At 66.6% G+C, this 57671-nt stretch carries 53 protein-coding genes (2 of these 53 running past the window's edge); 41 read left to right on the top strand and 12 right to left on the bottom strand.

Translation table 11 applies throughout. The features are described from left to right. The 10 genes from K7711_RS33690 to K7711_RS33645 form a co-directional block, all read left to right on the top strand. Positions 1-549, top strand: the 3' portion of a protein-coding gene (locus K7711_RS33690) for an enoyl-CoA hydratase/isomerase family protein (RefSeq protein ID WP_222974529.1). Its footprint begins 261 nt before the window's first position; only the last 549 of its 810 coding nucleotides appear in the window; its start codon lies beyond the left edge, outside the window; it ends in the stop codon at positions 547-549. 45 nt (positions 550-594) lie between these two features. Then, entirely contained in the window at positions 595-1632 is a 1038-nt protein-coding gene (locus K7711_RS33685) for an LLM class F420-dependent oxidoreductase (RefSeq protein ID WP_222974527.1), read from the top strand. Next, complete coding sequence (locus K7711_RS33680; protein ID WP_222974525.1) at positions 1629-3113, top strand: acetyl-CoA acetyltransferase; 1485 nt, start codon at positions 1629-1631, stop codon at positions 3111-3113. The genes K7711_RS33685 and K7711_RS33680 overlap by 4 nt, the downstream gene beginning before the upstream one ends. A 108-nt stretch (positions 3114-3221) precedes the next feature. Further along, on the top strand, positions 3222-3536 hold the full coding sequence (locus K7711_RS33675; protein ID WP_222974523.1) for a hypothetical protein: 315 nt from the start codon (positions 3222-3224) through the stop codon (positions 3534-3536). Continuing rightward, positions 3533-3982, top strand: a complete 450-nt coding sequence (locus K7711_RS33670; protein WP_222974521.1) for a Zn-ribbon domain-containing OB-fold protein — start codon at positions 3533-3535, stop codon at positions 3980-3982. The genes K7711_RS33675 and K7711_RS33670 overlap by 4 nt, the downstream gene beginning before the upstream one ends. Next, positions 3979-5163, top strand: a complete 1185-nt coding sequence (locus K7711_RS33665) for a thiolase C-terminal domain-containing protein (RefSeq protein WP_222974519.1) — start codon at positions 3979-3981, stop codon at positions 5161-5163. The genes K7711_RS33670 and K7711_RS33665 overlap by 4 nt, the downstream gene beginning before the upstream one ends. Positions 5164-5171: 8 nt before the next feature. Beyond that, positions 5172-6617 (top strand): aldehyde dehydrogenase, encoded by a 1446-nt coding sequence (locus K7711_RS33660; protein WP_222974517.1) that lies wholly within the window; start codon positions 5172-5174, stop codon positions 6615-6617. 32 nt (positions 6618-6649) lie between these two features. After that, on the top strand, positions 6650-9067 hold the full coding sequence (locus K7711_RS33655) for a CaiB/BaiF CoA transferase family protein (protein WP_222974515.1): 2418 nt from the start codon (positions 6650-6652) through the stop codon (positions 9065-9067). A 313-nt stretch (positions 9068-9380) separates the two neighbouring features. Further along, entirely contained in the window at positions 9381-10205 is an 825-nt protein-coding gene (locus K7711_RS33650) for a mycofactocin-coupled SDR family oxidoreductase (RefSeq protein WP_222974513.1), read from the top strand. Positions 10206-10220: 15 nt separating this feature from the next. Continuing rightward, positions 10221-11714, top strand: coding sequence for an aldehyde dehydrogenase (locus tag K7711_RS33645; protein WP_222974511.1), 1494 nt, complete (start codon positions 10221-10223; stop codon positions 11712-11714). A gap of 86 nt (positions 11715-11800) precedes the next feature. Here K7711_RS33645 and K7711_RS33640 read toward each other — a convergent pair whose 3' ends face one another. After that, a complete protein-coding gene (locus tag K7711_RS33640) occupies positions 11801-12463 on the bottom strand; it encodes a TetR family transcriptional regulator (protein WP_222974509.1) in 663 nt (220 codons plus the stop codon). A 72-nt stretch (positions 12464-12535) separates the two neighbouring features. Further along, positions 12536-13321: an SDR family NAD(P)-dependent oxidoreductase gene (locus K7711_RS33635; protein ID WP_222974507.1), complete on the bottom strand. Its 786-nt coding sequence runs from the start codon at positions 13319-13321 to the stop codon at positions 12536-12538. 154 nt (positions 13322-13475) lie between these two features. Here K7711_RS33635 and K7711_RS33630 point away from each other — a divergent pair, with 154 nt between their 5' ends. The 4 genes from K7711_RS33630 (at position 13476) to K7711_RS33615 (ending at position 17878) form a co-directional block, all read left to right on the top strand. Beyond that, positions 13476-14429 (top strand): PDR/VanB family oxidoreductase, encoded by a 954-nt coding sequence (locus K7711_RS33630; protein WP_235748153.1) that lies wholly within the window; start codon positions 13476-13478, stop codon positions 14427-14429. A gap of 30 nt (positions 14430-14459) precedes the next feature. After that, complete coding sequence (locus K7711_RS33625) at positions 14460-15251, top strand: enoyl-CoA hydratase-related protein (RefSeq protein ID WP_222974505.1); 792 nt, start codon at positions 14460-14462, stop codon at positions 15249-15251. 261 nt (positions 15252-15512) lie between these two features. Further along, positions 15513-17030: a class I adenylate-forming enzyme family protein gene (locus K7711_RS33620; protein ID WP_222974503.1), complete on the top strand. Its 1518-nt coding sequence runs from the start codon at positions 15513-15515 to the stop codon at positions 17028-17030. Next, positions 17027-17878, top strand: coding sequence for an enoyl-CoA hydratase-related protein (locus tag K7711_RS33615; RefSeq protein WP_222974501.1), 852 nt, complete (start codon positions 17027-17029; stop codon positions 17876-17878). The genes K7711_RS33620 and K7711_RS33615 overlap by 4 nt, the downstream gene beginning before the upstream one ends. Positions 17879-17919: 41 nt before the next feature. On the opposite strand, the gene K7711_RS33610 is transcribed toward K7711_RS33615, so the two are convergent. Beyond that, a complete protein-coding gene (locus tag K7711_RS33610; protein ID WP_308015069.1) occupies positions 17920-19086 on the bottom strand; it encodes an NAD(P)-dependent alcohol dehydrogenase in 1167 nt (388 codons plus the stop codon). Positions 19087-19349: 263 nt separating this feature from the next. On the opposite strand from K7711_RS33610, the gene K7711_RS49080 reads away from it, so the two are divergent. Both K7711_RS49080 and K7711_RS33600 read left to right on the top strand, forming a co-directional pair. Further along, a complete protein-coding gene (locus tag K7711_RS49080; protein ID WP_308015068.1) occupies positions 19350-19550 on the top strand; it encodes a zinc transporter Slc39a7 in 201 nt (66 codons plus the stop codon). A gap of 414 nt (positions 19551-19964) precedes the next feature. Beyond that, positions 19965-20588, top strand: coding sequence for a hypothetical protein (locus K7711_RS33600; protein ID WP_222974497.1), 624 nt, complete (start codon positions 19965-19967; stop codon positions 20586-20588). 27 nt (positions 20589-20615) lie between these two features. Here the strand turns inward: K7711_RS33600 and K7711_RS49075 are convergent, their stop codons facing one another. Beyond that, positions 20616-23252: a winged helix-turn-helix domain-containing protein gene (locus tag K7711_RS49075; protein ID WP_222974496.1), complete on the bottom strand. Its 2637-nt coding sequence runs from the start codon at positions 23250-23252 to the stop codon at positions 20616-20618. A gap of 227 nt (positions 23253-23479) precedes the next feature. On the opposite strand from K7711_RS49075, the gene K7711_RS33590 reads away from it, so the two are divergent. After that, positions 23480-24607 carry an AI-2E family transporter gene (locus tag K7711_RS33590; protein WP_222974624.1) on the top strand — a complete coding sequence of 376 codons (1128 nt, stop codon included), beginning with the start codon at positions 23480-23482 and terminating at the stop codon, positions 24605-24607. 12 nt (positions 24608-24619) lie between these two features. On the opposite strand, the gene K7711_RS33585 is transcribed toward K7711_RS33590, so the two are convergent. Both K7711_RS33585 and K7711_RS33580 read right to left on the bottom strand, forming a co-directional pair. After that, a complete protein-coding gene (locus tag K7711_RS33585) occupies positions 24620-24835 on the bottom strand; it encodes a DUF8691 family protein (protein WP_040819835.1) in 216 nt (71 codons plus the stop codon). Positions 24836-24871: 36 nt separating this feature from the next. Beyond that, positions 24872-25096 carry a LapA family protein gene (locus K7711_RS33580; RefSeq protein WP_222974494.1) on the bottom strand — a complete coding sequence of 75 codons (225 nt, stop codon included), beginning with the start codon at positions 25094-25096 and terminating at the stop codon, positions 24872-24874. A gap of 257 nt (positions 25097-25353) precedes the next feature. Here K7711_RS33580 and K7711_RS33575 point away from each other — a divergent pair, with 257 nt between their 5' ends. Next, complete coding sequence (locus K7711_RS33575; RefSeq protein ID WP_308015067.1) at positions 25354-26196, top strand: alpha/beta fold hydrolase; 843 nt, start codon at positions 25354-25356, stop codon at positions 26194-26196. Between the two features lie 34 nt (positions 26197-26230). Here K7711_RS33575 and K7711_RS33570 read toward each other — a convergent pair whose 3' ends face one another. After that, the gene (locus K7711_RS33570) at positions 26231-27001 is read right to left on the bottom strand and encodes a DeoR/GlpR family DNA-binding transcription regulator (RefSeq protein WP_222974492.1); all 771 of its coding nucleotides are present in this window, start codon (positions 26999-27001) and stop codon (positions 26231-26233) included. A 138-nt stretch (positions 27002-27139) separates the two neighbouring features. On the opposite strand from K7711_RS33570, the gene tal reads away from it, so the two are divergent. Genes tal through gnd form a run of 3 tightly spaced genes read left to right on the top strand, consistent with a single transcriptional unit; the run spans position 27140 to position 31395 of the window. Further along, positions 27140-28264 carry a transaldolase gene (gene tal, locus K7711_RS33565; RefSeq protein WP_222974620.1) on the top strand — a complete coding sequence of 375 codons (1125 nt, stop codon included), beginning with the start codon at positions 27140-27142 and terminating at the stop codon, positions 28262-28264. Next, positions 28261-29946, top strand: a complete 1686-nt coding sequence (gene pgi, locus K7711_RS33560; RefSeq protein WP_222974490.1) for a glucose-6-phosphate isomerase — start codon at positions 28261-28263, stop codon at positions 29944-29946. Before tal ends, pgi begins: the two co-directional genes overlap by 4 nt. A 3-nt stretch (positions 29947-29949) precedes the next feature. Further along, positions 29950-31395: an NADP-dependent phosphogluconate dehydrogenase gene (gene gnd, locus K7711_RS33555; RefSeq protein WP_222974488.1), complete on the top strand. Its 1446-nt coding sequence runs from the start codon at positions 29950-29952 to the stop codon at positions 31393-31395. 580 nt (positions 31396-31975) lie between these two features. Here the strand turns inward: gnd and K7711_RS33550 are convergent. Beyond that, positions 31976-32929 (bottom strand): LysR family transcriptional regulator, encoded by a 954-nt coding sequence (locus K7711_RS33550; protein WP_222974486.1) that lies wholly within the window; start codon positions 32927-32929, stop codon positions 31976-31978. A gap of 170 nt (positions 32930-33099) precedes the next feature. On the opposite strand from K7711_RS33550, the gene K7711_RS33545 reads away from it, so the two are divergent. The 8 genes from K7711_RS33545 (at position 33100) to K7711_RS33510 (ending at position 42530) form a co-directional block, all read left to right on the top strand. Further along, on the top strand, positions 33100-33972 hold the full coding sequence (locus K7711_RS33545; protein ID WP_222974484.1) for an SDR family NAD(P)-dependent oxidoreductase: 873 nt from the start codon (positions 33100-33102) through the stop codon (positions 33970-33972). A 3-nt stretch (positions 33973-33975) separates the two neighbouring features. After that, positions 33976-35103, top strand: coding sequence for a sulfotransferase family protein (locus K7711_RS33540; RefSeq protein ID WP_222974482.1), 1128 nt, complete (start codon positions 33976-33978; stop codon positions 35101-35103). A 62-nt stretch (positions 35104-35165) separates the two neighbouring features. Continuing rightward, complete coding sequence (locus K7711_RS33535) at positions 35166-35936, top strand: SDR family NAD(P)-dependent oxidoreductase (RefSeq protein WP_222974480.1); 771 nt, start codon at positions 35166-35168, stop codon at positions 35934-35936. Between the two features lie 28 nt (positions 35937-35964). After that, positions 35965-36885 (top strand): sulfate adenylyltransferase subunit CysD, encoded by a 921-nt coding sequence (gene cysD, locus K7711_RS33530; protein ID WP_222974478.1) that lies wholly within the window; start codon positions 35965-35967, stop codon positions 36883-36885. Then, entirely contained in the window at positions 36885-38822 is a 1938-nt protein-coding gene (cysN, locus tag K7711_RS33525) for a sulfate adenylyltransferase subunit CysN (protein ID WP_222974477.1), read from the top strand. The genes cysD and cysN overlap by 1 nt, the downstream gene beginning before the upstream one ends. Continuing rightward, positions 38815-39588, top strand: coding sequence for a 3'(2'),5'-bisphosphate nucleotidase CysQ (locus K7711_RS33520; protein WP_222974475.1), 774 nt, complete (start codon positions 38815-38817; stop codon positions 39586-39588). Before cysN ends, K7711_RS33520 begins: the two co-directional genes overlap by 8 nt. Continuing rightward, positions 39533-41158: an MFS transporter gene (locus K7711_RS33515; protein WP_222974474.1), complete on the top strand. Its 1626-nt coding sequence runs from the start codon at positions 39533-39535 to the stop codon at positions 41156-41158. Before K7711_RS33520 ends, K7711_RS33515 begins: the two co-directional genes overlap by 56 nt. A gap of 76 nt (positions 41159-41234) precedes the next feature. Continuing rightward, positions 41235-42530 (top strand): hypothetical protein, encoded by a 1296-nt coding sequence (locus K7711_RS33510; protein ID WP_222974472.1) that lies wholly within the window; start codon positions 41235-41237, stop codon positions 42528-42530. A gap of 472 nt (positions 42531-43002) precedes the next feature. On the opposite strand, the gene K7711_RS33505 is transcribed toward K7711_RS33510, so the two are convergent. Then, entirely contained in the window at positions 43003-44256 is a 1254-nt protein-coding gene (locus tag K7711_RS33505) for an amidohydrolase family protein (protein WP_222974471.1), read from the bottom strand. Positions 44257-44537: 281 nt separating this feature from the next. On the opposite strand from K7711_RS33505, the gene K7711_RS33500 reads away from it, so the two are divergent. Further along, positions 44538-45422, top strand: a complete 885-nt coding sequence (locus tag K7711_RS33500) for an SDR family NAD(P)-dependent oxidoreductase (RefSeq protein ID WP_235748152.1) — start codon at positions 44538-44540, stop codon at positions 45420-45422. A gap of 110 nt (positions 45423-45532) precedes the next feature. On the opposite strand, the gene K7711_RS33495 is transcribed toward K7711_RS33500, so the two are convergent. Then, positions 45533-46279 (bottom strand): IclR family transcriptional regulator, encoded by a 747-nt coding sequence (locus tag K7711_RS33495; RefSeq protein WP_222974470.1) that lies wholly within the window; start codon positions 46277-46279, stop codon positions 45533-45535. Between the two features lie 279 nt (positions 46280-46558). Here K7711_RS33495 and K7711_RS33490 point away from each other — a divergent pair, with 279 nt between their 5' ends. From K7711_RS33490 to K7711_RS33455, 8 genes are read left to right on the top strand one after another with little or no spacing between them, the layout of a single operon-like run. Next, a complete protein-coding gene (locus K7711_RS33490) occupies positions 46559-47602 on the top strand; it encodes an NrtA/SsuA/CpmA family ABC transporter substrate-binding protein (protein WP_222974469.1) in 1044 nt (347 codons plus the stop codon). A 1-nt stretch (position 47603) separates the two neighbouring features. After that, the gene (locus K7711_RS33485) at positions 47604-48443 is read left to right on the top strand and encodes an ABC transporter permease (RefSeq protein ID WP_222974468.1); all 840 of its coding nucleotides are present in this window, start codon (positions 47604-47606) and stop codon (positions 48441-48443) included. Beyond that, positions 48416-49192, top strand: a complete 777-nt coding sequence (locus K7711_RS33480; RefSeq protein ID WP_222974467.1) for an ABC transporter ATP-binding protein — start codon at positions 48416-48418, stop codon at positions 49190-49192. Before K7711_RS33485 ends, K7711_RS33480 begins: the two co-directional genes overlap by 28 nt. Positions 49193-49207: 15 nt before the next feature. Further along, positions 49208-50233: an ABC transporter substrate-binding protein gene (locus K7711_RS33475; RefSeq protein WP_222974466.1), complete on the top strand. Its 1026-nt coding sequence runs from the start codon at positions 49208-49210 to the stop codon at positions 50231-50233. Then, a complete protein-coding gene (locus K7711_RS33470; protein ID WP_222974465.1) occupies positions 50230-51360 on the top strand; it encodes an LLM class flavin-dependent oxidoreductase in 1131 nt (376 codons plus the stop codon). Before K7711_RS33475 ends, K7711_RS33470 begins: the two co-directional genes overlap by 4 nt. Continuing rightward, the gene (locus K7711_RS33465; protein ID WP_222974464.1) at positions 51357-52526 is read left to right on the top strand and encodes an LLM class flavin-dependent oxidoreductase; all 1170 of its coding nucleotides are present in this window, start codon (positions 51357-51359) and stop codon (positions 52524-52526) included. Before K7711_RS33470 ends, K7711_RS33465 begins: the two co-directional genes overlap by 4 nt. Positions 52527-52534: 8 nt before the next feature. Continuing rightward, the gene (locus K7711_RS33460) at positions 52535-53242 is read left to right on the top strand and encodes a class II aldolase/adducin family protein (protein ID WP_222974463.1); all 708 of its coding nucleotides are present in this window, start codon (positions 52535-52537) and stop codon (positions 53240-53242) included. Positions 53243-53275: 33 nt separating this feature from the next. After that, complete coding sequence (locus K7711_RS33455; protein ID WP_222974462.1) at positions 53276-54217, top strand: ABC transporter substrate-binding protein; 942 nt, start codon at positions 53276-53278, stop codon at positions 54215-54217. An 84-nt stretch (positions 54218-54301) separates the two neighbouring features. Here K7711_RS33455 and K7711_RS33450 read toward each other — a convergent pair whose 3' ends face one another. Further along, positions 54302-55093 (bottom strand): hypothetical protein, encoded by a 792-nt coding sequence (locus tag K7711_RS33450; protein WP_222974461.1) that lies wholly within the window; start codon positions 55091-55093, stop codon positions 54302-54304. Then, positions 55090-55854, bottom strand: a complete 765-nt coding sequence (locus K7711_RS33445) for a helix-turn-helix domain-containing protein (RefSeq protein ID WP_222974617.1) — start codon at positions 55852-55854, stop codon at positions 55090-55092. The genes K7711_RS33450 and K7711_RS33445 overlap by 4 nt, the downstream gene beginning before the upstream one ends. 401 nt (positions 55855-56255) lie before the next feature. On the opposite strand from K7711_RS33445, the gene K7711_RS33440 reads away from it, so the two are divergent. The 3 genes in view from K7711_RS33440 to K7711_RS33430 are tightly spaced (each overlapping or abutting the next) and all read left to right on the top strand, a layout consistent with a single transcriptional unit that may run on beyond the window. Next, positions 56256-57146, top strand: coding sequence for an NAD(P)-dependent oxidoreductase (locus K7711_RS33440; protein ID WP_222974459.1), 891 nt, complete (start codon positions 56256-56258; stop codon positions 57144-57146). Further along, a complete protein-coding gene (locus tag K7711_RS33435) occupies positions 57143-57547 on the top strand; it encodes a nuclear transport factor 2 family protein (protein ID WP_222974457.1) in 405 nt (134 codons plus the stop codon). Before K7711_RS33440 ends, K7711_RS33435 begins: the two co-directional genes overlap by 4 nt. Then, a protein-coding gene (locus K7711_RS33430) for a maleylacetate reductase (RefSeq protein ID WP_222974455.1) crosses the window boundary here: on the top strand, positions 57544-57671 show its start. 943 nt of this gene lie beyond the right edge of the window; 128 of the gene's 1071 nt are visible here — the first part of the coding sequence; it begins with the start codon at positions 57544-57546; the stop codon falls past the right edge of the window. The genes K7711_RS33435 and K7711_RS33430 overlap by 4 nt, the downstream gene beginning before the upstream one ends.

Here is a 57671-nt window from a genome sequence, read left to right as displayed (position 1 = left end):
CGCGTGCAACAGCACATCGCCGGACTGGTCGAGGCGTTCCGCGGTGTGCGTGCCCCGGTGATCGCGGCGATCAACGGCGCCGCGGCCGGCGGCGGGATGGCGCTGGCGCTGATGGCCGACATCCGGATCATCGCCGCCGATGCCGCGCTGCACGCCTCGTTCATCAATCGCGGGCTGTCCAATTGCGATATCGGAGTCAGCTGGCTGCTGCCCCGGATGATCGGATTCGCCAGGGCCGCACAGATTCTGCTCACCGGACGATCGGTCCCCGCAGAGGAGGCCGAGCGGATCGGCCTGGTGTCCTCGATCGAGCCCGCCGACCGGCTGCTCGACGTCGCGCTCGACACGGCGGAGGCGATCGCCCGCAACAGCCCGTTCGGGGTGTGGATGACCAAGGAGGTGATGTGGTCCAACCTCGAGGTGCCGAGCCTGCGCGCCGCGATCGACCTGGAGAACCGGACCCAGATCCTGGCCGCCACGACCCGCGACCATCGTGAGGCGGTGCACTCGTTCCTCGACAAGCGCCCGCCGGTATACCGGAATCACTGACAGGACAACAGCTTTGACGACAGCAATGAACGACGGGAGGTCGCGGTGAAGGTCGGCGTGATGGCCGGATACTGGGGTTCGCACCCGCCCCGGCGCATGGAGCAGACCATCGCCGAGGCCGAGGCGCTCGGGGTGGACAGCTTCTGGACCGCGGAATCCTACGGCTCGGACGCACTCACCCCGCTGGCCTGGTGGGGTGCGCGGACCAGCCGGATCGCGCTGGGAACCTCGGTGTGCCAGATCTCCGCGCGCACCCCCACGGCGTTGGCGATGGCCGCCCAGACCATCGATCACCTCAGCGGCGGACGGCTGATCCTGGGCATCGGCGCCTCGGGCCCGCAGGTGGTCGAGGGCTGGTACGGACAGCCCTATCCGCGCCCGCTGGAACGCACCCGCGAATACGTCGCGGTGATGCGCGCGGTGTGGGCGCGCGCGGAGCCGGTGACGTTCGAGGGCAAGCACTTTCAGCTGCCCTACGGTGGTGGAACCGGTCTGGGCAAGCCGCTGAAGTCCATCGTGCATCCGCTGCGGCCCGACATCCCGGTCTACCTCGGCGCGGAGGGCCCGAAGAACGTCGCGCTCGCCGCGGAGATCGCCGACGGCTGGACGCCGCTGTGGTTCTCGCCGAAGACCGACGAGTTCTACCGCGCCGCGCTCGCCGAAGGTTTCGCCCGCGAGGGTGCTCGCCGCACCGCCGCAGACTTCGAGGTGGCCAATGTGTGCTGGCTGTCCGAGGACGAGGACCTCGAACGCGCGGCGGCACGGCTCAAGCCGGTGGTTGCGCTGTACGCGGGCGGTATGGGGGCCAAGGGGGCCAATTTCCACAACGACGTGTTCGTGCGGATGGGCTGGGGCCGGGAGTGCGCCGAGATTCAGCGGCTCTATCTGGCCGGGCGCGCCGATCTGGCCGCTCAGGCGGTTCCCACGGCGATGGTGGAGGACGTCGCGCTCGTCGGGCCCGTCGACAAGATCTGTGAGGACATCGTGAAACGTTGGAAGCCGACAGTTCTGACCACACTCATCCTCGGCGGCTGGCCGCGTCCGGAATCACGGGAGCGGATCCTCGAGGCGGTGCGGTCGTGAGCCTGGATCCCCGGACACCGGTACTGGTCGGCGGCGGACAGCTCAACGAGCGCGAAGGTGCGCGCGAACCGGCCGCACTGATCGCCGACGCTGCCGCGCGAGCCGCCGCCGAGGCGGGCAGCACGCGGCTGCTCGAACTCGTCGATTCCGTACGGATCGTCGGGCTGCTGTCGTGGCGGTATCGCGATCCCGGTGCGCTGGTCGGCGCGTGGATCGGCGCAACGCCCCGGCACACCGGCTACACCGGCAGCGGTGGCAGCACACCGCAGGTACTGGTCAATCAGGCCGCGCAGGACATCGCGGCGGGACGTTGCGATGTCGTGCTGATCGGCGGGGCCGAATCCTGGCGGACGCGAACGACGTTGCGCGCGAAGGGAGTACGCCCGCACTGGACGGTTCAGGACGAGTCGGTACCCGCTGCCCCGATGCTGGTTCCGGAGGTTCCGATGCGATCGGAGACCGAGCGTCGCGCGGGGCTGGACCGGCCCGCCTACATCTATCCGCTGTTCGAGCAGGCGCTGCGCCTGTCGGCGGGGCGGTCGATGGACAAGCATCGAGAGGTGATCGGGGAGCTGTGGTCCCGGTTCAGCCAGGTCGCCGCCACGAATCCGTACGCCTGGACGCAACGCGCCTACACCGGCAGCGAGATCATCACCCCGGGGGAGCGCAACCGGTGGGTCGCTTCGCCCTACACCAAACTGCTGAACTCCAACAATATGGTCGAGCAGGGCGCGGCGGTGTTGCTGTGTTCGGTGGAAGTGGCTCGGCGACTGGGGATTCCACGGGAGAACTGGGTGTTCCCGCAGGCGGGTACCGAGGCGCACGACACCTACGACATCGCCGAACGCGCAGCGCTGGATCGCTCACCCGCGATCCGGCACGCGAGTGCGCGGGCGCTCGAACTGGCCGGGATCGGTCTCGACGATATCGCCCACATCGACGTCTACTCGTGCTTCCCCTCCGCGGTCCAGGTCGCGGCGCACGAAATCGGCCTTCCCACAGATGATCCCGACCGCCCGCTCACGGTGACCGGGGGGCTGACCTTCGCCGGTGGGCCGTGGAACAACTACAGCACGCACGCGATCGCGACGCTGGCCACCCGATTGCGGCGGGAGCCGGGCAGCTACGGACTGCTCACCGCCAACGGCGGCTATCTGACCAAACACGCCTTCGGGGTGTATCGCACCGAGCCGCCTCGGGCGGGCTTCCGCCGCGTCGATGTGCAGGACAGCGTCGACCGGGAACCCACCGTTCGGGCGCATCCGGACTACGAGGGTGCGGCACTGTCGGAATCGTGGACGGTCGTGTACTCCCGATCGGGCGAACCCGAACTCGGGTTCCTCTCCGCGCGCACGCCCGACGGCGGACGCACACTGGCCTCGACCCGCGAACCGGACACGCTGGCGCGCCTGACGAACACGGAGCCGGCCGAGGAGTCGGTGCGGGTCGGCGCCGAGGGGGAATTCCGGTTCGACAACTGACCGATTCGGTCCTTCGTCAGCGGTCGACGATTGACCCGATAAACCTAAAGGCTTAAGGTAAAAATATCGGTGGCGCCTTGCGTCACCAGGGAAGCGAGGAGAACTCGAATGCCTGAACAAGACTTTCGCGAACTGTACGAGCGGCACGTCGGCACCGTCGCCGACGGCAATTTCAAAGCCGCCCTGGCCGATATGGTGCAGGAGAACATCCCCGCGGTGTTCGAGGGTGTGACCGTCCCGCGCGGAGTGGTCAACAGCTTCCGGATCCAGGACGTGCGCGCCGAGGACGACAAGCAGATCGGCGAGACCGTCTACGACACCCCCGACGGCGTGATCGGCCTGCGCTCGATCTGGGAACTGCGCGACGGTGTCTGGAAAGCCGCTGCGCTGGAGAACTTTCCGGTGTCCGGAGCATCGGCATGAGTGAGACGCCGACACTCGATCTGCCGTGGGGGCCCGCGGCGGACGGCCTGGACCGGCCCTACTGGGAGGGGCTGGCCGAAGGTGAACTGCGACTGCAACATTGCGGTCACTGCGGTGCGTGGATCTGGGGCCCGCAGTGGATCTGCGCGACCTGTCACACCTTCGACCCGGGCTGGGAGGCGGTCGAGGCGGCCGGCACCGTGTACAGCTGGGCCCGCAGCCACTACCCCTTCATCACCGAACTCGCCGACCGAGTGCCGTACGTGACCGTTCTGGTGGAACTGCCGCGAGCCGGAAACCGAAGGGTGCTGGGCCTTCTGGTGGACGATGTGCCCGAGAACGTGCGGATCGGCGACCAGGTCGTCGGCCACATCGAGCTCGATCCCGGAGCGACGTGGCCCCTGCTGCGGTGGCGCCGCGCCGACACCGAGGGAGCGCGAGCATGAGCGGAACGACATTGCGCGGCGCGGCCGCGGTGGTGGGTGCGGCCGAGTTGCACTACAAGCGAGGCGGCGCGCCGCACGGCGAGCTGCGAATGACGTTGGAGGCCATCGTCTCCGCGTGCGCCGACGCCGGAATCTCACCCAGCGAGCTGGACGGGTTCGTCTCCTACGCGGGCGGCGGGCACGACGGCGCGATCCTGGGCGGCGCACTCGGCGTCCGGGACGTGCGGTGGTCGAACATGATGTGGGGTGGCGGGGGCGGCGCCGTGGCGGCCGCGATCAACAACGCCGCCGTCGCGATCGCCACCGGGCAGGCCGAGACCGTCGTGGTCTTCCGGTCGATGGCCCAGGAGGACACCGGTCGGCTCGGCTACGCGAAGTATTTCTACGGCCCGCACTACCTCGCGCACGGTGTGGGCTCCCCGGCGCAGGTCTGTGCGCTGCGCACGCAGCGACTGCTCGAACACGACGGGGTGCCCCGCGAGGCGATGCGCGCGCTGGTGCTCGCCGCCTACCGGCACGCGCAGAACAACCCGACCGCCGCTGGATACGGCAGGCCGCTGGACGAGGCGACCTACGAGTCCTCCCGGATGATCACCGAACCGTTCCACCTGTTCGACTGCTCCCGCGAGAGTGACGGCGCGGTCGCGCTCGTGCTCGTCTCGGGTGAACGCGCCCGCGCCATGCGACCGGACGCGGCATACGTGCTCGCCGGTGCGCAGGGCGCGCCGGGCGGATATTCCTCGATCATCGACAACGACGATCTCTACACCAGCGCCGGATTCGCCGGTCGCCCCGGGCGACCCGGAGTCGCGGACCGGCTGTGGGCCGCGGCCGGACTGACCCACGACGACGTCGACGTGGTCCAGGTGTACGAGAACTTCAGCGGCCCCGCCGTTTCCGCGCTGATCGATCACGGATTCGCGCCTGCGGGCCCGGCCGCCGGAGACATTCTCACCGTCGACAACCTGACCGCCGGAATCGGGAAACTACCGGTCAACACCAGCGGCGGCAATATCGCCGACTCCTTCGTCAACGGTATGGGACTGGCCGTGGAAGCGGTGCGTCAGATCCGCGGCACATCTACCAATCCTGTTCCGGGCGCGCGGGTTTCGCTGTTCATCGGTGGTCCGATGGCGCCGCTGGTCAGCTCCACCCTGTTCGGGCACGAAGACACCCTCTGAGGACCGCTATGGACACCACATACGATCGCCCCTCCCTGTTCGTCGACGGGAACTGGGTCGCACCGAGCACCGCGGCCGCGGTCGAGGTCATCGAAGCCGCCACCGAAAAGGTGCTCGGCACGGCGGCACTGGCCGATCCGGCCGACATCGACGCGGCGGTCGCGGCGGCACGCCGGGCGCTGGCGGACTGGCGTGCCCTGGACGCCGGCGAACGGGCCGACCATCTCGATCGTTTCGCGGCGGCGCTGAAATCGCGCGCCAAGCAGACCGCGGCGCTGGCCAGTCGTGAGAACGGCATGCCGATCACGACATCGATCAACGTCAACGGGTACGCACCCGCGCTGATGATCGAGTACTACGCCCGCCTGATTCGCGGCGCGGCGCGAGAGGATGTGCGGTCCAGTGCATTCGGGGGCCGCACGGTCGTGCGACATGAACCGGTCGGGGTGGTCGCGGCCATCACGCCGTGGAACTACCCGCAGTCGCTCGCGGCGATGAAACTCGCGCCCGCGCTCGCCGCCGGATGCACCGTCGTGCTCAAGCCCGCTCCCGAAACCGCTTTGGATGCCTATGTTTTCGCCGAGGCGGCCATCGAGGCCGGACTGCCTGCGGGCGTGCTGAACATCGTGCCCGCCGATCGGGCGGGTGGCGCGTACCTGGTCGAACATCCCGGCGTGGACAAGGTGGCGTTCACCGGCTCCACTCCGGCGGGGCGGGCCATCGGTGAGGTGTGCGGGCGGCTGTTGCGTCCGGTGACGCTCGAACTCGGTGGGAAATCGGCGTCCATCGTGACCGTCGACGCGGATCTCGAACAGTTCGCGGCGAAGCTGCTCGAGGTGTCGCTGGTGAACAACGGCCAGACCTGTCACGCCGGGACCCGGATCCTGGCCCCGCGCTCGCGGTATGCCGAGGTGGTGGACGTGGTCACCGAGACGGTGCGTGCGCTGCGGATCGGTGATCCGCTGGATCGGGCCACCCAGATCGGACCGCTGGTGAGCGTGGCGCAACGCGACCGGGTGCTCGGCTACGTCGATGCCGGGCGCGCGGACGGTTACCGGGTCACCACCGGCGGCGGCGTTCCCGCAGACCAGCCGGTGGGCTGGTTCGTGGAGCCGACGGTATTCGAGGGCGTGGACAATTCCGCGCGCATCGCCCAGGAGGAGATCTTCGGGCCGGTTCTGACGATCACGCCGTTCGACACCGAGCAGGAGGCGATCGCCATCGCCAACGACTCCCACTACGGCCTGGGCGGGACGGTGTGGACCACCGACGAGGAACGCGGTCTGGCCATCGCCGATCGCATCGACAGCGGCACCTTCGGCGTCAACCACTACCTGCTGGATCTGGACGCCCCCTTCGGCGGGGTGAAGTTCTCCGGCCTGGGACGTGAGCTCGGGCCGGAGGGGATCGCGTCGTACTACCGCACCAAATCGGTGTATTTCGGCACCCGCTGAATCGCCGGATCACCGATCGAACGGAGCCAACGATGACACTTCCGCTGGCCGGCACCCGCGTGCTGGATCTCACCGACGGTCTCGGCGAATCCTGCGGCCGCTATCTGGCCGACCTCGGGGCCGAGGTGATCCGCGTCGAACCGCCCGGCGGCTCGCGCAGTCGGTCGGCGGAGCCCACGGCCGCGGGGACCAGTATCGCGTTCGCCCTGCGCAATGCCAACAAGCTCGGCATCACCGTGGATCTGGCCACCGCGGCGGGGGCCGAGCGCTTCCGCGAGCTGGCCCGCAGCGCCGATATCGTCGTCGAGTCGTCCCCGCCGGGGCGGCTCGCGGAACTGGGTGTGAGTCCGGCCGAGATACGTTCTGCCGCACCGGGTGTGGTCTGGACATCGATCACCGGTTTCGGGCAGAGCGGCCCATACCGGGATTGGGTGGCCACCGAACCGGTGCTCTACGCGCTCTCGGGTGTGCTGTCTCGCTCGGGCGCACCCGGCATCGAGCCGCTGTTGCCTCCGGCGGGCCTGGTGGAGGAAACCGTTGGCGCGCACGCGGTGTGGGCGACTCTTTTGGCCTACCTGCGCCGACTGGAAACCGGACACGGTGAGGCCGTGGATGTTTCGGCCTTCGAGGCGATCGTGCACGGCTTCGATCCCGGATTCGGCACGCAGGGTTCCGCCGCGGCCGGGCGTTCCGAGGACTTCCCGCGCGGGCGGCCCGATGCGGCCGACTTCTATCCCGTGTTCGCCTGTAAGGACGGGCACGTGCGCATCTGCCTGCTGGCCAAGCGGCAGTGGCGGGGGATGTTCGAATGGCTCGGCGCGCCGGCCGAATTCGCCGATCCGACATACGACACGATTCCGGCGCGGTTCGCCGCGGCCGCTTCGCTGCACCCGCTGATCGGCGAACTGTTCGCTACCCGAACCCAGGCCGAGCTGGTCGAGGAGGGCGCTCGCCGCGGCGTTCCGGTCGGTGGGGTGCACACCCTGGCCGAGGTCCTGACCACACCGCATTTCGAGGACTCGGGCGCACTCGTGCAGACCGAGATCGCTCCGGGCACATACGCGAAGGCGCCGTCGGGGTACGTCGGCATCGGCGGCGTGCGCGCCGGGATCCGCACGCGCGCACCGCAACCCGGCGAGCACGACGACATCGTGACCCCTGACCATCGCGCCGCCGACACCGGTACCGGAGATCCCTCGGCCGCTCCGTTGGCCGGACTTCGGGTCCTGGATCTGGGGGTGATCGTCTTCGGCGCGGAGCTCAGCAGGCAGTTCGCCGACTACGGCGCCGATGTGATCAAGATCGAGAACGCGAACTTCCCGGACGGCCTGCGTCAGTCCAAACGCGGTGCGGCCCTGGCTGCCTCGGTGGCGTGGGGGCACCGCAACAAACGGAGCCTGGGCGTGGACCTGCGGCGGCCGGAAGGGGCTGCCTTGTTCCGCAGGCTGGTCGCCGAGGCGGATGTGGTGCTGGCGAACTTCAAGCCCGGCACCCTGGCCGCGATGGGGCTGTCCTACGAATCCCTGTCCGCGCTCAATCCGCGCATCGTGGTATCGGAATCCAGCGCCTTCGGTGCTACCGGCGGGTGGCGTACCAGGCTGGGATACGGTCCCCTGGTGCGCGCCTCGTGCGGGGTGTCGGCCCTGTGGCGCTATCCGGACAACGCGGAACTGCTGTGTGACGGACAGACCGTCTACCCGGACCACATCGCCGCGCACATTACCGCCGGCGCGGTCCTGGCCGCGTTGATCGCCCGACGACGCAGCGGTCGAGGTACCGATATCCAAGTGGCCCAGGCGGATACCGCGCTCGTCCAGCTGGGCACCCAACTGGTCGCTGAAGCGCTCGCGCCGGGATCGGTTGTAGTGTCCGGCAATTCGGATCCCTACGCTGCTCCCAGCGGCGTCTACGCGTGCGCCGGTGACGACGAGTGGTGTGTGGTGACCGTCGGCGACGACGCGCAGTGGCGGAGCCTGTGTGAGGTCCTGGGGCGTCCAGACCTCGTGAACGACGAACGCTTCTCCTCTGTGACGCAACGGATTCGGCATCGCGCCGAGGTGGACGCCGTGGTATCCGAATGGACCCGGGCGCGTGATCCGCAGGAGGCAGCCGCCACCCTACAGGCGGCAGGTGTCCCAGCGGGCCCGATGCTGCGGCTGCCACAGTTGCTCACCGACCCGCACCTGACTGCCCGTGAAACCTACACGCTGGTCCAGCACGACCTGCTGACCACGGATCTGCCCGCAACAGCCCGCGCAGCACGATTCGGGGAGATCGCTGATCCTGCCACGCGACCCGCGCCGCTGCCAGGTCAGCACACCCGCGAGATCTGTGCCGATTTGCTGGACATGTCCGGTACGCAGATCGACGCACTGGTTCGCGACGGCGTCCTGCAACCGTCGGCCGACGACCCCGCACTGGCCGCCGCATCGTCGGAAAACCTACGGTAGATAGTTTCATATCAGTCACCTCGGTCGCGTCGTTTATTGGAAAGACCGTAGGTTTACCTCCTCATGTTCGCAGCTAGATGGACATTTACCCTGCGTCTTCAATTGTCGCACGATATAAATGACAAAATCTGTCAGTTGTTGACCGTGAGGTCTTCGGGCGCTACGGTGATGTGACGGCATTCACAGCCGCTCGACATCTCCGGCCGGGCCCGCGGTCGCCGCGAACCTCTGCGTACGGTTCGCGCCGGCAAACCGGGCATTCCCGCGCCGAATCCGGCCCGCATCCGGAAAAGTCAGTGAGAGAAGGAATTTCATGAAACGTCTCGAAGGCAAGGTCGCTTTCATCACCGGTGTGGCGCGCGGGCAGGGCCGGTCCCACGCTGTGCGGCTCGCAGAAGAGGGCGCGGCGATCGTCGGCATGGACATCTGCGCGCAGATCCCGTCGGTGTTCTATCCGATGGCCACCGAGGACGACCTCGCCGAGACCACCCGCCTGGTCGAGAAGGCCGGCGGGCGGATCGTCACCACCATCGGTGACGTGCGCGACCGGGCGGATGTGCAGCGGGCGTACGACGCGGGCGTGCAGGAGTTCGGATTCGTCGACATCATCGTCGCGAACGCGGGCATCATGCCGGTGATCGATCAGGGCAGCCAACCGCAGGCCTGGCACGACGCGGTCGACACCATGCTCACCGGCGTGTGGCACACCCTCGAGGTGGCCGTCCCGCCGATGGTCGAGCGCGGCGACGGCGGCTCGATCACCATCACCAGCTCGGCCGCCGGACTGACCAGCATGGGCCTGAACACCTTTCCCGGGCAGGCGGGCTACTCCGCGGCCAAGCACGGCGTCGTCGGGCTGATGCGGTTGTACTCCAAGCAGCTCGCGAAGCATTCCATCCGGGTCAACACGATCCACCCGACCGGCGTGAACACCCCGATGGTCGCCAACGCCGAATACGGCGCCTTCGTCAACTCGCATCCCGAGGTGGCCAACGACGAGGCGTACAAGAACCCGATGCCGGTCGAGCTGATCGAAGCGATCGACGTCAGCAACGCACTGGCCTTCCTGGCCTCCGACGAGGCCCGATACATCACCGGCGTGACGCTGCCCGTCGACGCCGGCTACAACAACCGCTGAGAAAGGGCCATCGCGATGACCACCACCGACACCGCTGTCACCACATCGTCCGTCGCCGACCGGGAACAGGTCTTCATCGGCGGCCGCTGGGTCGACTCGACCGGCGAGGAATGGATCGACCTGATCGACCCGTGGACCGAGCAGCGCGCCGCCCGGATCCGCAGTGCCACAACCGATGACGTCGCCCGCGCGGTCGAGGCCGCGCGGCGCAGCTTCGACGCCGGGGTCTGGTCGGGCAAGACCATGACCGAACGGGCCCAAGTGATCGACGAGATCGGCGCCCGCCTCGAACAGCGCATCGAGGAGCTCACCACCATCGGCGTACTCGAGGTCGGTGTGCCGGTCACCGTCAGTGGTATGACCCAGCAGATGAGTGCGGGACTGTTCCATGCGGTCGCCGCCGAGGCCCGGAACTTCGAACAGCGCGAGGACCGTGTGCGCGCGGACGGCGGCGTCTCCCGGATCCTGCGCGAGCCCACCGGCGTTGTCGCCGCGATCATTCCGTGGAACGGCCCGATCGGCACCATCGCCTTCAAGGTCGCCCCGGCGCTGGCCGCGGGATGTTCGGTGATCTTGAAGGGCGCCCCGGACGCGCCGTTGTCACCGGCGGTGTTCGCCGATGTGATCGCCGAACTCGTCGCGGAGGGGCTGGTGCCCGAGGGCGTGGTCAGCGTGCTGATCGCCGACCGCGAGGTCTCCGAAACCCTGGTCACCGATCCGCGGGTGGACCACATCACCTTCACCGGATCCACGGCGGCGGGTCGGCGCATCGCTGCGCTGGCCGGTGACCGGATCGCCCGTGTCTCACTGGAATTGGGCGGAAAGTCCGCCGCGATCGTCCTGGACGACGCCGACCTGAACCATGTGCTGCAATCGCTGCCCATGGGCGGATGTATGCAGTCCGGTCAGGCCTGTATCGCGCTGACCAGAGTTCTGGTGTCGCGGCAGCGGCACGACGAGGTCGTCGCGGCACTCGCCGCGGCCTACGGAGCGCTGCCGATGGGCAACCCGTGGGAGCCGCAGAACTTCCTCGGTCCGCTGGCCGGTGCGCGCCACCGTGATCGGGTTCGCGGCTACATCGACTCCGCGGTCCAGGAGGGCGCTCGCCTCGTGGTCGGGGGAGCAGCGCCCGAGGGCCTGGCCCACGGCTACTTCGTCGCGCCGACCCTGCTCGACGACGTGCGCAACGATATGCGCATCGCCCAGGAGGAGGTGTTCGGCCCGGTCATCTCGGTGATCACCTACGAGGACGAGGACGAGGCCGTCGCCATCGCCAACGATTCGGTCTACGGCCTGTCCGGCGCGGTCTACACCGAGGATCTGGACCGGGGTTACGCTCTGGCACAACGGATTCGCACCGGAACGGTCAGCGTGAACGGTTCGGTCATCGACTTCACCCTGCCCTTCGGCGGTTACAAGCAGTCCGGCATGGGGCGCGAGGGCGGCGTCGAAGGGCTCGAGGAGTTCTTCGAAACCAAGACTGTGCATATGCCCGCCCCGGCGCAGTAGCCGGGCGGGGAGTCCGTAACAGGTCGAGACGCCGGTGCCCGGTCGGAACTTTCCGACCGGGCACCGGCGTCAGGCTCGCGGGACGTCTAGACCGAGGCCGACTCGGGTTCGGATTCCGCTGTGGTCCGGGCGTTCTCGTTGCGCATCACGCCGTAGAGGAAGCTGCGAACCATCTCCTCGTACAGCCCCTTGGACGTCAGCGTGTTCTCCGACAGCGCGCGAGCCAGGATCGGCTGTGAGTCGGGATCGACATTCGGGAAGATCGTGGTGCGCGTGCTCGGACCCCGCACCGCGTCGGTGAGCGCGGTGCCCAGGCTCAGCCGCTCCATCCCGTCCAGGATCTGTACGTGCAGGTGCGTCGGCACGCCCGAGGCTTCCAGGAAGCGGGCGGTCTCCTCGTAGGTGCCGATGAGCAGATCGCGCGGCAGGTACTGCAGCAGGATCGGGGCCGCGTTGGGATGCCGCAGAATCGACCGGCGGAAGTTCAGCGCCAGCTGCACGAAGAACTCCGGCCAGTCGGGGCCGGGCCTGCGGCGCGGGATCGATCCCGCGCCGGCGATATGGCGCGCCACCGCGGACAGAATCGCCGAGCGGTCGGCGAAATGGTGGTACAGCGAGGGCGCGCTCACGCCGATGTACTTGGCGAGTTTGGGCAGACTGAACGCTTCGAGGCCCTCCGAGTCGATGATCTCGATGGACGCCTCGATCACCGCGGAGCGGCTGATCAGAGGTTGTGAAGGTCGTGGCATCTGCGGCTTTCCACTCGGCTCGCACCAGGCCGGTTACCTAGCGCCTTTAAGATTGATGGTAGCGGGTACCGGTCAGTGCCCGGATGTTCCGCCATCCACGGCGAGAGTCGAACCGGTCACGTATCCGGACGCGGGTGCGGCCAGGAATATCACCGCGGCGTCGATCTCCCGCTGGGTGGCGGTCCGGCCCAGCGAGCAGTCCCGGAGGAATTCGGCCAGGGTGTCCCCGGACATCTCGCCGATCATGTCGGTGTCCACGAATCCGGGCGCGATCGCGTTGACGCGGATACCTTTTCGTCCCGACCACTGGTGCGACAGATCGCGGGTCAGCCCGATCAGCCCGGCCTTGCTCGAGGCGTAAGCAGCCTGCGGCAGAACGGATTTGACCAGCCCGAGCATGCTCGCCACATTCACGATGCTCGATCCGGGTTGCATGACCCGAGCGCACGCCTGCGCCGCCCAGTACGCGCCGAACAGGTTGACCTCCACGACGTTCCGGTAATCCTGCGGGTCCTCGTGGGTCGCGGGCGCGACATGGCTGATCCCGGCATTGTTGACCAGGATGTCCAGACGGCCGAACTCGTCGACGGCCGCTCGCGCGAGTGCGTCGCACTGTGCGGGATCGGTGACATCGGTCGGCACGACCAGGCACCTACGTCCCACGGCCGCAACGGTGTCGGCGACCTGTTCGAGTTTGTCGCGGCGGCGCGCCGCGACCACGACATCCGCTCCGGCCTCGGCCAGCGCGCGTGCGAAACCGGCTCCGAGCCCGGTACCGGCGCCGGTGACGACGGCCACGCGTCCGGTGAGTCGGAACAGGTCCAGCACCGATCCGGCGGTGTGGTCCGTGGTCTTCATATGGCAACTCCTGTCGCACCCTCAGATGGCTAACACCTATAGGTTTATACAGGTTATGTGCAGCTTGCAAGAGGCTTCTAGCTGGGTATTGCTTTGTGTAAATCTAATGGCTTAAGATTTAGTGACGGTTTGTTTCGGAGAGTGGGCAGGGTTCATGAGCGAAAGTCGGACGCACCGACGGATGCGGGTGATCGGCAAGGAGTCCGTGGCCGCAGGTGTCGTCGCGGTGACGCTCGCCGACGCGGACGGCGGTGAGGTGCCCGAGTGGGAACCCGGCGCTCACCTCGATCTCGTGCTGGGCGACATCACCCGCCAGTACTCGCTGTGTGGCGATCCGGCCGATCGGCGGACGTTGACTGTGGCGGTCCTGCACGACCCGAACGGGCGCGGCGGTTCGGCCTACGTCCACGACAAACTCCAAGTCGGCGACCTGATCCCGATCGGCGGCCCGCGCAACGCGTTTCGGCTGTCCCAGGCCGAGTCCTATCTTTTCGTCGCCGGAGGAATCGGCATCACCCCGCTGATGCCGATGCTGCGCGAGGTCCAGGGGCGTGCACGTCCGTGGCGACTGCTGTACGGGGGACGGATGCGAACGAGTATGGCCTTCGCCGAGGAGCTGTCCGCGGCCCATCCGGACCGCGTCGAGGTACGCCCGCAGGACGAATGCGGATTGCTGGACCTCGGCGCGGCCCTGGACGCCCTCGAACCAGGTGCGGGGGTCTACTGCTGTGGCCCCGAGCCGTTGCTACAGGCGATCGAAACCGCCTGCCGCGCACGCGATCACCTCACCCTGCACATCGAGCGGTTCACGCCGAAAGCGATCGATCCGGCCGCACCGTCGAACTCGTTCGAGGTGGAGTTGGCGCGCAGCGGCGAGGTGGTCGAGGTGACGGAGTCCGAGTCCGTCCTGGACGCGCTCGAACGGCGCGGTGTGAACGTCGACTTCTCCTGCCGGGAAGGAACTTGCGGGACCTGCGAGGTGGCCGTTCTTGCCGGGCGGCCCGATCACCGCGACTCCGTGCTCACCGACGACGAGCAGTCCGCGAACGACGCGATGATGATCTGCGTTTCCCGCAGTCACACCCCTCGGATCGTCCTGGACCTCTGACCCACACCAGCCCGCACGTCAGGAGATACTGTGCCCCAACCCGAACCCGCCGCCCACTACGAGGTGAGCGACCACATCGCCGTGGTCACCCTCAATCGCCCCGACGCCCTCAATGCCGTCGACGCGGCGCTGTCCGCGGCTGCCGGAGCCGCGCTCGAACGCGCGGCACAGGATCCGCAGGTGCGCGTCGTCATCGTCACCGGTGCGGGCCGGGCGTTCTGTGCGGGTGCGGATCTGAAGGAGATCGCGGCCGGACGCAATATCTACGACCCGGATCACCGGGAGTGGGACTTCGCGGGCATCGTGCGCCACTGGATACCCAAGCCGGTGATCGCGGCGGTGAACGGTTTCGCGCTCGGCGGCGGAACCGAGATCGTGCTGTCGGCGGACTTGGCCGTCATCGACGAGCAGGCATCGCTGGGGCTGCCCGAAGTCCGGCGCGGACTGATCGCTGCCGCGGGCGGTGTGCTGCGGATCCACCGGCAGGTGCCGCCGAAGATCGCCGCCGAGATCGCGCTGACCGGACAACCGATCTCCGCAGCGCGGGCCTACGAACTCGGTCTGGTCAACGCGGTGGCTCCGGCCGGGGGAGCCCTGGCCGCGGCGCGCGACCTGGCTGCGGTGATCGCCGCGAATGCGCCGCTGTCCGTGCAGCAGAGCAAACGGGTGATGCACGAGAGCGCGGCGGAGCATGCCGGATGGGGAGAGGAGGACTGGCGGCTCAGTCGTGACGCCGCTCGGATCGTCATGAGCAGCGAGGACGCGAAGGAAGGTCCGCGCGCGTTCGCCGCCAAGCGGCCACCGCAGTGGCAGGGGCGATAGTGGGCGCGGCCCGCTGATGCAACATGAGACAAATATTGATTGACGTAATATGTAATCTTATGTAGTGTGGGTCACATCCATCGGGCAGGCTGCGATCGCGAAACCACTTCGCCGACTTTCCAGCGCCGGAACCCGGTGTCCACACATTCGAATCATCCAGAACCCCGACGCCGGATCGCCGGCCGTCCCGGCTGGTGGCACAGCGAGCTCATCCTCGAAACCCACCACGCCCGAGGCCATTTCACTACGAGAAGGACAACAATGGCTGCGACAATCGCTTCGGCTCTGTACTGGTGGGCCGATACCGAACCGAGCCGATCCGCGCTGATCGTCGACGACGAGACGCTCAGCTACCGGGAGCTCCAGGACTGGACGAGCCGAGTGGCGCGGCGCATCGCCGAGTCCGGAATCGCGCCGGGGGAGCGGATCGGTGTGCTCGGGCCGAACTCGCTCACCTGGCCGGTGATCGCCCTGGGTGTGCTGAAGGCCGGTGCGGTCGTGGTCCCGCTGAATCCGCGTCTCACCCCGGCCGAACTGCGCAAGGTGCTCGACGACTCCGGCGCCGTGCTCACGATCGCGCCCGCGGAGTTCGCCGAGCGGATCGAGCAGACTCGGCAGTTGGGCACGGATTTCCGGTCCCTGTCCTTCGACGACTTCACCGACCTGCGGTCCGGCGGGCGGGACGATTTCCGCATCGACGTCACACCGGAAGAGCCCGTCGCGCTGCTGTTCACCAGCGGATCGACCGGACTGTCCAAGGGCGTCATCTGCACCAACCGAACCCTGTTGAGCATCGTGTTCGAGGCGACCCTCACCGAAGAAGGGTTCCGGCCCGGGTGCACCTCATTGTTGTTGCTGCCCTTGGTGTTCACCCCGGGGCTGGTCTGGGGCGTGCTGATGAGCGTTGTGCTCGGGAACACGCTGATCGTCGAGAAGGAATTCCGGCCCGGTCGCGCGGCCGGATTGATCGGCCGGTATCAGGTCAACGCGATGTTCGGGGTTCCGCTGATGTGGGAATCGATCGCCAGGAGCGAGGAATTCGCGGCCGCGGAGATGTCCTCGCTGCGCACCGCGATCGTCGGCGGGGCCGCGGTCTCGCCCGCGCTGCTGAAGGCGTGGGCGGACAAGGGCGTGGCGCTGCGTCAGATCTACGGCATGACCGAGGCGGGCGGTGTGGCCACCGCGACCACTCGGGCCGAGGCCCTCACCCATCCCGACAGTTGCGGGGCGGGTTCGATATTCACCGAGCTGAAGGTCGTGCGGTCCGATGGCACCGAGGCCGGGCCGGGGGAGGAAGGCGAGATCGTCGTGCGCGGGCCGGGCGTCACCCCCGGCTACTGGAACGATCCGGCTACCACGGCGCAGGCGTTGCGCGAGGGCTGGCTGCACAGCGGAGATCTGGGCAGGCGGGACGAGCACGGCCGGATCACCTTCGTCGATCGGATGAAGGACCTGATCATCACCGGCGGAATCAATATCTCCCCGGTCGAGATCGAGCGGGTCATCGCCGATCTGGACGGCGTCGAGGAGGTGGCGGTGATCGCCGCGACCGATGAACGGTTCGGTGAGACCCCCGCCGCGATCGTGACCGTCACCGGAGATGTGGACGTCGCCGCGATCGTCGCGCACTGCAACGAGGTCATCGCCGACTACAAAGTGCCTCGCTACGTCGTCATCCGGGACGAACCGCTGCCTCGGCTGCCCAGCGGCAAGCTGGCCAAGACCGCGATCCGCGCCGAATACCGTGATGTGGCAGACCGATTCGAGAAGGTGCGATGAGCCCCGACACCGAAATGACCACCAGCCCAGTACTTCTCGAACGGGACGGCGAGATCGCGATCGTGCGGCTGCATCGTCCCGACCGGCTCAACGCCTTCACCAACGAGATGTGTGAACGCCTCATCGCGGCATTCGACGAGACCGATGCGGACGATTCGGTGCGTGCGGTGGTCCTCACCGGCACCGGCCGCGCCTTCTGCGCCGGAGCCGATCTCGCCGCGGGTGGTGAGACCTTCGTGCTGGCGGACGATCCGGACACCGGCGGCGCACCCGCGGACCAGGGCGGCCGGGCGTCCCTGCGAATCCATCGGTCCGACAAACCGGTGATCGCCGCGATCAACGGCCCAGCCGCCGGCGTCGGCGTGACGATGACCCTGCCCGCCGACATCAGAATCGCCTCGGACACAGCGAAATTCGGCTTCGTCTTCACCCGTCGCGGCCTGGTTCCCGAAGCCTGCTCGACCTGGTTCCTGCCGCGCGTGGTGGGTATGTCCACCGCATTGGAATGGACCCTCGGCGGGCGGATGGTGCCCGCGGCGGAGGCGCTGGACCGCGGCCTGGTCCGCGAACTGGCTCCCGCCGATCGAGTCCTGGACCGTGCCGTCGAACTGGCCAGGGAACTGGTCACCGGCACCGCACCGGTCTCGGTCGCCCTGACCCGCCGGCTGATGTGGCGCATGGCCGCCGCCGAGAGTCCGGAAATCGCGCACCGCGCCGAATCCCTCGCCATCTACCTGCGCGGCGTCTCGGACGACGTGCGCGAGGGCGTGGAATCGTTTCTCGCCAAACGTGTTCCGCAGTTCCCCGACCGTATCTCGGACGGCCTTCCCGACCTGTTCGAGACCTAGGTCGTCGTTCCCGAGGGCGGCAGGCTTGCTCGCCTCGGGCTTCACTCGAAGACGATGACCCGACGTCCGACGACGTCACCGCGGCCGAGGGCTTCGAGGTTCTCGTTGATGTCGTCGAGCTGGACTTTGGTGACGTTGTGTTTGACGAGACCGGCTTCGGCAAGGGACAGCACCTCGACCAGGTCCAGGTGGTTGCCCCAGAAAGAACCCAAATAGGACAGCTCCGTGCCGACGAAGGGGAACTGACGGTGCTCGACGCGGTCGCTCATCAGGCCGACAGCTGCCAGTGCTCCTTCGGGCCCCAGTAGGTCGAACCCCATCGAAATGGATGCCTGGCTGCCGACGCAGTCCAGGATCGCGTCGATCGTCCTGCGCCCGGTCAGCCTCGCCAGTTCGTCCTGGATCACTTCGGTGGACTTGTCCTTCACGTTGACGCCGTGGTCCGCACCGTTGTCCTTGGCCACGTCCAGTTTGCTGTCGGTGCGCGCGAGCGCCACCACGGTCGCGCCGCCGCCGAGCAGCTTCGCGTATTGGACCGCGTAGCTTCCCAGCCCCCCGATGCCCGTGACCGCGACGGTGCGAGCGGGGCCGAGTTTTCCCGCATCCCGGAGCTTGCGCATCCCCCGGTACGGGGTCATTCCCGCGTCGGTCATCGGAGCGAGCAGTTCGGGCGCCTTCGCAGCGTCGGCCGAGACCCGGATTGCGTGGCGGTATTCCACGGCCATGTACTCGGCGAAGCCTCCCGGAGGGCCGAAGCCCACCCACCGGCCGTTGCCGCTGCAGAGCTGTTCGTTGCCTTCGCGACACTGCCGGCAGGTGCCGTCTCCCCAGCTCGGATTAACCACAACCATGTCGCCCTCCGCGTAGCTCACCGTCGCGGGGACGGCACTGCCGAGGCCGGCGACACGACCTGCGATCTCATGGCCGGGTATGTACGGAAACTCCACCGGGAACGGGCTCTTGAAGTAACCGTCGAGGAGCTGGTAATCGCTGCGGCACATACCCGCCGCGGCGACCTTCAGCAGAATCTCGTCCGGTCCGGGCTCGGGCACGGGAACCTCTTCGATCCGAAGCGGCTCTCGGTAACCGTGCATCCGGGCTGCTCGCATCTTCATCACCTGTGCCTCCCTATTCGCAATAGGCGTAAAAAGCGGCATGGATTCGATTCCGGTTTCGACGTCGACGATCTCCGCCGCGCCCGGCGCCACGAGGTTTGACAACTCTACTCGCTGGAAGGTAGCTGGAGTGCGTCGACGATGGTTTCCGGTGGTAGATATTGGAAGTACCGATGATGGCGATATCTGGTGAGACTCTGCGCGACACCGGTCGGCCGGAGGGCCGACGGCACGAAAATCAACCGAATTCAGCCGCCGTCGATGCTGATGTGAAGATGCCATCCGGGGCCGACCGCGCCTGGGTGGGGAGATCCCGCAAGTCACTGATTGATCCGAGACGGAAAGGAATTCCGGCGATGACCGACCAGCACACCCATCTGGAGCCGCATTCTCACGAGCACAGTCACGGCACGGTGACCCATAGTCACGCTCACACCGCACACGAGCATGACCACGTCGAACACGAACACACCCATACCCATGACGGCGTGGAACATACGCATCGTCATGTGCATCAAAGCGATTTGCTCGAAGATCACTCGCACACCCACGAATGAGCTGGGCAGGGCATCAGGGCTGCTGGACCGGCACTCGGGCAGTTGAACCAGTTCTGTCGGGAGTGCCGGTTCACCAGGCCGCAGCCCGGTCGTCCATTTTTTCGATGCAGCCATAACGCCAGGTGAAGATGGCAATAGCCGCGATTGTGCGTCAACTGCGGGCATGCAGGCGATGTACGGAATCTCCTGATGGCGGCACGCTTCGACATCGGTTCCAATTCATCCCAGCGGGGTGAGTCGAGCTCGTGACCGGCGGTACAGACTTGTGCTCCGAAGATCGTCCGTCAGCGGTCATCGAGATCGGTCGGCACGTCTGGAGATTCCGATGAGCGAGAAACTGCATCGTGACCGGTGGGAACCGAGCGGGACTGTTGTGCGGGGCAACAGAATTCGAGTGGACCGCCGGAGGACGAGATGACCCGAACGCATCCGATCGCGCCGGATCCGCCCGCGCGCTCCCTCGTCTCCTGCGAGAGGGTCCAGCTCCGGGCCGTCATCGATGACGTCACCCGCTGGCAGTCCCGAGTCGAACGGGTGCTCGCCTGCGGTCGGCGGCGGTGGCTCGGCCGTACCGAACTGGATGCCTGCCCGGCACTGCGGCGGTGGAACCGGATCACGCCACCGCACTGGCCGACCGGACATCCGACGCTGCGCAGTGCTGTCGCCGCCGCAGCGGCAGGGGTCCGGACCCCCGGGACCGGCCCGACCGATTTCGCCACCGCGATCATGCTGTTGTCGGGATGCCCGGCCCTGATCACCGGCTCGCTGCGCACCAGGGCCGCCGATCGGCCACCGATGCTGACGATCTCCCTGTTCGCGCTTCCCGCCGACGATCTCGTGCTCGCACAGGACCTCGTCGGGGTGACCATCGACACCGCAGGTGGCGTCACCTACCGGTCCACGACCACCCTTGCCCTGCCTCGATCCGCGATCGACGACCGACCGCGTCGGGACGCCAGAGAAATCCCACTCGTGCGAGAGCCGGAGGTGCTCGAACCGCTGTGGGTGCCCGCGAGCCTGGACGGCATCGGCCAGTGAACTCCGATCCGGACTCGTGGGCCCGGCTCAGATGGCGCCCAGGGTGCGGGCGCGGGTGATGGCATCGGCGCGGGTCCGAACACCGAGTTTGTGGTAGATCCCGCGCAGGTGGGTTTTGACGGTGTTGATCGAGACGCCCATGTCGGTGGCGATGTCATGGGTGGTCATCCCCGAGGGAAGTTGGCGCAGGACGGCGATCTCGGTGCCGGTCAGGTGCGGGCTGTGCGAGGTGGCATCGGCTCGTCTGTGGCGTCGGATGGTGTCGACGAACTCGTCGAGGTAGCCGAATCGGCCCGTGTACTGGTCGAGCAACTCGATGGTGCCGGGCACGTCCAGGAAGGGCCGGATCAGCTTTTCGGTGTAGGCGAGGCTCGTGGCGCGGTGGAGTGCCTCGTGGACCGCGACGGGCCGGTCGAGCCGATGGCAGGCCGAGGCGTACAGCAGCCATGCCTGGATCGCCGGCACCGGGTGCAGTCGATCATCCCGGTCGAGCAGTGGCGCAACCAATTCGACGGTGAGCGCCGAGCAGTGTTTGGTTTCGGTGAGAGCGGCCTCGGCGAGAATCGTCTCGGGCACGCGGCCCAGCGCGGCGACTGCGCGGTCCACGAGTCGTTGCGCGGTATCGGCCCACCGGACGCGCAGCAGCGCCCAGGTGACCTGGATCAGCAGCCCACCGGTAGTGGCGACGAGCGGGGCCTCCTCGAGCAGGGTGTGCATGTCGGTGCGCAGTGTGTCGGTGCGGGCGTGCCGATCGGCCGCGGAATCCGAACAGAACAGCAGTGCCAGAATCTCGGCATGCCGACCGGGGGTCGGTGCGATGGAGCCGTCCACTCGCCGGGTGAGCGGGGCGATCTGCTCGACGGGTGGGTGCTGTTCGTCGGCCTGCAGATAGGCGACGAGCGCGAGCATGGTCCGGGCGTGCGCCAGCGCCGTGGTGTCCTGGAGACGGTGACTTTCGGCGAAGTCGACCGCCTGCAGGGATCTTTCGCGCATCAAGGTGAGTGATCCGCTCAGTCCGGCCGCGACGGCCAGCCGGGTCAGGGTCTGTATCGTCAGCCGGTCGAGTCCGGCGTTCTGGGCGAGTGCGAGCACATGTCGCAGCTCCGGCTCCCCCCTGTCGCGCGGGTGCGGACCGAACAGGTGTGTGCTGGCGGCCTGAAGGGCGATATAGCAGTCGAGCTCCGGATGTCCCGTCGGTGCGGGCAGGTCCCGGGGCGTGGTCCCGGTGACGCGACCGGCCGTGATCTCGACGTCGGTTCCGATCGCCTCGGCCAGCGGCCGGAGCACTTCGGGTGTCACGAACGAGGATTCCAGCAGCGGGCGCTGGCGGACGAGATCGTCCAGCGCCGCGGCATGGACGATGTCGCCTCGTTCGATCGCCTCGGCGGTCCGCAGCAATACGACGAAGGTGTCGACCGCCATGCCGAGGCGGTCGAGTTGGCGGAACAGCACCGCGCCGTTGCCCTCGAACACCATGCGCGGCCCGTGATCACGGACGAACTCGGTCAGCGCGGAACTGCTGGGCGCGGCCAGGACATGCTGCAGTGCCTCGGGCAGCATTCCGGCGGCGATGAACCACTGCGCGCAGGCATCGTGCAGTGCGGGGGCACGGTCCGGTGTGGTCCGGGTGAGCTCCGCCAGGAGATAGGTGCGCAGCATCGGGTGGTAGGTGTACCAGAGGCCGCCGTGCCGGGCGGCGGCCTCGAGCGGAAAGTTGCTGCGCAACAAGGATTCCAGCGTTCGGGGCGCGGTCCGCCCCACCAGCGTTTCGGCCAGGTCCATCGAGAAGGAGTCCGGTATCGCGGTGGCGAGCAGAAAATCCAGCATCTCGGGCGCCAGTGCCGACAGCAACTCACCGACCAGGAAGTCGGCGACCGCGTGCGAACCGTGCTGCAGTGCGGTGAGCGCGGTCGTGCGATCGCGGGTGTGTGCGGCCAGATGGATCGCACCGATCCGGACCAGGCCCGCCCAACCGCGGGTGAGCTCGTGGAAGGCGGCCAACTCGGATTCGGTGAGCCGGCAGTCGTGCTGGGCCAGCAGCGCCGCGGTGTGCTCGAGGCCGAAATCGAGGTCGCGGGCCCCGATCCGGGTCAGCCGACCGGCCATCTGCAGGGCGTGCCAGCGCACCGGAGGGTCGTAGCGGCCGATGACGACGGTGGTCAACGTAGGTGGTGCGTGCTCGAGGAAGTATTCCAGGCCCGAGAGGGTCAGTGGATCGGTGATCAGGTGAGCGTCGTCCAGAACCAGGACGGTGCCCGTCGGTGCGTCACCTATCGCGGACAGGATCGCCGCGGCTTCCTCGAACGGTGTGTCCGGAACCGATCCGGTGCGGGTGCTCGACCCCTGACCCAGGGCCGTGGCGATGGCCGGCCACACCTGGGTGCCGCCGAGATCCGCGAGACCGACCCACAGGACCGTGGTCGGAGGGAGTAGTCGCCGGACCCAGTCGGCTGCCAGGACGGTCTTGCCGGTTCCCGCCGGTGCACACACCAGAACGGTGTGGCCGTTCGCCGATCGCGTGGCCTGTTCCATCCGAACCTGTGCCGCGATCATCGGCAGCGGAGTGAACGAGAGAATGGGCGGCGTGTGCGCCGAGGCCGCCGCAGCAGTTGAGCTGTGCCGGTTTTCGCTGGTGCCCAGTGTGGGTTGTTCGGGTGCGACCACAACGCCTCCGTGAGCTTGTCCGTCCGGCCGAGCCGCTGTCGAGGGGTCTGATCTGTCTGAATTCGAACGTATACCAGCTATTTGCTGTGAGCGAGGTGGTGAGCGATCTCTTGACCGGATCGAATTCATCTCGCAAGGGGGAGGCCAACTCCGCAACATCCGGAGTACGTTTGCTGACGGCCTGCTCAATCGGTCCGGGACCCGACAGCGAGGAGTATCCGGTGCGCATGCGGCGGACGGGAGCGCGTCCGGTGCGGGTGGCGCCCCCGCCCGCGGTCACCGCGGGGACATGGGCCATCCCACGCGGGCTGATCGTGTTGCTGGCCATCGCCGCGGCGGTCGTGGCCATCGCCGGGATCAAGGCGTTCGCCGGAGTACTGGGCCCGGCATTTCTGGCCCTGATGCTGACCGTGGCGGTGCACCCGTTGCAGCGCTGGGCCAGAGCGCGTGGTCTGCGGCCGTGGATCGGGATGACGATCGCGCTGGTGGCGGTCTGGCTGATCCTGATCGTGCTGCTCGGCGCCCTGGTTCTGTCGGCGGCCCGGCTCGCGACCGAGCTACCGGACTACACCGATCGGGTGAACGAATTGCTGGCCGGGCTGCGCTCGCGGCTTGCCGATACGGGAGTGGATTCCTCGCAGATCTACAACCTGCTCAGCGGCCTGGACGTGGACAAGGTCGTGAGCGTGCTGGCGGCCGCGTTGCGGGGACTGGTGGGGGTGCTGTCGAATCTGATCTTCGTGCTCGTGCTGTTGATGTTCATGGCGTTCGATGCGATGGGGATCGGCCGGAAACTCGCGGTCGTGACGGCGATGCGCCCCGAAATCGCTTACGCCCTGGAGGTTTTCGCGGTGGGCACGCGCAAGTACCTGATCGTGTCCACGGTATTCGGTGCGATCGTCGCCGTCCTGGACGGGATCGCCCTGTGGCTCATGGGCGTGCCGTTGCCGATCCTGTGGGCGGTGCTGTCGTTCATCACCAATTACATCCCGAATATCGGCTTCGTGATCGGCCTGGTCCCGCCGGCGCTGCTGGCCCTGCTGAACAGCGGCCCTACGCTGATGATCTGGGTCATCGTGGTCTACTGCGTGATCAATTTCGTCATCCAGTCGATCATCCAGCCGAAATACGTCGGCGACTCGGTAGGACTGAGCGTGACGGTGACGTTCCTGTCGCTGGTGTTCTGGTCCTGGGTGCTGGGCGCGCTCGGAGCTCTGCTCGCAGTCCCGCTGACCTTGCTGGTCAAGGCTGTGCTGCTGGATATCGATCCCGCGACGCGCTGGGTGAGCGCACTGATCGCCGACACCGCGCCCGCTCCGCTGGACGACGACGTCGGTCCAGCATCGCCGCGGTGATCGCGTCGGGCGTCAGTCCGGGAGGCGGGACATCTCGAGCAGCGTGAGGCCGAGCGTATCGATGCGGGCCAGCACGCCGCGCAACGCCGTGCTGTCCGGCACGGTCCCGAACAGGGTGGTGGTACCGGGGGTGGAATGGTCGCTGCGGGACAGTTCGGGGAAGGCGGCTTGCGCGCGTTCGGACAGGTCGCCTTCGATGACGAACCGGTAGCGAACGGCAGTTGCCATGTACACACTCACCTCCCGTGGGGTGGATGGGGCCGATCAGCGCCGGAAGCTCCGGAACAATATGCCCGCCAGCCAGCCCACGACGAACATCACCAGCAGGACCAGCCACATCGGCGAACGGATCGTGATCGCGAGCAACTCGATCTCGACTCGATGGCGGTTCTCGATGATGAACACCACCGCCAGCACGGTCAGCACGATCGCCACCCACTGGGTCACCGATATCCGCGACACCATCGACCGCTTGGCGGTGTTCTCCATCGCTGTCCTCCGGAAAGTAGGGGACGTGCCCAGGCTCGAAGTATCCATCGGGCGCGACGCCCGCGGCATCACCCGAGCAGGATGAGCCCGCATCCGCCCGAACAGCCACCGGTGACCGCCTCGCCCGCATCCGGCGGCCATCAGCACTGCAGTGGTGGTGCGGATCATCGCCACCCCGATTCGAGCCGGTGGTGTCGCGAAACCACGTATGGACTGTTGTCCATACGCGTGTCCATCAGTCGCACTATGCTGCCGATGTGACGACGGAATTGATGCGCCTGCGCGGCATGGAGTTCGAGGTCGACATGCGGAAGCGCGATGACGGTGACCGCGGAGTGGTTCTGCTGCACGGCTTTCCGCAGAGCTCCGCGTCCTGGGGTGTCGCGGGTGAGGCGCTGGCCGTGCGAGGTATCGACAGTTGGGCGCCGAATCAGCGGGGCTACTCACCCGGTGCCCGGCCGGCGGGCGTCGAGCCGTATCGGCTGCGCGAGCTGGTGGCCGACGTCGTCGCGCTGTGCGAGGCGATCGGTGACGGGCCCGTGCATCTGGCCGGGCACGACTGGGGTGCGATAGTGGCATGGGCGACCGCCGCGTACCACCCGCAGCGGGTCGCGTCGGTGACGGCGCTGTCGGTGCCGCACCCTGCCGCGTTCGCCTGGGCTATCGCGGAAGATCCGGTGCAGCAACAGAAATCGGATTACCTGCGGTACCTGATCGCGCCCGGCTCCGAGGATCTGCTCACCGCCGACGGTGCGGCCGGGCTGCGCCTGGGCTTCGGTGACGTCGTGTCGCCGGAGATCGCCGATCGCCATATCGCCCGTCTACTGCAACCCGATGCCATGAAATCCGCGCTGAACTGGTATCGCGCCATCGGCGACGACTGGTCGAAGGTGCCGCCGGTGACGGTCCCGGCCACCATGGTCTGGGGTTCGCACGACATCGCGGTCGCGCGCGCCGGAGTCGATCGGTGCGGGGAGTACGTGGACGCCGACTTCGAGGTCCTCGTCCTCGAAGGCCGGGGGCATTGGCTCCCGGAGGAGGTGCCGGACGAGATCGCCACCGCGATCGCCCGGCGGATGGAGCGTGCCGCGGAGGCGTAGGGGGTTGCACACCGCCGATGGCCGATGGCGATGCTCAACCTTCGGTTGTCGGCGGGGCCTGAATCACGACGTCGCCGAACTGTCGGGAGTCGGTGGGGGTGAGGTCGGAGTCGGTGAGGATGTTCGTGATTTCGTCGAGTCCGGCTACTTTGGCCAGTGCGCGTCGTCCGAATTTGGAGCTGTCCGCTACGACGACGGCGTGTGCTGCGGCGGTGATCATGGCGCGTTTGAGGGGGACTTCGAGGGTGTTCATGTTGGTGACTCCGGCCTCGGCGTCGATGGCGTCGGCGCCGAGGAACGCCCAGTCCGCGGTGTAGTCGGACAGGAAGGTGATCGCGCGTTCGCCGACCAGGGTGAAGACCGAGCCGAGTAGTTCGCCGCCGGTGACGAGCAGGCGCATGCCGGGGGTTTCGGCGATGTATTTGGCGATGCGCAGGTCGTTGGTGATGACGGTCAGTCCGGTGTGATTGTGCAGGGCGCGTGCCACTTCGTAGGTGGTGGATCCGCTGTCGAGAATCACCGTCTGGCCGTCGCGTACTCGGTCGGCGGCGGCTTGTCCGATGGCGGCCTTCTCGGTGAGGCGTTCGCCTTCTTTCATCGTGTAGGGCAGTTTGGCGGTGGCACCGGGGGTGGGGCGTGCGCCGCCGTGGGTGCGTTGGGCTTGTCCTTCTCGCTCGAGCGCGTCGAGGTCGCGGCGGATCGTGGATGCGTCGACGCCGAGTTCGTCGGCGATGGCTTTGGCTTCGACGTAGCCGTCGGTGACCAGCCGGTGCATGATTTCGCGCCGTCGCGTGCTCGCGAGCAACTTCGCCTCCCGAAACCTGGTGGTGCCTGCGTGATCCTGTCGTGCGGTTTCTGCATGGTACTCGGAGGTGGTGTTGACTTGTTCGCGCAACGGTGTGCATGATTTCAGGCAGTGACTGCGCGATTTCGTGCGCAACGGATGTCGAGGAACCTGATGAATCGCACACTGAAACGCTTGGCCGAGGAGGGGGTGTCGGTCTGGTTGGATGACCTGAACCGGCACCTGTTGTGGTCGGGAGACTTGGCTCAGCTCGTCCGGTCGGGCACGGTCGTCGGCCTGACGACGAACCCGACGATCTTCCACAACGCGCTCGGCCAGGAGACGGAATACATCGAGGAGATGCAGGTCCTGCGGCAGCGGGGTGTTTCCGCGCTCGCGGCTGTCCGGACGTTGACCACGGGCGATGTTCGCGCGGCCTGCGACGTGCTCGACCCGGTCTACCGTTCGACCGCTGGACGTGACGGCCGGGCGTCGATCGAGGTCGACCCGCGATGGGCGCACGACACCGGGCGCACGATCGAGGAGGCGCGCCAGTTGTGGCGCCTGGTCGACCGGCCCAACGCGATGATCAAGATTCCCGCCACGCTGGAGGGTTTGCCGGCGATCACGACCTGCCTGGCCGAAGGCATCAGCGTCAACGTGACGCTGATTTTCTCCGTGCGCCGTTACCACCAGGTCATCGACGCATTCTTGGCGGGCTTGGAAAGGGCTCGCGCCGCCGGTCGCCCACTCGCCGAGATCGGTTCTGTCGCATCATTCTTCGTCTCGCGCGTGGATACCGAAGTGGACCGTCGTCTCGACGCACTCGCGACACCGGCCGCCGCGGCCCTGCGTGGGCGTGCCGCGATCGCGAATGCGCGTTTGGCGTATCTGCGATACGAGAACATGCTGCGCGACCCGCGCTGGGTGGAACTCGGTGCCGCCGGCGCATCGCCGTTGCGGCCGCTGTGGGCGTCGACCGGCGTGAAGGACCCCGCCTACTCCGACACCCGCTATGTGACCGAGCTCGTTGCGCCCGGAACCGTGAACACGATGCCGCCGGCCACTCTCGACGCGGTGATCGCGCACGGAACCGTTCTCGGCGACCGCATCAGGGGCAACTACGACGACGCCTGGGAAGTCGTCACGCAACTCGGCGAGACCGGAATCGACTTCGACGACGTGCTCGAGCAACTCGAGCGGGAGGGTGTCGCGAAGTTTCAGACGTCCTGGCAAGCGATGATCGAGGACGTCGAGGTGTTCCTGTCCGGCGTTCGCGCATGAGGTCTCCGGAGGGCGCGAGCTTTGGTGCGGGGCGCGGTGACGAGGTACACGCGAGTCCGTTCGAGCTGCCCGTGTGGCATGAATTAGCAACGCACCGTGCGGAATTGGCGGCGATCTCGATGTCGGGGCTGTTCGATCGCAATCCTCGGCGCGGTCTCGAGCTGTCGATCGAGTTCGACGGTGTGGTGCTGGACTATTCGAAGAACGTGATCACCGACCGCACTGTGGATCTGCTGATGCGCCTGGCCCGCGACCGCGGCCTGGCTGCGGGAATCGATGCGATGTTCGATGGCGCACGGATCAACACGACCGAGGATCGAGCGGTGCTGCACACCGTGTTGCGCACTCCCGCAAGTGAATCCGTTCAACTGGACGGTGTCGATGTCGTCGGTCCGGTGCACGAGGTACTGGGGCGGATGAGTGATCTCGCCGACGCGATTCGGTCGGGACGGTGGCGTGGCGCGACCGGCCGCTCGGTGCGCACGGTGGTGAACATCGGAATCGGCGGATCCGATCTCGGGCCTGCGATGGCCTATCACGCGTTGCGCGAATTCGCGCGGGACGGGATCGAAGCGCGGTTCGTCTCGAACGTCGACGGTCACGACATCGAGCGGGTGCTGGCTGATCTGGACCCGGAAACGACGTTGTTCATCGTGTCGTCGAAGACGTTCACCACGATCGAGACGTTGACCAACGCCCGCACCGCCCGCCGGTGGCTGGCGGATCGTCTCGGTGACGAGGCGGTCGGCAAGCATTTCGTCGCGGTGTCGACCAACGCCGAGCAGGTCGCTTCCTTCGGAATAGATCCGGCCAACATGTTCGAATTCTGGGACTGGGTTGGTGGGCGGTACTCGTTGATGTCGGCGATCGGGCTGTCGCTGATGATCGTCGTCGGGCCCGAGGGGTTCCGGGAGATGTTGGCCGGTGCGCACGCCATGGATGAGCACTTCCGTACTGCTGCGTTCGAGGAGAACCTGCCGGTGTTGCTCGGACTGTTGGGTATCTGGCATCGGAACTTGTGTGGGGCACAGGCTTTCGCGGTACTGCCCTATGATCAGCGGCTGGCGTTGCTGCCGGCGTATCTGCAGCAGCTCGACATGGAGAGCAACGGCAAGTCCGTCGACCGGCGCGGCCGCCCGATCGGTGTCGATACCGCGCCGATCGTGTGGGGCGCGCCGGGTACGAACGGGCAACACGCCTTCTTCCAAATGCTGCATCAGGGAACGACGCCGGTGCCGTGTGACTTCATCGGCGTGCTCGAGCCCGCACATACTCATCGGGCGCATCATGATCTGCTGATGGCGAACCTGTTCGCGCAGACCCGAGCTCTGGCCTTCGGTGATCTCGACACCTCGGAGCCGCCGCCACATCGGTCGTTCCCGGGCGATCGGCCGAGCAATACGATTCTGCTGCCTCGTCTGACTCCGTACACGCTGGGTCAATTGATCGGGTTGTACGAGCACAAGGTGTTCGTACAAGGTTGGATCTGGGGGGTGAACTCGTTCGATCAGTGGGGTGTGGAACTGGGCAAGAAACTCGCGACCAGTATCCACGAGGACCTACGATCCGATGCGCCGCCCGATTTCGACAGTTCGACCAACGCGTTGATGCTGCGTTATCGACACGCCCGGCGATCGGGTGCGGTCGACCGGTCGTCTGCAACTACTACAGGAGAGATCTGAATTATGGCCTCCGCCAATGCAATCGCGCAGATCGGTGTCACCGGTCTGGCCGTCATGGGCAGCAATATCGCCCGCAACTTCGCCCGGAACGGGTACACGGTGGCCCTGCACAACCGCAGCGTCGCCAAGACCGACGCGCTGCTGGCCGCGCACGGTGACGAGGGGCAGTTCGTGCGCACCGAGACCATCGAGGAGTTCCTCGGTGCGCTGGAGAAGCCGCGGCGGGTGCTGATCATGGTCAAGGCGGGTGAGGCGACCGATGCGGTGATCGAGGAGCTCGCGGCGGCGATGGAGCCGGGCGACATCATCATCGATGGCGGCAATGCCCTGTACACCGACACCATCCGGCGCGAGGCCGCGATGGCCGCGCGTGGACTGAATTTCGTGGGCGCGGGCATCTCCGGCGGCGAGGAGGGTGCGCTCAACGGACCGGCCATCATGCCCGGCGGGCCGAAGGAGTCCTATGAGTCGCTGGGGCCGCTGCTGGAGTCGGTGGCCGCGAAGGTCGACGGTGTGCCGTGCTGCACGCACATCGGCCCGGACGGGTCCGGTCATTTCGTGAAGATGGTGCACAACGGCATCGAGTACGCCGACATGCAACTCATCGGCGAGGCCTACCACCTGCTGCGGGACGCGCTGGGCTCCAGTGCCGGGCAGATCGCCGAGGTGTTCACCGAATGGAATTCCGGTGAGTTGGAAAGCTACCTGGTGGAGATCACCGCGCAGGTGCTCCAGCAGGTCGACGCCACGACCGGTGAGCCGCTGGTCGATGTGATCGTGGACGCGGCCGAGCAGAAGGGAACCGGCCGCTGGACGGTCAAGTCCGCGCTCGATCTCGGTATCCCGGTCACGGGCATCGCCGAGGCGGTCTTCGCCCGCGCCCTGTCCGGGTCGCGTGCGCAGCGCAAGGCCGCTCAGGGCCTGGCCGCGGGAACTCTGGCGGAAAAGCCCACTGACGCAAAGCAATTCACCGAGGACATCCGCCGCGCGCTGTATGCCTCGAAGATCGTCGCCTACGCCCAGGGTTTCGACCAGATCGCCGCGGGCAGCGCCGAATACGACTGGGACCTGCATCCCGGTGACATGGCCACGATCTGGCGCGGCGGCTGCATCATCCGGGCACGCTTCCTCAACCGCATCAAAGAGGCGTACGAGCAGGACCCGGCCCTGCCGAGCCTGATCCTGGCCCCGTACTTCCGCCAGGCCATCGAGGAGGCCGTCGACAGCTGGCGCCGGGTCGTGTCCACCGCGGTTCAGCTGGGGATCCCGGTACCGGCGTTCGCGTCGTCGCTGGCCTACTACGACGCGCTGCGCGCGGAACGCCTGCCCGCGGCCCTCACTCAGGGGCAGCGCGACTTCTTCGGCGCGCACACCTACGAGCGGGTCGACGCGGATGGCAAGTTCCACACGCTGTGGAGTGGTGACCGCACCGAAGTCCGCGCCGACTGACCAAGGCAACTTCGCGTACGACTCAGCGGCCCATGCATGATCATCCGGCACCGACCGACGCCGCTAGCGCGAGCGCTCGAGACCTGAGCGCTGGTATCGGCGGGGGCGTCTGTGGGCTCGGTGAGTGAGATCGAGGTCTTTCGGCGCGGGCAATCTCGACGAGCCGGCGGCCGACCTCGTTCCGTTGAACTGAAGACATCGCTGCCGCGGGTTCGCTACTCAGGAAGTGGCGAGCTCGCGGCCAGCGGTGAAGTTATCCGGCTCGATCTCCCATCGGCGAGGATCAGAAGGTGGCCTTCTTTCTTTCTGCTCGGCTGCGCCCGCAGTGAGCGATGAATTCCGCGTTTCCGGTATCGGGGTCGGTCGCTGGAATTTCCGAAAGTAATTTATTGTGGCGCAATTTCGAACAGTGCTGCGGGGCTCCGTTCAGTGAAAGAACGGTGGTCACAACATCTGATCTGACATAAGAGTTTGGCATGGCTGATGCTCACAGGGGCATGTCGAGAGCCGCTCGTGAAGAAAGAGAATTCTTCTATAGAGAGAACCATACTCTCGTGTGGGGATCTGAACAAGCGGCAGGTCAGGCATGGTTCGGATTCCACTGCTGTTGCGCGAGGAACTGCGCCTGCCAAACCCCCGACCTGGCCAGATCCGAGGTCTCCGCGCGGAGTATGTCGCCGACCTTGACGGCCAATTCGCGGGGTAGATCCAGGCGTGATGACGCCGCCACGGCCAGGTGCTGAGTGAGGGTGGGTTCGACCAACGGGGCGTAGCGCACCCGTTCGGTGGCGATCTCCCGCCCGCAGGCCGACATCGGCAGTGCCGCGTATCCGATGCCCTGTTCGAGGAGATCGAGCGTGACCTGGAGCGAATCGGTGACGATCGGCGTCTGGACCTGCAATTGCAACCGCAGTGCGGTGTTGACGACCGAACGGGCGATTCCGATCGACGATGCCGGGAGCAACAGCGGCATGCCGATCAGCTGGGTGAAGCTGACCGGGCGGTCCGGTTGCAGGTCGCTGTGTGGCGCGCCGACCACGACGAGTTCCTCGATCAGAAGATCGCGCACGAACAGGCGTTCGTCGGTGATGTGATTGATGACCGCGGTGTCGATCGTGCCACGCAACATCTCGGCGACGAGGTGGTCGGTACCGGCGACCGTGACGTGAAAACTCGCACGGGGGAATGCGGTTCGCAGGCTGGTCAGCAGTGGCGCGGACAGGACGGCGGCGGCGGTCGGCACCATGCCGAGGTGTATTCCTCGCTCGATGCGCGCCAGGGGGGAGCCGACGTATTGCAGGGCGAGTTCGAGCTGGCGCAGGGGTGCGGCGGTGGCGGCCCGCAGGCGTTCCCCGTCGTCGGTCAGTTGCACGCCGCGCCGGGTGCGCTGGAACAGCGGGATGCCGAGATCCTCCTCGAGCAGCCGGATCTGGCGGCTCAGCGCGGGCTGGGCAATGCCGAGCAACTCGGCGGCTCGGGATATCGAGCCCTCCTCGGCGACACGCTGGAAGTACTCGAGTCGATGAGTGTCCATGGTGGCAGGACAATACCTGGTATCAAATTTTTGTATCACTGAACGCCGAAATCAGTATTGGCCGCCGCAACCATTCCGGTCATACGCTTTCGAAGCACAGGCGGATCCGCAATGCGACGCCTGCACGTTCGGACGAACTCCAACGGTGGAGTCGTGAGAGGAGGCCCCTGGTGGATACGCAGGACCAGGATTGGGCGCAGGTATTGGGTTTCGATCGGTTGCCTTATCACACAGTTGATAAACGTGTAGCCGATTTGCTGGACATGCGCGGTAAAAAGGCTGCCGTGACGGGCGCCGGTGGCGACGGATTGGGGCATGCGATCGCCAATCGGCTGGCCGGCTGCGGTGTCGACGTGGCCCTGATCGGGCGGACGTTCGAAAAGGTGGAGCGCCGCGCGGCCGAGATCGAAAAACGCTGGGGCGTAACGGCTGTGCCGATCAAGGCCGACATGTCCGACTGGGACCAGGTACACCGTGCGGTGCGGGAGGGCCGGGATGCCCTGGGCGGCTTCGACATCATGATCAACAATCCGGTCATGGCATCGGCCGGTGCCTTCGACCAGCACAGCAAGGAAGAGATCGACCTGACGGTCCTGGGCAGCTTGACCATGATGATGTACGGCGCCCACGCCGCTCTGGAGCACCTGCTTCCGCAAGGATCAGGGAAGATCATCAACATCGGGGCCGTTGCGGGCCGTGTGCAGCAGCCGGGACTGACCGTCTATTCGGCGTGCAAGGCGGGAGTGATCGGGTTTACCCGCAACCTCGCCTACGAATACGCGCGACGTGGTGTGAATGTCATGGCAGTCGGTCCCGGCATCATGCTCAAGGAAGATATGAAGCGGTATCTCGTCGAGCCCCGCAACGATGCGGAGCGGGCAGGACGGGAATCCATCGCCGAGTCGATCACGCAGCGGGTACAGCTCGGCCGGGCGGCACTGCCCGAGGAGGTGGCCAACGTGGTGGCCTTCCTGGCGTCGGAAGCCGCGGACTACATGTGCGGGCAAACCATCGACGTCGCCGGCGGACAGTGGATGGGCTGAAGCATGCCGACCACTCAGGACATGCTGGAAAAGGCTGTCGCAGCAACAGGTTTGGAAGATTTCGGGGACGACTCGTTCCGGGAGGGCCTGCGCGTTCTGCTGGACTCGCTGAACCGCGAGGCGCGGTTGAATGCCGAAGGGGAGAGGTTCTTCTACGACCGCATCGTCCGCTATCTCGGGCAGCGCCTGCAGGTGGAGGACTGGTACCGGCGGCACCCCGAGATCGACGACGTGCCGATCGTGGGGCCGCTGATCGGAATCGGTTTGCCCCGAACGGGATCCACGGCGCTGTCGATCCTGATGGCGCAGGATCCGGCGGTGCGTTATCTCCGGCGATGGGAGTCGTCGCAACCGTGTCCGCCGCCCTCGACGGTGTCCGGCGTCGATCCGCGCATTCCCGTGGACAAGGGGGAGATGGTCGGTACCCGCCACCATGTGCCCGTCGACAAGCACGGGCCGATGGAATGCCACGAGTTGATGGCATTGGATTTCAAATCCCATCTCTTCCACTCGTTCGCGCAAATTCCGACCTATTCCGCGTGGCTGGTGAACGATGCCGACCTGGCGTCCACCTTCGCGTATCAGCGGCGGGTGATGAAGCTGCTGCAGTGGGGTGAACCGACCCGGCCGTGGAGGTTGAAAACCCCGTCGCACGTACTCTTCCTCGACTCGCTGGACAAGATATTTCCGGACGCGCGTTTCGTCATGACGCATCGTGATCCGACCGATGTGATCCTGTCGGTGGCCGAACTCTATGCCGATATCACGGGCCGGTACACCGACCATATCGACCGGCCTTACATCGGTCAGCTCAATGTCGAGCACTGGACGCTCGGGATGCACCGCACGATGGGCTTCCGGGCGGACGGCAAGGACCACCGGTTCTACGACATCGATTTCCGTGCGATGCAGGCCGATCCCGTCGGCCAGATGAAGGGACTGTACGGATGGCTGGGTGAGCCGGTGTCCGAGGAATTCGAACGCCGCATGCACGCGTGGTGGACCACTGCCGCGCAAGAGCGCGAGCCCAGCCGCAAGGCCGATCCGATCGCGTTCGGCCTGGATCTCGAGCGCATTCGGCCTGCGTTCGCGCAGTACGTCACATGCGCTGAACGATGGACCGCCCGCTGAGATAGCCGAAATCAGCCCGAATTACCGCACCAGCGGCGGTATTGAACCAAAGGAGTTTCATGATGCGCGGATTGCGTGAGAAGGCGTTCATCGTCGCGGGCGGCGCGACCGGAATCGGAGCGGGAACCGCTGAGCGGCTGGCCGAGGAAGGTGCGCTGGTCACGGTCGGCGATATCAACCTCGCTGGTGCGCAGGCGACGGTCGAGCGGATAGCGAAGGACGGCGGTCGCGCCATCGCTGTGGAATTCGATCTGGCCGACGACGATTCGGTGCGGGCGATGGTGGATCGGACGGTCGCCGAATTCGGTGCGGTGCACGGGTTGCACAATGTCGGGGCGGATCTGTCGCCGGCGAATCTGGGGCGGGACAAGACGTTGCTGGAGACCGATCTCGAGGTGTGGCAGCGAACGTTGGACGTCAATCTGCTCGGCTACGTGCGCACTTGCCGGGCGGTGCTGCCGCATCTGCTGGAACAGGGTGGCGGCGCCATCGTGAACACGTCCTCGGGGACCTCGCTCGGTGGTGATGCCTCGCGGGTCGCCTACGGGGCGTCCAAGGCCGCGGTCAATCAGCTGACCAGGCATATCGCCATCAATTGGGGGAAGGACGGCATCCGGTCCAACGGGGTGATGCCGGGACTGGTCATGGGGGAGACGGTGCAGAAGCAGAACGACCTGGAACTTCAGGAAAGGTTCGTTTCCGCCGCACGCACCACTCGCTTGGGGCGGCCGGACGATCTCGCCGGTGTCGTGGCCTTCCTGCTCTCGGACGAGGCCGAGTGGATCAACGGGCAGATGTGGTTCATCGGCGGCGGGGCGCATCTGCGGCAGTGAAAGGGGTTGGGAAAGACAGGAGTTCGACATGACGACGACAACCGACACCATCGGGTTGACCCATCTGCAGCGGCTCGAGGCCGAGAGCATCCAGATCATGCGGGAAGCGGTCGCGGAGAGCGAGCGTCCGGTGATGCTGTATTCGGTCGGCAAAGACAGCTCGGTGCTGCTGCATCTGGCGCGCAAGGCATTTCATCCTTCGCGGTTGCCCTTTCCACTGCTGCACGTGGATACGACGTGGAAGTTCCGGGCGATGTACGAGTTCCGGGATCGGATCGCCGCATCCGACGATCTGGATCTGATCGTGCACCGGAACCCGGAATGTGTTGCGCGGGGTATCAATCCGTTCGACCACGGGTCCGCGGTGCACACCGAGATGTGGAAGACCGAGGGACTCAAGCAGGCACTGGACACGCACAAGTTCGATCTGGCTTTCGGCGGTGCTCGTCGCGACGAGGAGAAATCACGCGCGAAAGAACGGATCTTCTCGCTGCGATCGGCCCAGCATCGCTGGGACCCCAAACGGCAGCGCCCGGAGCTGTGGCGGCTCTACAACACCCGCAAGCGGCCTGGTGAGAGCTTGCGAGTGTTCCCGCTCTCGAACTGGACCGAGCTCGACGTGTGGCAGTACATCCATCGTGAGCAGATCTCGATCGTGGACCTGTATTTCGCCGCGGCACGCCCGGTGGTCGAGCGGGACGGCATGCTCGTCATGGTGGATGACGACCGAATGCGGTTGGAACCGGGGGAGATTCCCGAAAATCGCACGGTGCGATTCCGCACCCTCGGGTGTTATCCGTTGTCCGGCGCGGTGGAAAGCGCCGCCACCACCCTGCCCGGGATCGTCCAGGAAATGCTCCTGACCACCAGTTCCGAACGTCAGGGCCGGATCATCGACCGCGACGCCACCGGGTCGATGGAGCGCAAGAAGCAGGAAGGCTACTTCTGATGGCGCATACGGCAAACGATCTGGTCGCCACCGACATCGAAGAGTATCTGCGGCGGCACGAGCACAAATCGCTGCTGCGCTTCATCACCTGCGGCAGTGTGGACGACGGCAAATCCACCCTGATCGGCCGGTTGCTCTACGACTCCAAACTGGTGTTCTCCGATCATCTCGCCGAGTTGGAGAAGGACTCGAAAACCGTTGGCACACAAGGCGGCGAGCTGGACTTCGCGCTCCTGGTGGATGGGCTGGCGGCGGAGCGGGAGCAGGGCATCACGATCGATGTGGCCTATCGGTTCTTCTCCACCGAGCTCCGCAAATTCATCGTGGCCGACACGCCGGGGCACGAGCAGTACACCCGCAACATGGTGACCGGAGCCTCGACCGCCGATCTCGCGGTGATACTCATCGACGCCCGCAAGGGTGTACTCGATCAGACCCGGCGGCACAGTTACCTGGTATCGCTGCTGGGCATCCGGCACATCGTGCTGGCGGTCAACAAACTCGATCTGGTCGGCTACTCGCAGGACCGATTCGACGAGATCGAGTGGGAGTACCGGACCTTCGCGCAGGGCATCGGGCTCGCGGAGATCGTCTGCATCCCGATGTCGGCGTTGCGCGGCGACAACATCATCCAGTCCAGCCCCAATACGCCGTGGTACACCGGGCCGACGCTGGTCGGACATCTGGAGACGGTGCCGATCGCGGACGATCGCAACGAGGGGCCGTTCCGGCTGCCGGTGCAGTGGGTGAATCGGCCGCACTTGGACTTTCGCGGGTTTTCCGGCCAGATCGCCGGTGGCACAGTACATCCCGGTGACAAGGTCCGGGTGCTGCCGTCGGGACGGGAGAGTACGATCGCGCGGATCGTCACCGCGGATGGTGATCTGGATATGGCCGTCGCCGACCAGTCCGTCACGGTGCTCCTGGCCGACGAAATCGATGTCAGCCGAGGCGATGTCATCGCCGCGGCGGACGTGGCTCCCGGAGTCGCCGACCAGTTCGAGGCGCACCTGGTGTGGATGAGCGAGCAGCCGATGCTGCCCGGCCGCACCTACCTGCTCAAGCTTGCCACGAGCACCGCCGTGGCACAGGTCGCGCAGCCGAAGTACGCGGTGAATGTGAACAGCCTCGAACACACTGCGGCGCGACAACTCGCGCTCAACGAAATCGGGGTCGTCACATTACATCTGGACCGGCAGATCCCGTTCGATCCGTATGCCGACAACCGCGATATGGGCGGATTCATTCTCATCGATCGGCTGACCCAGGAGACGGTCGCGGCCGGGATGCTGCGGTTCGCCCTGCGGCGGGCGCACAATATCCATTGGCAAGCAGTCGAAGTCGACCGCAGGACGCGCTCGCACAGCAAGGGGCAGAGTCCGGCGGTGGTGTGGTTCACCGGATTGTCCGGCGCCGGTAAGTCCACGATCGCCAATCTCGTCGAGAAGAGCTTGCACGAGCAGGGATTCCACACCTACCTGCTGGACGGGGACAACGTCCGCCACGGCCTCAACGCCGATCTCGGCTTCACCGACGCCGACCGGGTGGAGAACATCCGCCGGGTCGTCGAGGTGGCCCGGTTGCTCGCCGATGCCGGTCTGATCGTGCTGGCCTCGTTCATCACGCCGTTCGAGGCCGATCGCGCTCGTGCCCGCGAGCGCATCGGTGACGGCACGTTCTTCGAGGTCCATGTCGACGCCCCACTGGAGGTGGTCGAGGCGCGCGACCGAAAAGGGTTGTACGCCAAGGCTCGTCGCGGCGAACTGGTGAACTTCACCGGAATCGATTCGCCCTACGAGCCGCCCGGGTCACCGGAACTGCGCCTGGACTCCAGCGGCGCGCGAACACCGCAGCAGCTCGCCGACGAGGTGATCGACCGGCTGCGCACGGCGGGCATCCTGCAACCCCCGGGCGCAGCGGAGAACGCCGGTGAATGACCACGAACTCGCCGCCACCCTCGCCGAGCAGGCGGGCAAGCTCCTGCTGGCGATCCGGGCCCAGGGTGGCGCGGCCGGCGATGAGCAGTCCAACAGATTCCTGCTCGACCAGCTGCGACTGGTGCGGCCCAACGACGCGATCCTGTCCGAAGAAAGCCCCGATGATCAAGTCCGGGCGGAACATTCGCGGGTGTGGATCATCGATCCGCTCGACGGCACCCGTGAATACGGCGAACCGCCACGTGACGACTGGGCGGTGCATGTCGCCCTCGCGGTGGACGGTGAGGCGGTCGTCGGAGCGGTGGCGCTGCCCGCCGCCGGGTTGGTCCTGCACACCGGACAGCCGCCCGAACTCGCGCCACCCGCACCCGGTCCGCTCCGGGTTGCCGTCTCCCGCAGTCGACCGTCACGGGAGGTGATGCAACTGACCGCAGCGCTATCGGCCAAGCCGGTCCCGATGGGCTCCGCCGGGGCGAAGGCGATGGCGGTCGTCCGCGGTGAGGTCGACGTCTATGCGCACTCCGGCGGTCAATACGAGTGGGATTCGTGTGCCCCGGTGGCGGTAGCGGCGGCTGCCGGGCTGCACGTTTCCCGCCTGGATGGGACTCCGCTGCGTTACAACCGCCCGGATCCCTATCTTCCCGATGTGCTCATCTGTCGGCCCGAATCGGCCGATCTGGTCCTGAATGTGCTTCACCTTGGAGTTTCTCATGCCCACCATCGAAACCAGTCCGCCGCCGGACAACACCGTCCCCGCTCCCGATGATTCCAGCCGCCTCGACGGCGCCTCCCGCCTGCGCATCTTCTCGGTACTGGCGATCATCGTGCTGTACACCGAAGTCGCACCAATTCAGTACACGATGGTCGCGGCCGGGCTACAGAAGATGTCGAAGACGTTTTCCAGTGTCGGGGGAAATATCAATTGGGCGGTGATCATCTTGGGTATCGTGGGCGCCGCCGCGATACCTCTGCTGGGTAAATGCAGTGATATCTGGGGAAAGAAGAAGATATTCCTGCTGTGCGGGATGCTTTTTCTGATCGGCTGTGTCATCTGTGCGACCACGTCCGACTGGACGCTCTTTCTGGTGGGCCGGGGCCTGTCGGCGCTGTCGCTGGCGACTCAGTTCATCGCCTACGGCTTGGTGCGGGATCTGTTGCCGCGCAAACTCGTTCCGGTCGGATTGGGGGTGATCGGTGCGGGGCTGGGGTTCTCCGGTGTGCTCGCACCGGTGGTCGGCGGCATTCTGGTCGATCACTTCGCCTGGCAGGCGATGTTCTGGTTCCTGGCCATCTACACCGTCGTGCTGACGCCGCTGGTGCTGTTCGTCGTGCCGGAAACCAAGCTGCGGGTTCGCGAGCGTATCGATCCGTTCGGCGCGGTGCTGCTGCCCGGTGGTGCGCTGCTGACCCTGATGTACCTGGACAACGGCCAGAACTGGGGATGGACCCGCCCGTCCGCGCTGGCCTGGCTGATCGGCGGCATCGTCCTGCTGGTGGCGTTCGTTCTGGTCGAGTTCCGGATCCGGCAGCCGTTGATCGATATGCGGCTGCTGTTCTCCCCGAAGCTGGGCATGGTGCTGGTGATGGTCATGTTCGGCACCGGAATTACCGCGTTGATGCCGCTGGCCCTGGGATATATGACCCAGTCGCCGAATGAAGCGGGACTGCGCGAGTCGCTGATCGACGGCACCATCGCCTCGGTACACCAGCAGACCGGCCAGAGCATCCCGCGTGAGCTGGTACATGTCGTCTTCGATCCTGGGTACAGCTACGGCAACGGTTTCGGCATGCTGTCGTACGCGGTGCACATCGGAATCTGGGCGGGCATCATCGTCATGGTCCTCGGCCCCATCGCGGGAGCCCTGTCCCGCCGGGTGGGTGGGCGCGCGCTGGCGATCATCTCCTTCGTCGTGCTGGCGGCGGCCTCGTGCGCGTTCGCGCTCACGCACTACAGCTGGCAGGCATACCTGCTGATCTATCTGCTCGGCGGTATCGGCAGCGGATTCCTCTATGCGGCACAACCGATTCTGATCGTCGAGGCCGTCCCCGCCGAACAGCAGGGAGTCAGCGCGGGCATGCTCGGGGTGATGTCGAGTATGGGGTCCGGCGTCATCATCGGCATCACCACTGCGCTGCTCAACAGCAACCCCGTCAAGGCACACATCGACGTCGCGGGTCACTCCTCGACCACGGTTCTACCGCAGGTGTTCACCGACCGCGGATATACCGAGGGCTTCTGGGTCGTCGCCGGTACCACGCTCGTCGCGCTGGTGATCGCGATATTCATGCGTCACGGCCGCGCGCCGGCGACCGGAGGCGCTGTGGAGACATCATGACCACCACCCGCCGCACCGAGCCGCGACGGCGCTCACTACTTCGTCATGAAAACCGTCAATTCGACTGGAGGACACTATGAACGAAGCATCACGGTCAACAGGCCGTCATGGCGCCGGCCGGCCGCTGCTGGCGACGCAGGCTCAGATCGCCGCGGAACAGACGCTGATACGACTGTTGCGCGATCCTGGGCTGCGTGCAGTGCAGGCCCGGATCCGCAACGAGTTGGCGGACACGCCGCGTGCGCAGACCGAATCCGGTGCCGCGACCCTCGACCACGCCATCTCCGAGTGGACGAACTCGCTGATCATGGCCGAGATCGCGCTGCATCGGCCGGTGCCGTCGATCATCTTGATCACCGACAACACTCCTCGCACCTGGATGGGACACACCGTGCCGGGCGTCGGTACGTCCGGTGACAACCCGGACGCGGTGTATCGCATGGCGGTGATCGACGGCACCTGCCGATACGAGGTCGCCGGACGATTCGACATGGCGAATCGTCCGGCGCAGGTGACGCTGGAACTGCATCGCGGTACGAAGGTCTCACCGCCGCCGATGGACAGCAAGAAATCGGACCTCACCCCGCTGGCGAGCATCAGCGACCGCGATCTCGATATCGCGCAGGACGGTACTTTCCGCTTCACCATCGGGCCGGTTCCCGCAGCGGGAGTTCACATGACCTCGGCGCCGGGATACCTGTCGCTCGGCTTCCGCGACATGCTGACGGACTGGTCCCAGCGACCGTCCGAACTCGAGTTGCGTCCGCTCGACAGCACACCGCAGCGTGACGTCTCGGATGAAGACCTGCTGCGTGCGATCTACCAGGATCTGCCGCCCTACATTCGGTTCTGGTCGGGGTTTCCGGAAATGTGGTTCGGCGGTCTGCACGGCAATATGATCACCCCGGTCCAGGGCCGCAATGGCAGCCTCTCCGGATTCATCGCCGCCCTGAGCTACGACCTCACCGACGATGAGGCGATCGTGGTCACGATGGACCCGAAAAACGCTGGGTACACGGGCTTTCAGCTGCTGGACCCTTGGATGATCGGCGCGGATGTCACGCGACACCAGGTCAGTTTGAATACCTCCCAATCCCAAGCGAATTCGGACGGCACGATCACCTATGTCATCTCGAAATCCGATCCAGGGATTCGGAATTGGCTGTCCACCTCGGGCCTGAGTCAGGGGCTGGGAATAGTGCGCTGGCAGGCAGTGCCGGGCAGGCCGGATATCGAGGAATTCGTTCGCAGCTTCGAGGTCGTCAAGCATGCCGAACTCTCGGAAATGCCCGGCCTGTCCCGTCTGACGCCGGAGCAACGCGCGCAACAGCTTTCGGATCGGGCCGAGGCGTATGGCATGCGATCGTCCTGAACGATCGGTGCCGTCGAGGCTTTCGGCGACGCGGTGCGTACGCCCCGGGCCGCGCAGACTCCGTGCGATGTGTGGTCAGCCGAGCGATGCGGGCTCGGCAGGCAGGCTACGAAGTCGTGCGATGGTTTCGGATTCCAGACCGGCTGCGGTGAGCAGCTTGATCAGCAATCGCGACCTCGCGCACGGGACCCATATCGAGCATGTCGCCGTCGTATCCGGTGGTCTCGGGGTAGTGGAAGATGAACCGCATCGTGAGTGCTTCCTTAATGCTCGGGATCTGCGTCGCACGGACGAGGAGCTGGCCGGTGTGGTGAATGTGCTTGCCGCATCGGATATTTCGGTAGGAATTCCTGGAGACCAAGAATTACGCCGCTGCGGGTGGCCCGGGCCACTGATCCGGTTGCGCCACAGCCGGTTCCTGTCCTCCCCGTGAGGAGGACAGGAACCGGGGTGCTCTTCGCGTTCCGTCAGTTCATTCGGCGCGGTGTGGATAGGCCGCCGCATACTCCGCGCGCGACTTGGTCGAGATGTCCCACCCGGCCGCCAGTGCTCGGAGTGCGCCGACCGTCGCCTGCTCTTTCGCGATGTGCGCGAAGGGATCCCAGTTCAGCGCCCGGCAGGCGTTCTGCCAGGTGATCTTGTCGATGTCCGCGTCGCCGGCATCGGCCGCCTGCAGTTCCCGGAGTACGACCTCCGGGGCATCGGGCCACAGTGAATCCGAGTGCGGGTAGTCGCATTCCCAGGCGATGTTGTCGATGCCGATCTTGTCGCGGTAGGTCAGTGCGGTGGGATCGGTGACGTAGCAGGCGATGACGTGCTCGCGGAAGACCTCGCTGGGGAGTTTGCCGCCGAAGTCCCGGCGCAGCCAGCGCTGGTTGGTGTAGTGCCGGTCGGAGCGGTCCAGGAAGAACGGAATCCAGCCGATTCCGCCTTCGGACAGCGCGACTTTCAGCTTCGGATAGGTCCGGAAGGCCGGGCCCCAGAGCAGATCCTGCGCGGCGACCTGCGAGATGCTCGGGGCCAGGACCATGAGGTTGTCGATCGGCGCGTCGGGCGCCAGCCGCAGAACTCCGAAGCCCTGGCCGATGTGCAGGTTCATCACCATGTCGCGGTCGGACAACGCCTGGAACACCGGCCCCCAGTACTCGATGTCGTGATAGCTGGGCAGGCCGTCGATATGCGGCAGTTCCGCCATCGTGACCGCGCGTGCTCCCTTGTCCGCGACGCGCTGGATCTCCGCGACCGCGAGTTGCGGATCCCACAGCGGCAGAATGCAATTGGCGATGAACCGGCCCGGGTAAGCGCCGCACCAGTCTTCGATGTGCCAGTCGTTGTATGCCTGGATGATCGCGACGGTGATCTCGTCCTTGAAGTGGCTCAGGTGCCCGGCGCTGAACCCTGCGAAGGTGGGGAAGCACATCGAGGACAGGATGCCGTTGGCGTTCATATCGCGGATCCGGTCGTGCACGTCGTACACCGCCGGTCGCATCTCGGCGTATCCGGCCGGATCGCGGCCCCATTCCTCGGCGGGCCACGATACGACCGCGTTGAGGCCGGCCACGCCCGTCGGGCGGCCCCGGTACACCCAGCGATCGACGCCGTTGTCGTCGATGATCACTTTCGGGGCCAGGTCCGCCCACTTCTCGGGAACTCGGCCGCGGAACATATCGAGCGGTTCGACCACGTGGTCGTCGATGCTCACCAGGATCATGTCGTCGATATTCACGTCACTCCTCACTTCCTCTCGAGGGCCGGGGCTCGGATCGGCTGAACGGCCCGGAGAGAGATGACTGGTCGCAGAAAAAGAGAATTAAACTCTCGCGCGATGTGATCAACATACACCTTGGAGGCAAACTGGTCGATGCTGTCGATGACCCTGTGCGACAAGGTTGCTCGGATGCGTGATATCGGTTCACTTGTTCGCCGCAGTTCGCTTGTCGGTGGTCGCGATTCGGTTGGCGATGGTCGTGCGGGCGGCCCGACGAGACGGCTGTGGTAACGTCATGCTTGATATCAAGAACGCTGTTCTTCTTCCTGGTCGGCCAGTGGAAGGACCGCTGGTGGAGGGTGATCATGCAGACCGGACTGGGTGGGCGTGTCGTGCTGGTGACCGGTGCGACGGCCAACATCGGCCGGGCCATCGCGCTGGCTTTCGCGCAGGAACACGCTCGCGTGGTGCTCGTCGGCCGAGATGTCGAGGCCGGTGCGCGGGTCGCCGACCTGGCACGTACGCGGGGGGCGGCCGATGTGCTGTGGCGGCCGACCGATGTCACGGTGGAGGACGCCGTGCGGGAGGTGGTCGAGGAAGTCGGCGAGCGGTTCGGCGGTATCGACGTCTTGGTGAACAATGTCGGCGGCAATGGTCCGGTCGCGCCATTCGTCGAAACGAAACCCGAACAGTGGCAGGCGGATCTGGATATCAATCTGCGAAGTACGCTGTTGTGTACGCACAAGGTGTTGCCCGGGATGCTCGAGCGGAAAAACGGTCGCATCATCAATATCGGTTCGATGTCGGCGATAATCGGTGATCCACACATGGCCGTCTATTCGGCGGCGAAGGGTGCGGTGCACGCATTCACCCGGGTGCTTGCTCTGGAAGCCGGTCATTCGGGCATCACGGTCAACGCTATCGCTCCGTACGGCACCATCCCCGAGAACCTGCACGAGGAAACAAGTTCGGGGAGCCGCTTTCATCCCGAGTCCGGCATATTCGCGCAGCGGCTTCGGAATCGCGAGTCGGAACCGAATCGGTTCAGCCGGACGACCGCGGTGCCCCGAGCTACTGCTCGTCCCGATGAGATCGGTTCCGCCGCAGTGTATCTCGCCTCCGATCAAGCGGCTTTCATCACCGGTCAAGTCCTGCAGGTCGATGGTGGGGTCGCGTTGACCTGAGTCACGTCTGTCCGTGAGTCGGCTTGCGGCGATGCGGCGTGCCCTTCTCGGCGTTCGACCGGCAGTCCCTCATCGGGCGGGCCGAAGGGGCACGACGGCTCTCCGCTGCCTCAGGTGGCGTCGAAGCGGGCGGCGATGTCGGCGGCTGTCACCGTGGCGAGTTCGACGAGGAACGGGACTCGTTCGGGGATCATGAGGGTGGTGGGGCCGCGGAGGCCGAGGGCGAAGCGGCAGTCGCCTGCCGGGCTGAGGATGGGCAGGCCGATGGTGCGGAAGCCGGGGTCGAGTTCTTCGTCGTTGTAGGCGTAGCCGCGGGTGCGGGTGTTGTCCAGTTCGGTGCGGAGTTCGGTTGGGGTGGAGACGGATCGGGTGGTGCCCTCGTCGTAGGGGAGGGTGTCGAGGAAGTCGTCGGGGGTGTCGGACCAAGCGAGCAGGGCCTTGCCCAGGGCACTTGCGTGCAGGGGCAGGCGCACGCCCATCAGGCGGTGGCCGTCGGTTTCCCGCCAGCGACTGGTGCCGAGCAGTACGGCGTGAATGCTGTGGCGGATGGCTACCGAGGCGTTGGCGCCGGTGGTGGCGGCGAGCTGCTCGAGGCTGGGCTCGGCGAGATAGATCCGGTGCTGGCGGTATGCGATCTGACCGTATTCGGCCAGTGCCCCGCCCATCCGGTAGCGGCTCGAGGCTTCGTCCTTGTCCAGGAATCCGGCCTGGACGAGAGCGGTGAGCAGCCGGTGGGTGGTACTGATCGCCAGCCCCTGCTGACGGGCGACTTCCGATACGCCGCGGTCTTCGCCGTCGCGGAAACAGTCGAGGACCGACAGGGCGCGGGTGACGGTCTGCACACCGGAGGTTTCCACGCTGCCGACCGTAGCACGGCCGGGCAGCGTGGCAGGCGCAGATCTTCCACTATTCGGAAAGCAGTCTGAAGACTACTTAGGTTCACGGTGTGCGAAAATCTGTACTACCGAGTCGAAGTAGCACGCACCTCGAATATCTTCTCGGCTGCCTCTGAATGGCTGATCTGTCAAGCTTTCCGATCTGCGGAAAGCATTACCTCGTATCGAATCCCGCGCGGACCTACTGTCGCCGAGTAGTCGTTCGACTTCGGTCGATGAATTCGGAAGAGGTGCTCCACGATGTTCCGCACGCGCAGGCCACACGGTTGGCGTCTCGCGCTCGCGCTCGCTCCCGTCGTCGCTCTGGCGGCGGCGTGTGGCTCCGGAGCTGCTACCGACGCGGGCTCCGGCACGGACCTTGTCCTGAAGGTGGCCGATCCCGGCAACTCGGGTCCGCTGGCGGTGGCCAAGCGAGACGGGACCTTCGACAAGGCGCTGGCCCCGCTCGGCGCGAAAGTCGAATGGGTCACCACCACACCGGGTTTCAGTTCCATGCTGAGGTTGTTCAACACCCGGCAGCTCGACGTGTCCGGGGCCGCGTTCAGTCCCGTCGTGGGCGCACTGTCCAAGGATGTGGCGGTGCGGATCGCGGCGGTGCAGGATCCGGCGGGTAAGGATCAGAGCGGCATCATCGCTACCAAGGCGTCCGGCATCCACTCGGTGACCGACCTGGTCGGCAAGCGGGTCGCGGTGAATCCGGCGGGCAAGGGCGAGTACATCCTGCTGAAAGCTCTGGCGCAGGCCGGAGTTCCGGCCGGCAAGGTGACGCGGGTTCCGTTGCAGCAGAAGGACGCCGCCTCCGCGTTCGCCACCGGCAAGGTCGACGCGTGGGCCTCGTTCCTGGTGCCCTACCAGGAGGCCAAGGCCAACGGTGGCGTCGAGATCGCTACCGAGCAGAGCATCGGGTCCAAGGACAACACGGTCGTGGTGTTCCGCACCGAAATCCTCGACAAGCGACCGGAAGTCGCCGCCAAATATCTTGAAGTGCTGCAAGGGCTGACCGTCCGGCAGCACGACGATCCGACCGCGTTCGAGAACGTCTTCGAGCGCAGCGGGCCCACGGCGCTGAGCGGTGCCCGGCTGGCGGATGCACTGCGGGTCGACGCCGAGGCCACGATTCCGCGGCTGCCGCGCGACTCCGATGCCGCCGACCTCGCCGATGTGGTGAACCTGTTCGCCGACAACGGCGTGATCAGCCGCAAGATCGCCGCCGCCGACATCTTCTACGACCTGAAGGCCAAGCTCACCCCCGATCAGCTGGCCGCATTGCAGAAGGGCCGCTGAGATGACCGTCGCCGTCGTTCGTGCCGGATCGGCAGGTTCGCTCGCACCACCACGCAGCAGAGTCGAGAAGCGCAGGCCCGCATGGCTTTCGCTGCCGCTGCGCATTCTGCTGCCAGTACTGATCGTGGCCGGCTGGTGGATCGGTTCGGCGACCGGCGCACTGTCGCCGCAGGTGCTGGCCGGGCCGCCCAAGGTCTGGTCGGCGTTCACCGAACTGCTGCGCAGCGGTCAGCTCGTCGACTTCGCGCTCGCCTCGTTCACGCGCGCGGCCTTCGGCGTGCTGCTGGGGGTGAGCGCGGGTCTGCTACTCGGTCTCGCGGCCGGATTATCCAGTCTCGGTGAGGAATTGGTCGATTCCACGATGCAGATCGTGCGTGCGGTCCCGTTCCTGGCGCTGGTGCCGCTGTTCATCGCGTGGTTCGGTATCGACGAGCTGTACAAGGTGCTGCTCATCGCGGTCGCCACGATCGCGCCGATGTACGCCTACACCTACCTCGGGGTGCGCAATGTGGACCGCAAGGTGGTGGAGGCGGCGCGCGGATTCGGCCTGACCGGTCCGCGGCTGGTACTCGAGGTGATCCTGCCCTCGGCGTTGCCGGGCGTGCTCATGGCGCTGCGAGTGTGCCTGTCCATCAGCATCACAGGCCTGATCGCCGCCGAGCAGGTCGGCACCAGCAAGGGCGTCGGATACCTGGTCACCCTCGCGCAGGAATACAACCGCACCGACTACATGGTCCTGTGCGTCGTGCTCTACGCGGCGCTGGGCCTGATCTTCGACGGCGTCGTGCGGCTGATCGAACGCTTCACCATGCCGTGGCGCGGACAGGTGGCGATCCGGTGACCGTCGTGGACGAATCGCGGACCGTCGCACCGGCGGCCGTGCGCATCGAAGGGTTACGAAAAGCGTTCGGCGACAAGGTCGTTCTCGATGATGTGGATCTGACCGTCCGCCGGGGCGAATTCGTCGTGCTGCTCGGTCCCAGCGGCACCGGCAAGACCACCCTGCTGCGTCTGCTCACCGGGCTGGAAGCGCCGGATGCGGGGCAGGTGCTGGTACCGGCCGTCCGCACCACCGTCTACCAGGAGCCCCGGCTCATTCCCTCCAAGCGGGTGCTGGCCAACGTGGTCGTCGGGCAGCGCCGGGCGAAGTCGACCCGCGAAGCGGGCCTGCGCGCGCTGGCCGAGGTCGGTCTCGACGGGAAGGCGCGCCAGTGGCCGGCCACCCTGTCCGGCGGTGAGGCACAGCGTGCGGCGCTGGCCCGCGCCCTGGTCCGGGAACCCGAACTGTTGCTGCTGGACGAGCCGTTCGCCGCCCTGGACGCGCTGACCCGATTGCAGATGCAGGATCTGGTCGGCGACCTCGTGGCCCGGCATCGCCCCGCCGTCCTCATGGTCACGCACGACGTGGACGAGGCGGTCCGGCTCGCCGACCGCGTACTCGTCCTGGACCGCGGCCGCTTCGCCGTCGACATCGATATCGATCTCGCGCACCCCCGGGACCGCACGGACCCCGGCGCCCTGCGCTATCGGGCGAGTCTGCTCGCCGAACTCGGCGTCGGACGCGTCACCGACAGCCACCGAACCCCTTGATCTCAGGAGCATTTCATGACCGACACACTCTGGTACACCCGGTGCCCGGTGCCCACGGCCAGCGGCCTGGCGCACAGCCTCGGGTGGCTGGGCGACACCGCCCAGCGCAACGGCTTACAGTTCGGAGTTCTCCAGGACGCCGGGCCGGAGCTGGCCGGATCCCACTTCGACCACGGCCTGTCCGGACTGATCCGCGAGGGCGGAAACGTGCCCGCGATCGCCGCCAGGGCGCAGGGCTCACCGACCCGGCTGATCGGCCTGACCTGGATCGACGAGGCCCAGGCGATTCTGGTCGGCCCGGATTCGCCGGTGCGCACACCCGCCGAGCTGGCCGGACTGCGGATCGGCATTCCGGCGTGGGCGCAGGATCAGGCACGCAGTTTCCCGCGGGCCATGGCGCTGCACGGGTTCACCAGCGCCCTGCGCCTGGGCGGGCTCGGCCTCGCCGACGTCACCGTCGTCGAGCTGGGTGTCGAACGAGATCCGCAGGTGCGCACCGAGATTCAACAGCGTGCTCGTCGCGTGACCTGGGGTGCGGAGGAACTCGTGCGCGGTGAGGTGGACGCCATCTACGTCAAGGGCGCCCGCGCCCAGGAGGTCGCCGTACAGCACGGCTTGCGGGTGGCCGTGGATCTCGATGCCACCGAGACGAGGCGGCTGCGCGTGAACAACGGCACCCCGCGGCCGATCACCGTGCACCAGGATCTGCTCGATTCCGCTCCCGAGGTGGTGATCGGCTTCCTGGCACAGAGCTTGCGTGCCGCCGACTGGGCCGCCGACAACCTCGACGGTGTGCGCAGCGTGCTGCAACGCGAAACCCTCTCCGGCCCAGAAGGTGTCGAGGCAGCGTACGGCGCGGAGTTCCATCGCGGTCTGCACCCGACACTGGACGAGGATCGGGTGGAACTCCTGGGTGTGCAGAAACAGTTCCTGTACACCCACGGGTTCCTGACCGCCGACTTCGACCTCGAATCCTGGGTCGCCCCGGAGCCGCTGGCACGGGCCCGCGAACTCCTCGCTGCGGGGCGGGTAGCGGCATGACCGAATTCCTGTGGCGGCTGCCGAGCCGCGGCGACGGTCGGCGCGCCCGCCCCGAACTGCGGCACCGCGGCGGCTTCTCGGATCCGGCACCGACTCCGGCGACGGGTATCGGTGGCCCGCGCCCGGCCGATCGCGAGCCCACCGATGTGCGGCCCGGCCGCTTCGGCCCCTTCGACGATCTGCATCAGGTGATCGACGCCGCCGAACTGGCCGGACTCGACGGTGTGCTCGCTGCCTACGATCCACTCGGTGAGGAATCCTGGATCGTGGCCGGGGGAGCCTTGCGCGCGACCCGCCACACCCAGGTGGTCGTCGAATTCCAGCCCGCCTTCGGCACTCCCGTGTACGCGGCCAAGATGTCGGCGACGCTGCAGCGATTGTCGGGCGGGCGGCTGGGCTGGCGGCTGGCGGTGGAGACCGACCCCGAGGACGGCCGCAGCCGTGGTGACCGCGTGACCGGGGACGATCGCTACACCAGGGCCGCCGAATTCCTCACCGTCGCACGCGGGGTCTGGAACTCCGAACCCGTGCCGGGGGCCGGATTCCGGGGCACCGGGGTCGAGTTCGCGGGGGAGTACTTCGACGTGATCGACGGCGGTTTCCGTGGCGTGCTGTCCGGTCTGCCATTCCCCGAAGTCCATCTGACCGGTACTTCGGCTGCCGCACTGGATCTTTCGGCTCGGCACGGCGATGTGCACCTGTTCACCGAAACACCGGACGGTCCGGTGCGAGCCCTGGCGGCGCTGCGAGCCCGCACCGCCGAGACCGGCCGCACGGTGCGCGCCGGGCTCGAACTACCGATCATCGCTCGCGAAACCGAGGACGAAGCCTGGGCGCGCGCGGAAAGGCAATGGCGCGAGGTGTGTCCGGATGGTCCCGGTGCGCGCTCACTGAGCCTGGGGGACGGGCGCTGGACCGGATTCGCGGCGCTCGGCCATCCCCAGACCATCGGCCTGGTCGGCAGTTACGAGCAGGTGGCCCGGCAGCTTCGGGCATATGCCGCAGCCGGTTTCGACACCGTCGTGCTGACCGGACACCCGCACATCGAAGAGGTGCACCGCGCCGGTGAGCACTTGCTGTTCCTCGCCGATCCGGCCGCACGCACGCTGCAGGAGGCCGCGGTATGACCATCGACATCTACTGGCGCATCGGCATGGAAGGCGACCATGCCTCGTTGCGCACCCCGCGCCGCTACAACCGCGGCAACGCCGCCGGATACGGCCCCGGCAATATCGCGCCGGCCATCCGTGGCGGAGAACTGGACGGCTACAGCTACATCGACCACGTCGCTGCCGTCGCCAGGGCCAGCGAGTCTGCCGGATTCCTGGGCGGATTGCTGCCCTCGTTCCCGGTCACCGAGGACCCGTGGGCCTTCGCCGCCGCACTGGCTCGCGAGACCACCACCTACCGGTTCATGGTCGCCTTCCAGCCTGGCTTTCTGCACCCGGTCCAGGCCGCGCGAATGTCGGCGAGCCTACAGCGTGCCACGGGCGGCCGACTCGTCTACAACATCATCAGCGGCGGTGGCGGACCTGCCCAATTGTGGTGGGGCGACAAGGTTTCCCACGACGATCGCTATGCCCGCACCAGTGAATTCCTCGACGTGCTGCGCGGAGTGTGGGATGGCGATCCCTACACGCACGACGGCCGGTTCTTCCGCACCGAGAGCGCCGCGCTGCCGCCGGGCCTGGCCGGTCAGGCATTCCCAGAGGTGTACTTTTCCGGATCCTCCGGCGCCGCGGTACAGGCCGCCGGCCGGCATGCCGACTACTACCTGTCCTGGCTCGAGCCGTTCGGCGACCTGCGCGCCAAATTCGACGGCGTGCGCGCCCACGCCGAGAGGATCGGTCGCACACCGAAATTCGCGGTCCGCATCGACATCCTGGCCCGGCACACCGAGGAGGCGGCCTGGGACGAGATCCGCAAGGGCTGGGCCTTCGTCGACCGGGATGCGGCCAACCGCGCGGCGCAGGGCGATTCGGTGGGTGCGGGCCGCATCAAAGGCTGGGTGCCCGAAACCATCACCGGCTACCGGGATCTCGAAGTTCAGCCCAACGTCTGGTGCGGCTTCAGCCTGATTCGCGGCGGTCCTGCCTTCGGTCTGGTCGGCAGCTACGAACAGGTCGCGCAGCGTCTGGACGAACTGATCGACCTCGGCGTCGACGCCTTCATCCTCGCCGGTAACCCGCACCTGGAAGAGGCATACCGCGTGGGGGAGGAAGTGCTGCCGCTGCTCGGCCGCTCCCGCCTGACCACACCGGCCGATGCGTCCGTGCTCACCCACGCCCACTAGGAGAATTCATGACCAGCACCGAGATTCGGCTCACCGACACCGTGACCGACTTCGTCGCCGCCGCCACCCGCGATGCCGAGAAGGCGTTCCGGGTGCTGCGCGACACCGGCACCGTGACCGGTAACGGAACCGTCAACTTCGTCGAACGGGTGCCCGGTGAGGACCTCGCCGTCGCACTGAACGAACCCGGCCCCTGGGCGGACGATCGCACCGTGCGGCCCGTGGTGGCGACGTTCGAGGGAGAAGTGTTGTCCGGCAACGGCTCCGCGGGTTTCGTCACCGGCTACGGGCCGGTGTTCCGTGCTCATCCCGACATCACCTCCGTGGTGCACGTACACAGTCCCTGGCTGGGTGGCTGGGCGCAGACCCACCGCACCTTCCCGATCCGCTACGCGGCCGTCCAGCGTCTGACCCTGTCGCGGGAGATCCCGCCGCACATCGACCGCAGCGTCGGCGCCGGTGCGTTCGTGCTGGACCGGCTGACCCGGGATCCCGACCTGATCGCCATCTTCGAGGCGAACGGCGGCGCGAACGTCATCGGGCGTGCCGGGCTCCTGGAGCTGGCGAAACTGGTGGTGCTGCTGGAAGAGGGCGCCCAATACCAGGCGATCGCCGAAACTCTCGGCGGCTCGGTCGAATTCGACGAATCCAATCTTGCCGTGCAGTGGGGTCGCACCGGGCTGGCCGACGAGGCCCGCCGCCGCGGCCTGATCTGACATCTTCCCCGCACAACTTCCCCAGGAGCACCCGTGACCGTTCGTGTCGGCTACTTCCCGCACAACAACTCCCTGTTCGTCCTGCGCCACCGCGGCATCCTGGAACGCGCACTGCCCGACGTGGAATGGGTGGACCTGCGCGCCCTGCCCCAGCCCGGCCGTGCCGACGTGAAATCCGCACTGCCGTCGGTACATTCGGACCACCTGTTCGCCGAGGGCGGCTACGACTTCATCGGCACCGGCTTCACTCCGCCGATCACCGCACTCGGGAACGATCGCGACATCGTGTACGTCGGCATCTCCGGACCTCGCGTCGAGAACGGGCGTCTGGTTACCAAGGCGGGCAACGGAATCGAGTCGGTGGCCGACCTGAAGGGCAAGCGGGTCGGCATCGCGCACGGATCCTGGCAGACCACCCTTCTGCTGTTCGCGCTGGAGAAGGCTGGGCTGGGCTGGGCCGATATCGACCCGGTCGACACCGATGTCCACGACGGCGGGGCGCTGTTGCTCGACGGCTCCCTGGACGCCTGGGTCGGCGCCTATCCGGGGCTGACCGCAGTCGAGGCGGCCACCACGCTGCACACCCTCATCGACACCGAGTCCGTGTTCAGCCACCCCTCCCTGTGGTTCACCCGCCGCGAGTTCGCCGAGAACAACCGCCCCGCACTGGAAGCCATCATCACCGCACTGCAGGAGTCCGACGCCTGGATCGTGCAGAATCCGCGCGCCGCGGCTCAGTACTTCGTCGACGACATCGTCGCCCGCGGCGGCGCCGCCGACCTGGACGCCTGGGACGCCGCGTTGCGCGGCCGCCCATTCGGGATCGGCCCGGTGACCGAGGAATTCCTCGACGAACAGCAGCACGCCGCCGACCTCCTCGCGGTGAACAAGCTGCTACCCAGGACAATTCGAGTTCGGGACGCGGTGGAACCCTCGATCGGTGACTTCGTCGTCCAGGCGGCCACCGCGAGCTGATCGCGCGAGTTCGGCGTCCCACCCCGCAGTGCTCCTCGGTCCACGGGCTGGGACGGCCAGGCGGAGGCGATGCGGGCCGGTGCCCTAGCGTGTGGCCGCGATCGGTGCCGCCGCAATGATCCAATTGCTGAATTCCACTGCGAGATGCCACTGATGCTCGCGAATGAACCGTGCGGGCACGGTGCCCGGGAATTGCACTGTCAGTAGTGCGTCGAGGGCGCCGTCGCGGCTGCGGAACTGGTGGCGGACACCGCCGATGATCAACCCGTCATCGAGGCAGGCGTGTCCGGCGATCTGGATGGGGTAGCCGGTGGCGATCGGGATGGTCAGGCTGTCGGTCGCGGTGTAGTCGACGATGAACCGGGATGCGGCCGGGCTTCCGCCGGTTGTTTCGACGACTTCTTGACGTCCGTCGGGCAGGCCGCGCAGGAGGTAGTGGTCCGGGCAGGCATCGATCATGTCGGTTTCGGCGTTGGTGGCGGTGAGATCGTCGAACCAGGTGGCGAATCGTTCGGCGGAATAGTCGGGGACCTCGAGCCGCATGACGGCGTGCTTGGTCCGTCCTCTGCTCGCGGCGACCGCGATGCGGGAGGTGCGTTCGGAGAAGGCCAGTTCACGCTTGAACAGGGCGTAGATTCCGGCGTGGCCCAGACGGGTCTTCAGTGTCGTGAGCGCCGAGCGCTGGTCGTCGAGCCGAGCGGCGCGCAGTTCGTCCACCGTGCGATCCGGCATGAGTTCGCGCATCCCGAGACGCCCCAGACGTGCGGTGAGTTTTCCGAGAACCGTTGTGGCCCGGCGTGATTCCCATGCGCGCACCTGCTCGCGTGGGAGCGTCCGACCGTCCGCGGTCGCACGGATCTCGAGGGAGTCGGTCACGGTTGCTCCTGCTGTTCTCGTTCGATCGGGTGCGCGCGGGCCGGGCCGGGAGTTCCGAGCAGGTCCAGTGCGTCGACGGCATTGCTCGAGCGGGGCGCGGATTCGGTGTCGGTGGCACCGAGCTGGGACGCGACCCAGTCGCGGGTGTGGGCCAGGTTGTGGCGACCGGACACGAACCACACTCCGCGCGCGGGTTCGGTTCCCTGGTTGACGTAGAGGTGCGGCCTGGTGGAGTCGAAACACAGCGAGTCCCCGGCGGCGATCGAATATTGCTCGAAGTCGAGCAGCAGGGTCAATTCACCGGACAGCAGGTAGGCGTACTCGGTTCCCTGGTGGCGCATCAACATTCGATCGACCGAGCTGGCCGCGCCCGGTTCGTAGGTCACCAGCAGCGCGTCGGCGTCGGTGCCCGGGTCCAGGGCCAGCCGTTCCCAGCGGACCCCGTTGGCCATCTCTAGGACAGGGTTGTCCGCCGCGCGCTGAACTACGCCCGGAGATTCGCTCCGCACGGGTGATACCGGCCCTGTCGCAGTCGATTTCACGTTTCCGGCACGAGCTTTCCCGATGCCCAGCAATTCGTCGAGTGAGACTTCCAAGTGGGCGACCAGCGCGTACAACGTGCTCACCGAGGGCTGGGACTTGCCGGTCTCGATCTGGGAGAGTTGACTCGCCGAGATCCCCGCCTCCGCGGCCAGGCCGCGCAGGCTCAGGTTCCTGTCCAGGCGCGCCTGCCGCAAGGCAGGCCCGATCTCTTCGTGCATCAGCACACCCCTCTCTCCATATTCGTCAACTCTCAGTGAACACTACCGTGCGTTGTAGTTGTCGTGCGACCAGTCCTGTCAGCTTCTCCCGGGCATTCCCAGCGTCGAAACACTCGGTGAAGCGGTAAAAGACCACGTCCGGGAACAGGGAACAGCTTCCCGCCCTTCCGTTGACTGTTCCGCATCTGTTGACATCCTCGCCGACAGTGTTCCATCATACTGAACATATCCGGCGATTCCGCTGCCCCTGCCTGTTCCGTCATCGATGACGAAGGAGACCCGATGTCATCCTCAATTCCACGACCACGCTCGACGTGCCTGCGTCCGCCGGCCACGAACCCGGCTCGTCGCCCTCGGCGCCCGAGTAGGGTGCGCTGGTCGGGCGCCGGTGGGGGAGAGTCGTGCTGATCGGGTTCGCGGGGCTGGGACGGATGGGGTGTCCGATGGCCACCCACCTCGTGCGGGCGGGGCACACCGTTCTCGCGTACGACCCGGTGACCGAGTGCGCTCCTGCGGAAATCACGCCCGTCGACTCGGCCGAGGATCTCGCCGTGGCACCGCTGTCGATCAGCATGCTGCCCGATGGTCCGTCCACACACGCCCTGGTCGTGGACGGCCTGCGCGCGGTGGCCCCCGGTCACGTACACATCGTGATGGGTACCGTCGGCCCGGACGCCGTCCGCGAGCTCGCGGATCGATCCTCCACGGAGCTCGTCGACGCGCCGGTGTCGGGCAGTGTGTCGATGGCCGAAACCGCCTCCATCACAACGATGGTCGGCTCGTCCGCCGAACAGTTCGAGCGGATTCGCCCGGTCCTGGCCGCGATGACCGCGGTGCAGTTCCACGCCGGTCCGGTCGGCTCGGGCTCGACGGCGAAGCTGGCGGTGAACGCGGTCCTGGCCGGGCTGAGTCAGGCTGTCGCGGAAGGACTCTGCCTGGCCGAGGCGGGCGGGCTGGACCCCGGGGTCTTCTACGAGATCCTGCGCAACAGCGCGGCCGGGGCGCCGTACGTCGGCTACAAGCAACAGGCGTATCTGGCGCCGGAGGGCACCGCTGTCGCCGCGACGGTGGCGCTGATCCGCAAGGATCTGGGCCTGGCCCTGGATCTGGCTCACCGGCACGAACTCGACCTACCCGGATCCGAAGCCGCGTTCACCGTGCTCGAGGACGCCATGAGGGGCGGACTCGCGCAGGCCGACATGGCCGAGGTTCTCACTGTGCTGCGTCGACGCAACGACGTGCCACCACGCCCGACACTTCGCAACGACCAACCGACGGGAGCACACCGATGACCGACGACACCCTCACCACCGCTGAGGTCGAGTCGAGGATCCGCACGCTCGAGGACGAACGCTACGCGGCTGTGATCGCACGCGACATCGATCGGTTCATCGAACTCGCGCATCCGGATCTCGTCTACACCCACTCCAACGCCGAGATCGACACTCTCGACAGTTACGTCGGGAAACTCCGGTCCGGCCACTACCTCTACCACCGGATCGATCACCCGGTGAGCCGCATCGTCGTCAGCGGTGACACCGCCGTCGTGGTCGGGGAGATGCACGCCGATCTGACCGCCGGTGGAGTACGCAAGCAGCTGGCCAACCGGGCGCTGGCGGTATGGGTGCGCGAGGGCGATGGCTGGCTGCTGCTCGCCTACCAGCCCACGGTCATTCCGGAGAGCGACCGATGACGGCGTTCAGCTACGACGCGCTGCCCGGCCGAGTGGTCTTCGGCGCTGGTGTCGCGCGAACCGGGTTGCTCCACGAGGTCGATCTGCTCGGAGCCCGGCGAATTCTGCTCATCGCCTCCGGCTC

It is taken from the genome of Nocardia coffeae (assembly GCF_019890715.1).
Lineage (GTDB): Bacteria > Actinomycetota > Actinomycetes > Mycobacteriales > Mycobacteriaceae > Nocardia > Nocardia jiangxiensis.
Note: the sequence above shows the minus strand (reverse complement) of the source record. Positions and strands in the feature narration are given on the sequence as shown.

Coding starts and splice junctions, on each gene's coding strand:
- K7711_RS33650 (WP_222974513.1), top strand. CDS start 9,381: ATGAAACGTCTCGAAGGCAAGGTCGCTTTCATCACCGGTGTGGCGCGC.
- K7711_RS33435 (WP_222974457.1), top strand. CDS start 57,143: ATGACCGACGACACCCTCACCACCGCTGAGGTCGAGTCGAGGATCCGC.
- K7711_RS33635 (WP_222974507.1), bottom strand. CDS start 13,321: ATGAAGACCACGGACCACACCGCCGGATCGGTGCTGGACCTGTTCCGA.
- K7711_RS33665 (WP_222974519.1), top strand. CDS start 3,979: ATGAGCGGAACGACATTGCGCGGCGCGGCCGCGGTGGTGGGTGCGGCC.
- tal (WP_222974620.1), top strand. CDS start 27,140: ATGTCGAGGAACCTGATGAATCGCACACTGAAACGCTTGGCCGAGGAG.
- K7711_RS33470 (WP_222974465.1), top strand. CDS start 50,230: ATGACCGAATTCCTGTGGCGGCTGCCGAGCCGCGGCGACGGTCGGCGC.
- K7711_RS33620 (WP_222974503.1), top strand. CDS start 15,513: ATGGCTGCGACAATCGCTTCGGCTCTGTACTGGTGGGCCGATACCGAA.
- K7711_RS33615 (WP_222974501.1), top strand. CDS start 17,027: ATGAGCCCCGACACCGAAATGACCACCAGCCCAGTACTTCTCGAACGG.
- K7711_RS33485 (WP_222974468.1), top strand. CDS start 47,604: ATGACCGTCGCCGTCGTTCGTGCCGGATCGGCAGGTTCGCTCGCACCA.
- K7711_RS33590 (WP_222974624.1), top strand. CDS start 23,480: ATGCGGCGGACGGGAGCGCGTCCGGTGCGGGTGGCGCCCCCGCCCGCG.
- K7711_RS33445 (WP_222974617.1), bottom strand. CDS start 55,854: ATGCACGAAGAGATCGGGCCTGCCTTGCGGCAGGCGCGCCTGGACAGG.
- pgi (WP_222974490.1), top strand. CDS start 28,261: ATGAGGTCTCCGGAGGGCGCGAGCTTTGGTGCGGGGCGCGGTGACGAG.
- K7711_RS33490 (WP_222974469.1), top strand. CDS start 46,559: ATGTTCCGCACGCGCAGGCCACACGGTTGGCGTCTCGCGCTCGCGCTC.
- K7711_RS33460 (WP_222974463.1), top strand. CDS start 52,535: ATGACCAGCACCGAGATTCGGCTCACCGACACCGTGACCGACTTCGTC.
- K7711_RS33675 (WP_222974523.1), top strand. CDS start 3,222: ATGCCTGAACAAGACTTTCGCGAACTGTACGAGCGGCACGTCGGCACC.
- K7711_RS33465 (WP_222974464.1), top strand. CDS start 51,357: ATGACCATCGACATCTACTGGCGCATCGGCATGGAAGGCGACCATGCC.
- gnd (WP_222974488.1), top strand. CDS start 29,950: ATGGCCTCCGCCAATGCAATCGCGCAGATCGGTGTCACCGGTCTGGCC.
- K7711_RS33585 (WP_040819835.1), bottom strand. CDS start 24,835: ATGGCAACTGCCGTTCGCTACCGGTTCGTCATCGAAGGCGACCTGTCC.
- K7711_RS33540 (WP_222974482.1), top strand. CDS start 33,976: ATGCCGACCACTCAGGACATGCTGGAAAAGGCTGTCGCAGCAACAGGT.
- K7711_RS33640 (WP_222974509.1), bottom strand. CDS start 12,463: ATGCCACGACCTTCACAACCTCTGATCAGCCGCTCCGCGGTGATCGAG.
- K7711_RS49080 (WP_308015068.1), top strand. CDS start 19,350: ATGACCGACCAGCACACCCATCTGGAGCCGCATTCTCACGAGCACAGT.
- K7711_RS33510 (WP_222974472.1), top strand. CDS start 41,235: ATGAACGAAGCATCACGGTCAACAGGCCGTCATGGCGCCGGCCGGCCG.
- K7711_RS33630 (WP_235748153.1), top strand. CDS start 13,476: ATGAGCGAAAGTCGGACGCACCGACGGATGCGGGTGATCGGCAAGGAG.
- K7711_RS33600 (WP_222974497.1), top strand. CDS start 19,965: ATGACCCGAACGCATCCGATCGCGCCGGATCCGCCCGCGCGCTCCCTC.
- K7711_RS33670 (WP_222974521.1), top strand. CDS start 3,533: ATGAGTGAGACGCCGACACTCGATCTGCCGTGGGGGCCCGCGGCGGAC.
- K7711_RS33515 (WP_222974474.1), top strand. CDS start 39,533: ATGCCCACCATCGAAACCAGTCCGCCGCCGGACAACACCGTCCCCGCT.
- cysD (WP_222974478.1), top strand. CDS start 35,965: ATGACGACGACAACCGACACCATCGGGTTGACCCATCTGCAGCGGCTC.
- K7711_RS33550 (WP_222974486.1), bottom strand. CDS start 32,929: ATGGACACTCATCGACTCGAGTACTTCCAGCGTGTCGCCGAGGAGGGC.
- K7711_RS33475 (WP_222974466.1), top strand. CDS start 49,208: ATGACCGACACACTCTGGTACACCCGGTGCCCGGTGCCCACGGCCAGC.
- K7711_RS33660 (WP_222974517.1), top strand. CDS start 5,172: ATGGACACCACATACGATCGCCCCTCCCTGTTCGTCGACGGGAACTGG.
- K7711_RS33655 (WP_222974515.1), top strand. CDS start 6,650: ATGACACTTCCGCTGGCCGGCACCCGCGTGCTGGATCTCACCGACGGT.
- K7711_RS33535 (WP_222974480.1), top strand. CDS start 35,166: ATGCGCGGATTGCGTGAGAAGGCGTTCATCGTCGCGGGCGGCGCGACC.
- K7711_RS33580 (WP_222974494.1), bottom strand. CDS start 25,096: ATGGAGAACACCGCCAAGCGGTCGATGGTGTCGCGGATATCGGTGACC.
- cysN (WP_222974477.1), top strand. CDS start 36,885: ATGGCGCATACGGCAAACGATCTGGTCGCCACCGACATCGAAGAGTAT.
- K7711_RS33645 (WP_222974511.1), top strand. CDS start 10,221: ATGACCACCACCGACACCGCTGTCACCACATCGTCCGTCGCCGACCGG.